The organism is Empedobacter sp. GD03865 (assembly GCF_029840775.1).
GTDB lineage: Bacteria > Bacteroidota > Bacteroidia > Flavobacteriales > Weeksellaceae > Empedobacter > Empedobacter falsenii_B.
Map to the genome: position 1 here is coordinate 1 of NZ_JAOCDF010000002.1, position 57671 is coordinate 57671.

Annotated in this window: 63 protein-coding genes and 2 tRNA genes (1 of these 65 running past the window's edge); 34 read left to right on the forward strand and 31 right to left on the reverse strand. The window is 31.6% G+C overall.

The window, feature by feature from the left end:
* The first annotated feature begins 378 nt into the window (after positions 1–378).
* A complete protein-coding gene (locus N5D46_RS00945; protein WP_280048942.1) occupies positions 379–558 on the forward strand; it encodes a hypothetical protein in 180 nt (59 codons plus the stop codon).
* A gap of 428 nt (positions 559–986) precedes the next feature.
* Here the strand turns inward: N5D46_RS00945 and N5D46_RS00950 are convergent, their stop codons facing one another.
* The 4 genes from N5D46_RS00950 to N5D46_RS00965 are packed head-to-tail and all read right to left on the reverse strand — an operon-like array spanning position 987 to position 5377.
* Positions 987–2120 (reverse strand): efflux RND transporter periplasmic adaptor subunit, encoded by a 1134-nt coding sequence (locus N5D46_RS00950; RefSeq protein WP_280048943.1) that lies wholly within the window; start codon positions 2118–2120, stop codon positions 987–989.
* 24 nt (positions 2121–2144) lie between these two features.
* Entirely contained in the window at positions 2145–3401 is a 1257-nt protein-coding gene (locus tag N5D46_RS00955; protein WP_038335695.1) for an ABC transporter permease, read from the reverse strand.
* The gene (locus N5D46_RS00960; protein WP_038335694.1) at positions 3401–4630 is read right to left on the reverse strand and encodes an ABC transporter permease; all 1230 of its coding nucleotides are present in this window, start codon (positions 4628–4630) and stop codon (positions 3401–3403) included. Before N5D46_RS00960 ends, N5D46_RS00955 begins: the two co-directional genes overlap by 1 nt.
* Positions 4631–4687: 57 nt before the next feature.
* Positions 4688–5377, reverse strand: coding sequence for an ABC transporter ATP-binding protein (locus N5D46_RS00965; RefSeq protein WP_038335693.1), 690 nt, complete (start codon positions 5375–5377; stop codon positions 4688–4690).
* Between the two features lie 173 nt (positions 5378–5550).
* Here N5D46_RS00965 and N5D46_RS00970 point away from each other — a divergent pair, with 173 nt between their 5' ends.
* The 3 genes from N5D46_RS00970 to N5D46_RS00980 are packed head-to-tail and all read left to right on the forward strand — an operon-like array spanning position 5551 to position 6838.
* A complete protein-coding gene (locus N5D46_RS00970; RefSeq protein ID WP_125349104.1) occupies positions 5551–6051 on the forward strand; it encodes a transcriptional regulator in 501 nt (166 codons plus the stop codon).
* Positions 6052–6103: 52 nt separating this feature from the next.
* The gene (locus N5D46_RS00975) at positions 6104–6451 is read left to right on the forward strand and encodes a hypothetical protein (protein ID WP_115001203.1); all 348 of its coding nucleotides are present in this window, start codon (positions 6104–6106) and stop codon (positions 6449–6451) included.
* A gap of 12 nt (positions 6452–6463) precedes the next feature.
* Complete coding sequence (locus tag N5D46_RS00980; protein ID WP_115001205.1) at positions 6464–6838, forward strand: hypothetical protein; 375 nt, start codon at positions 6464–6466, stop codon at positions 6836–6838.
* Positions 6839–6880: 42 nt separating this feature from the next.
* Here the strand turns inward: N5D46_RS00980 and priA are convergent, their stop codons facing one another.
* The gene (gene priA / locus N5D46_RS00985; RefSeq protein ID WP_280048944.1) at positions 6881–9340 is read right to left on the reverse strand and encodes a primosomal protein N'; all 2460 of its coding nucleotides are present in this window, start codon (positions 9338–9340) and stop codon (positions 6881–6883) included.
* Between the two features lie 148 nt (positions 9341–9488).
* On the opposite strand from priA, the gene N5D46_RS00990 reads away from it, so the two are divergent.
* Positions 9489–9800 (forward strand): hypothetical protein, encoded by a 312-nt coding sequence (locus N5D46_RS00990; RefSeq protein WP_280048945.1) that lies wholly within the window; start codon positions 9489–9491, stop codon positions 9798–9800.
* Positions 9801–9867: 67 nt separating this feature from the next.
* A complete protein-coding gene (locus N5D46_RS00995) occupies positions 9868–10176 on the forward strand; it encodes a hypothetical protein (RefSeq protein WP_038335687.1) in 309 nt (102 codons plus the stop codon).
* A gap of 50 nt (positions 10177–10226) precedes the next feature.
* Here the strand turns inward: N5D46_RS00995 and N5D46_RS01000 are convergent, their stop codons facing one another.
* A complete protein-coding gene (locus tag N5D46_RS01000) occupies positions 10227–11399 on the reverse strand; it encodes a proline dehydrogenase family protein (RefSeq protein ID WP_115001213.1) in 1173 nt (390 codons plus the stop codon).
* A 133-nt stretch (positions 11400–11532) separates the two neighbouring features.
* The gene (locus N5D46_RS01005) at positions 11533–11781 is read right to left on the reverse strand and encodes a type B 50S ribosomal protein L31 (protein ID WP_038335685.1); all 249 of its coding nucleotides are present in this window, start codon (positions 11779–11781) and stop codon (positions 11533–11535) included.
* Positions 11782–12075: 294 nt separating this feature from the next.
* Here N5D46_RS01005 and N5D46_RS01010 point away from each other — a divergent pair, with 294 nt between their 5' ends.
* Positions 12076–13464 carry a hypothetical protein gene (locus N5D46_RS01010; RefSeq protein ID WP_257468169.1) on the forward strand — a complete coding sequence of 463 codons (1389 nt, stop codon included), beginning with the start codon at positions 12076–12078 and terminating at the stop codon, positions 13462–13464.
* A gap of 32 nt (positions 13465–13496) precedes the next feature.
* Here N5D46_RS01010 and N5D46_RS01015 read toward each other — a convergent pair whose 3' ends face one another.
* From N5D46_RS01015 to N5D46_RS01030, 4 genes are read right to left on the reverse strand one after another with little or no spacing between them, the layout of a single operon-like run.
* On the reverse strand, positions 13497–13958 hold the full coding sequence (locus tag N5D46_RS01015) for a hypothetical protein (protein ID WP_147280014.1): 462 nt from the start codon (positions 13956–13958) through the stop codon (positions 13497–13499).
* Between the two features lie 56 nt (positions 13959–14014).
* Positions 14015–14473 carry a S24 family peptidase gene (locus N5D46_RS01020; RefSeq protein WP_115001214.1) on the reverse strand — a complete coding sequence of 153 codons (459 nt, stop codon included), beginning with the start codon at positions 14471–14473 and terminating at the stop codon, positions 14015–14017.
* 12 nt (positions 14474–14485) lie between these two features.
* The gene (locus N5D46_RS01025; RefSeq protein WP_347881014.1) at positions 14486–15820 is read right to left on the reverse strand and encodes a Y-family DNA polymerase; all 1335 of its coding nucleotides are present in this window, start codon (positions 15818–15820) and stop codon (positions 14486–14488) included.
* Positions 15821–15837: 17 nt separating this feature from the next.
* Positions 15838–16266, reverse strand: a complete 429-nt coding sequence (locus tag N5D46_RS01030; protein ID WP_280048946.1) for a hypothetical protein — start codon at positions 16264–16266, stop codon at positions 15838–15840.
* Between the two features lie 271 nt (positions 16267–16537).
* On the opposite strand from N5D46_RS01030, the gene ccsA reads away from it, so the two are divergent.
* From ccsA to N5D46_RS01060, 6 genes are all read left to right on the forward strand, one after another.
* A complete protein-coding gene (gene ccsA / locus N5D46_RS01035; protein ID WP_125349100.1) occupies positions 16538–19828 on the forward strand; it encodes a cytochrome c biogenesis protein CcsA in 3291 nt (1096 codons plus the stop codon).
* A 116-nt stretch (positions 19829–19944) separates the two neighbouring features.
* Positions 19945–20538 (forward strand): glutathione peroxidase, encoded by a 594-nt coding sequence (locus tag N5D46_RS01040; RefSeq protein WP_181816287.1) that lies wholly within the window; start codon positions 19945–19947, stop codon positions 20536–20538.
* A gap of 3 nt (positions 20539–20541) precedes the next feature.
* Positions 20542–21243, forward strand: a complete 702-nt coding sequence (gene bshB1, locus N5D46_RS01045) for a bacillithiol biosynthesis deacetylase BshB1 (RefSeq protein WP_114999735.1) — start codon at positions 20542–20544, stop codon at positions 21241–21243.
* 118 nt (positions 21244–21361) lie between these two features.
* A tRNA-His gene (locus N5D46_RS01050) sits at positions 21362–21437 on the forward strand.
* 41 nt (positions 21438–21478) lie between these two features.
* Positions 21479–21554 (forward strand) — tRNA-His (locus N5D46_RS01055).
* 261 nt (positions 21555–21815) lie between these two features.
* On the forward strand, positions 21816–23462 hold the full coding sequence (locus N5D46_RS01060; protein ID WP_125349098.1) for a Zn-dependent hydrolase: 1647 nt from the start codon (positions 21816–21818) through the stop codon (positions 23460–23462).
* Positions 23463–23510: 48 nt separating this feature from the next.
* Here N5D46_RS01060 and N5D46_RS01065 read toward each other — a convergent pair whose 3' ends face one another.
* Both N5D46_RS01065 and N5D46_RS01070 read right to left on the reverse strand, forming a co-directional pair.
* A complete protein-coding gene (locus tag N5D46_RS01065; RefSeq protein WP_114999737.1) occupies positions 23511–24146 on the reverse strand; it encodes an NAD(P)H-dependent oxidoreductase in 636 nt (211 codons plus the stop codon).
* 76 nt (positions 24147–24222) lie between these two features.
* Positions 24223–24687 carry a hypothetical protein gene (locus tag N5D46_RS01070; protein ID WP_147279970.1) on the reverse strand — a complete coding sequence of 155 codons (465 nt, stop codon included), beginning with the start codon at positions 24685–24687 and terminating at the stop codon, positions 24223–24225.
* 105 nt (positions 24688–24792) lie between these two features.
* Here N5D46_RS01070 and N5D46_RS01075 point away from each other — a divergent pair, with 105 nt between their 5' ends.
* The 3 genes from N5D46_RS01075 to N5D46_RS01085 are packed head-to-tail and all read left to right on the forward strand — an operon-like array spanning position 24793 to position 26939.
* A complete protein-coding gene (locus N5D46_RS01075; protein WP_280048947.1) occupies positions 24793–25809 on the forward strand; it encodes a phosphotransferase in 1017 nt (338 codons plus the stop codon).
* Positions 25802–26224 (forward strand): RNase adapter RapZ, encoded by a 423-nt coding sequence (locus N5D46_RS01080; protein ID WP_280036842.1) that lies wholly within the window; start codon positions 25802–25804, stop codon positions 26222–26224. The genes N5D46_RS01075 and N5D46_RS01080 overlap by 8 nt, the downstream gene beginning before the upstream one ends.
* 1 nt (position 26225) lies before the next feature.
* Positions 26226–26939 carry a nucleotidyltransferase family protein gene (locus N5D46_RS01085; protein ID WP_219034688.1) on the forward strand — a complete coding sequence of 238 codons (714 nt, stop codon included), beginning with the start codon at positions 26226–26228 and terminating at the stop codon, positions 26937–26939.
* Positions 26940–27315: 376 nt separating this feature from the next.
* Here N5D46_RS01085 and N5D46_RS01090 read toward each other — a convergent pair whose 3' ends face one another.
* Entirely contained in the window at positions 27316–27687 is a 372-nt protein-coding gene (locus N5D46_RS01090) for a YchJ family metal-binding protein (RefSeq protein ID WP_280048948.1), read from the reverse strand.
* Positions 27688–27717: 30 nt separating this feature from the next.
* A complete protein-coding gene (locus N5D46_RS01095; protein ID WP_125349089.1) occupies positions 27718–28440 on the reverse strand; it encodes an RDD family protein in 723 nt (240 codons plus the stop codon).
* A gap of 29 nt (positions 28441–28469) precedes the next feature.
* On the opposite strand from N5D46_RS01095, the gene N5D46_RS01100 reads away from it, so the two are divergent.
* The 6 genes from N5D46_RS01100 to N5D46_RS01125 all read left to right on the forward strand — a co-directional run bounded on the left by N5D46_RS01100 (position 28470) and on the right by N5D46_RS01125 (position 34366).
* On the forward strand, positions 28470–29465 hold the full coding sequence (locus N5D46_RS01100) for a stage II sporulation protein M (protein ID WP_280036846.1): 996 nt from the start codon (positions 28470–28472) through the stop codon (positions 29463–29465).
* Positions 29452–30114 carry a hypothetical protein gene (locus N5D46_RS01105; RefSeq protein WP_280048950.1) on the forward strand — a complete coding sequence of 221 codons (663 nt, stop codon included), beginning with the start codon at positions 29452–29454 and terminating at the stop codon, positions 30112–30114. Before N5D46_RS01100 ends, N5D46_RS01105 begins: the two co-directional genes overlap by 14 nt.
* On the forward strand, positions 30111–31355 hold the full coding sequence (locus N5D46_RS01110) for a hypothetical protein (RefSeq protein WP_280048951.1): 1245 nt from the start codon (positions 30111–30113) through the stop codon (positions 31353–31355). Before N5D46_RS01105 ends, N5D46_RS01110 begins: the two co-directional genes overlap by 4 nt.
* Positions 31355–32341: a MoxR family ATPase gene (locus N5D46_RS01115; RefSeq protein WP_280048952.1), complete on the forward strand. Its 987-nt coding sequence runs from the start codon at positions 31355–31357 to the stop codon at positions 32339–32341. Before N5D46_RS01110 ends, N5D46_RS01115 begins: the two co-directional genes overlap by 1 nt.
* Positions 32341–33669 carry a DUF58 domain-containing protein gene (locus tag N5D46_RS01120; RefSeq protein ID WP_280048953.1) on the forward strand — a complete coding sequence of 443 codons (1329 nt, stop codon included), beginning with the start codon at positions 32341–32343 and terminating at the stop codon, positions 33667–33669. The genes N5D46_RS01115 and N5D46_RS01120 overlap by 1 nt, the downstream gene beginning before the upstream one ends.
* A 79-nt stretch (positions 33670–33748) precedes the next feature.
* Positions 33749–34366 carry an N-acetylmuramoyl-L-alanine amidase gene (locus tag N5D46_RS01125; RefSeq protein WP_280048954.1) on the forward strand — a complete coding sequence of 206 codons (618 nt, stop codon included), beginning with the start codon at positions 33749–33751 and terminating at the stop codon, positions 34364–34366.
* 49 nt (positions 34367–34415) lie between these two features.
* Here N5D46_RS01125 and N5D46_RS01130 read toward each other — a convergent pair whose 3' ends face one another.
* The gene (locus tag N5D46_RS01130) at positions 34416–34769 is read right to left on the reverse strand and encodes a TonB-dependent receptor (protein ID WP_280048955.1); all 354 of its coding nucleotides are present in this window, start codon (positions 34767–34769) and stop codon (positions 34416–34418) included.
* A 60-nt stretch (positions 34770–34829) separates the two neighbouring features.
* On the reverse strand, positions 34830–35519 hold the full coding sequence (locus N5D46_RS01135; protein WP_219034681.1) for a DsbA family oxidoreductase: 690 nt from the start codon (positions 35517–35519) through the stop codon (positions 34830–34832).
* A gap of 230 nt (positions 35520–35749) precedes the next feature.
* Here N5D46_RS01135 and N5D46_RS01140 point away from each other — a divergent pair, with 230 nt between their 5' ends.
* The 4 genes from N5D46_RS01140 to N5D46_RS01155 all read left to right on the forward strand — a co-directional run bounded on the left by N5D46_RS01140 (position 35750) and on the right by N5D46_RS01155 (position 40554).
* Positions 35750–37039, forward strand: a complete 1290-nt coding sequence (locus N5D46_RS01140; RefSeq protein ID WP_219034680.1) for an adenylosuccinate synthase — start codon at positions 35750–35752, stop codon at positions 37037–37039.
* Positions 37040–37095: 56 nt separating this feature from the next.
* Complete coding sequence (locus N5D46_RS01145) at positions 37096–37950, forward strand: fructosamine kinase family protein (protein WP_280048957.1); 855 nt, start codon at positions 37096–37098, stop codon at positions 37948–37950.
* A gap of 21 nt (positions 37951–37971) precedes the next feature.
* Positions 37972–39399, forward strand: a complete 1428-nt coding sequence (gene purB, locus N5D46_RS01150; RefSeq protein ID WP_038333596.1) for an adenylosuccinate lyase — start codon at positions 37972–37974, stop codon at positions 39397–39399.
* Positions 39400–39486: 87 nt separating this feature from the next.
* A complete protein-coding gene (locus N5D46_RS01155) occupies positions 39487–40554 on the forward strand; it encodes an SGNH/GDSL hydrolase family protein (protein ID WP_280048958.1) in 1068 nt (355 codons plus the stop codon).
* 1 nt (position 40555) lies between these two features.
* Here the strand turns inward: N5D46_RS01155 and N5D46_RS01160 are convergent, their stop codons facing one another.
* From N5D46_RS01160 to dnaA, 4 genes are all read right to left on the reverse strand, one after another.
* Entirely contained in the window at positions 40556–41029 is a 474-nt protein-coding gene (locus N5D46_RS01160; protein ID WP_114999882.1) for an Mpo1-like protein, read from the reverse strand.
* A 216-nt stretch (positions 41030–41245) separates the two neighbouring features.
* Positions 41246–41953: an SAM-dependent methyltransferase gene (locus N5D46_RS01165; protein WP_114999880.1), complete on the reverse strand. Its 708-nt coding sequence runs from the start codon at positions 41951–41953 to the stop codon at positions 41246–41248.
* A 9-nt stretch (positions 41954–41962) separates the two neighbouring features.
* On the reverse strand, positions 41963–42409 hold the full coding sequence (locus N5D46_RS01170) for a low molecular weight protein-tyrosine-phosphatase (protein WP_114999878.1): 447 nt from the start codon (positions 42407–42409) through the stop codon (positions 41963–41965).
* 18 nt (positions 42410–42427) lie between these two features.
* Positions 42428–43855: a chromosomal replication initiator protein DnaA gene (dnaA, locus tag N5D46_RS01175; RefSeq protein ID WP_280049001.1), complete on the reverse strand. Its 1428-nt coding sequence runs from the start codon at positions 43853–43855 to the stop codon at positions 42428–42430.
* A gap of 255 nt (positions 43856–44110) precedes the next feature.
* On the opposite strand from dnaA, the gene N5D46_RS01180 reads away from it, so the two are divergent.
* From N5D46_RS01180 to N5D46_RS01190, 3 genes are all read left to right on the forward strand, one after another.
* Positions 44111–44371 carry a hypothetical protein gene (locus N5D46_RS01180; RefSeq protein WP_038333588.1) on the forward strand — a complete coding sequence of 87 codons (261 nt, stop codon included), beginning with the start codon at positions 44111–44113 and terminating at the stop codon, positions 44369–44371.
* A gap of 84 nt (positions 44372–44455) precedes the next feature.
* On the forward strand, positions 44456–44884 hold the full coding sequence (locus tag N5D46_RS01185) for a thioesterase family protein (protein ID WP_280048959.1): 429 nt from the start codon (positions 44456–44458) through the stop codon (positions 44882–44884).
* 93 nt (positions 44885–44977) lie between these two features.
* Positions 44978–45508 (forward strand): adenine phosphoribosyltransferase, encoded by a 531-nt coding sequence (locus N5D46_RS01190; protein WP_038333586.1) that lies wholly within the window; start codon positions 44978–44980, stop codon positions 45506–45508.
* Between the two features lie 38 nt (positions 45509–45546).
* Here the strand turns inward: N5D46_RS01190 and N5D46_RS01195 are convergent, their stop codons facing one another.
* On the reverse strand, positions 45547–46194 hold the full coding sequence (locus tag N5D46_RS01195) for an ElyC/SanA/YdcF family protein (protein WP_280037656.1): 648 nt from the start codon (positions 46192–46194) through the stop codon (positions 45547–45549).
* Positions 46195–46303: 109 nt separating this feature from the next.
* Between N5D46_RS01195 and N5D46_RS01200 the strand changes: the two genes are divergently transcribed.
* From N5D46_RS01200 to ssb, 3 genes are all read left to right on the forward strand, one after another.
* Positions 46304–47095 (forward strand): HipA family kinase, encoded by a 792-nt coding sequence (locus tag N5D46_RS01200; RefSeq protein ID WP_125349074.1) that lies wholly within the window; start codon positions 46304–46306, stop codon positions 47093–47095.
* Positions 47073–47456, forward strand: a complete 384-nt coding sequence (locus N5D46_RS01205; protein ID WP_125349073.1) for a DUF3037 domain-containing protein — start codon at positions 47073–47075, stop codon at positions 47454–47456. Before N5D46_RS01200 ends, N5D46_RS01205 begins: the two co-directional genes overlap by 23 nt.
* Positions 47457–47536: 80 nt before the next feature.
* Positions 47537–47863: a single-stranded DNA-binding protein gene (gene ssb / locus N5D46_RS01210; protein WP_125349072.1), complete on the forward strand. Its 327-nt coding sequence runs from the start codon at positions 47537–47539 to the stop codon at positions 47861–47863.
* 77 nt (positions 47864–47940) lie between these two features.
* Here the strand turns inward: ssb and N5D46_RS01215 are convergent, their stop codons facing one another.
* The 9 genes from N5D46_RS01215 to N5D46_RS01255 form a co-directional block, all read right to left on the reverse strand.
* The gene (locus N5D46_RS01215; RefSeq protein WP_125349071.1) at positions 47941–49164 is read right to left on the reverse strand and encodes a cysteine desulfurase; all 1224 of its coding nucleotides are present in this window, start codon (positions 49162–49164) and stop codon (positions 47941–47943) included.
* A 136-nt stretch (positions 49165–49300) separates the two neighbouring features.
* The gene (gene sufD, locus N5D46_RS01220) at positions 49301–50620 is read right to left on the reverse strand and encodes a Fe-S cluster assembly protein SufD (RefSeq protein ID WP_219035198.1); all 1320 of its coding nucleotides are present in this window, start codon (positions 50618–50620) and stop codon (positions 49301–49303) included.
* 78 nt (positions 50621–50698) lie between these two features.
* Positions 50699–51454, reverse strand: a complete 756-nt coding sequence (sufC, locus tag N5D46_RS01225) for a Fe-S cluster assembly ATPase SufC (RefSeq protein ID WP_219035199.1) — start codon at positions 51452–51454, stop codon at positions 50699–50701.
* Between the two features lie 39 nt (positions 51455–51493).
* Positions 51494–51838 carry a four helix bundle protein gene (locus tag N5D46_RS01230; RefSeq protein ID WP_219035200.1) on the reverse strand — a complete coding sequence of 115 codons (345 nt, stop codon included), beginning with the start codon at positions 51836–51838 and terminating at the stop codon, positions 51494–51496.
* A 44-nt stretch (positions 51839–51882) separates the two neighbouring features.
* Positions 51883–53340 carry a Fe-S cluster assembly protein SufB gene (gene sufB / locus N5D46_RS01235; protein ID WP_114999857.1) on the reverse strand — a complete coding sequence of 486 codons (1458 nt, stop codon included), beginning with the start codon at positions 53338–53340 and terminating at the stop codon, positions 51883–51885.
* 4 nt (positions 53341–53344) lie between these two features.
* Positions 53345–54199: a hypothetical protein gene (locus N5D46_RS01240; protein WP_280048960.1), complete on the reverse strand. Its 855-nt coding sequence runs from the start codon at positions 54197–54199 to the stop codon at positions 53345–53347.
* 1 nt (position 54200) lies between these two features.
* Complete coding sequence (locus tag N5D46_RS01245; protein WP_114999854.1) at positions 54201–54530, reverse strand: iron-sulfur cluster assembly accessory protein; 330 nt, start codon at positions 54528–54530, stop codon at positions 54201–54203.
* A 119-nt stretch (positions 54531–54649) separates the two neighbouring features.
* Positions 54650–55621 carry a tryptophan--tRNA ligase gene (trpS, locus tag N5D46_RS01250; protein ID WP_280048961.1) on the reverse strand — a complete coding sequence of 324 codons (972 nt, stop codon included), beginning with the start codon at positions 55619–55621 and terminating at the stop codon, positions 54650–54652.
* A 111-nt stretch (positions 55622–55732) separates the two neighbouring features.
* Positions 55733–56404: a hypothetical protein gene (locus N5D46_RS01255; protein WP_280048962.1), complete on the reverse strand. Its 672-nt coding sequence runs from the start codon at positions 56402–56404 to the stop codon at positions 55733–55735.
* Positions 56405–56524: 120 nt separating this feature from the next.
* Between N5D46_RS01255 and N5D46_RS01260 the strand changes: the two genes are divergently transcribed.
* Entirely contained in the window at positions 56525–57472 is a 948-nt protein-coding gene (locus N5D46_RS01260) for a hypothetical protein (RefSeq protein ID WP_280048963.1), read from the forward strand.
* Between the two features lie 177 nt (positions 57473–57649).
* Positions 57650–57671: the 5' end (the start) of a hypothetical protein gene (locus tag N5D46_RS01265; protein ID WP_038333573.1), read on the forward strand. The gene runs 173 nt beyond the window's last position; the window shows 22 of its 195 coding nt (coding positions 1–22); the start codon lies at positions 57650–57652; its stop codon lies off the right edge, out of view.

A 57671-nucleotide genomic window follows, 5' to 3' on the forward strand; every position in this document is an offset into this window, starting at 1 on the left:
GTAATACTTATTTTTTAACTAACAAATTTTATTTCAAAATTTTTTAAAGTTTTTATTTTAATAAGTCAAATTTACTTTTACTTTTACTTTCAAACTCCTTTCGGAATCAGTTTGCAAAGGTAAAACTTATTTCTAAACTCGCAAATTTATTTTTAAATAAATTTCATCATTATATAAGTACCTATGTCAATTTCAATACTACTCGTCTTTCGTATTGAGGTTGCAAATATACGCCTGTATTATTCGTTTTTCCAAACATAATTTACATTTATTTTACATTCTGTTCTTAAGTTATTGGTATGACGGGAAATATTTTTTGAAATGTTTGACGGTTTACGCTAAACGGTAGACGAAATAGAGAAAAACAATCAGTGAAAAATGAAAAATTGGAGAAGATTTGTAGTTTTGATTGACATTTTTATTGAGAAAAAGGAGGGTTTACGAGTTACAATTTTGGATTTACCTAAGGAAGATATCATGATTATAAATAAAATTTTTCTTTTACATTATTTAGAATGCGATGCCGAAACGAGTTCAGCAGGACTAAATATTATATAATTTTTACAGCAATGAAATGATTAGAAGGTGATGGTTTGCTAAATTAAGCAAAACAGCAGTGGATACTTTGTAGTTATCGACTAGGGAGAATTGTTGCGAAGCGACAATGATTTATTTAATATAGTTAATATATTGTATAGATGTAATGTTGAAACGAGTTTAATATGACATCATAATTAAGCTTTCATAGAAAACTCTTTAATAAAGTGAGCTTATTCTTTATAATCCTTATACCTCTTCACGTGATGAGATGCTGAAACAAGTTCAGCAGGATAAACTGGGTATAATATGGTGTAATATACAGATTCTTCATTGCGCTGAATCTACATTCAGAATGATAGGTTTTTATTACAATTAATATAGAGAAGCTCGAATGATAGATAAAAGAAATACAAAAGGAGAACATTTAGTTCTCCTTTTTTATCTTATTAATGTGGACCGTTATCGTTTCTGTCTTTTTCTAAATCGGTATTCCAAATTTTGATTTTATCTGTTTTTTTCAAGCCAGATTTTACTTGAACATTCACTCCGTCTGTAATTCCAAGAGTGATGTATTTCTTTTCGTATTTTGCATCTTGTCCTTTACCAGAAGTAAGAATCTCAACATATGGTTTTTGGTTTTCGTCGTAACGAACATGCGCTGATTTTACCAACAATACATTTTTTGCTTCCTGCGTTACAACCTCAGCATTTGCAGAATATCCCGCACGAATAAAGTTATCTGAATCTAATTGAACTGGTGCTTTAATCTCGAACTGAACTACTCCATTCGTTGCAACTCCTTGAGGCGAAATAAAATCAAGAATCGCTGTAAAAGTTTTGTTCGGAATTGCACCAATCGATACATTAATTTTCATTCCTTCTTTTAATTTACCAACCTCAGCTTCGTCAACTTTTCCTTGGAAAATCATTTTCTTAACATCAGCCATCGTAGCAATAGTAGTACCTGTAGAGAAATTATTAATCTCTTGCACCATATTCCCAACCTCAACAGGAATATCTAAAATCATTCCCGAAGTAGTTGCTGTAATACGTGTTGTTGCATAAGCTTCCAAACCGGGAGCAATACCTGTTTGCGCAACTTTGTAATCGTTTTCGGCAGCTTTTAATTGTTGTTGAGCTGACTTATATGTCGCATTTGCATTGTCATAATCTGCACGAGGCAAAACACCTTGATTATATAAAGTTGATGTTCGATTGAAATTACGACGTTCTTGATCGACCGTAATTTGAGCCGCTTGAATAGACTGACGAGCTGCATTTAACGACTGAACATTTGGAACAACTTTCAGTTCACAAATCAACTGACCACGCTCTACATATTGTCCTTCAGCAACATTAATCGATTTTATAACACCCGAAATATTTGGCTTAATTTCAATTGTTTCCAACGGTTTTAATTCACCAGTTGCAACAGCTTTCACCTCTATATTTCCCATAAAAGGCGTTGTCGTTTCATAAACTTCATTGTCTTGGCTATTCTTTTTACCGAAATATGCAATCACACCGATTACAGCACCGATAAAAACGACAATCATCAAAATCTTTAGAAATTTTTTCATTCTTCTATATCTGTTAAGTTTTAGTTATTCATCTCTCAAAGCATCAATAGGTTTGATTTGAATTGCACGTTGAGCAGGAATCAATCCCGCTAAAGTTGCCATAATCACCATCACTGCTAAAGCTGTAAAAAGTGTAAACAAATCGATTGACGCATTATATAAAGGTATGTTTTTATTTGATGGAATGATAATTTCGTTGAGAACCATTAGTAAAAGTGCTGCAAAAATAATTCCGCCTAAACCTGCAATTAATGTTAAAACTACTGATTCTAACAAAATTTGTCCTCGAATTTGAGCAGGAATTGCACCTAATGCTCTTCGAATTCCAAATTCTTTTGTTCGTTCTGAAACTGTAATCAATAAAATACTTGCAATCGCAATAACCCCGGAAAATAATGTCATTCCTCCTACAACAATCGCTAGGAACTGCATTCCTTTTACGAATTTCATAATCTTTCCAAGCATTTCACCTAAATTAAAACCACCAATTCCCTGGTCGTCATCTGGCGAAATATTTTTAATTTGTTTCAGATATGTTTTTAATTCTTTTTCGAATGCTACAATATCATAATTATTAGGTAAACTCAAACTTAAATATTGAATCGTTTCTCCTTGATTGTATATTTTTTGAAATGTTGTAAACGGAATAAACACTTGATCTTTACTCTCTACAGGCGAAGAAGGTGTGTCGTAAACGCCGACAATTGTATAATAACTATCGCTAATTCTGATTTCTTTCCCTAAAGGTTTCGGTTTATCACCAAAAAATTGTTCGGCAACTTCAATTCCAATTACACAAACTTTCGATTCAGTTTTGATATCATCTTCATTGATAAAACGACCTTGAATAATATCTTTCCCAAACATTCGGTTTTGGTCTGGGTAATCTCCATTAACCGTGTAAAAATTATATTTTGTTCCGTAAGTTAATATTGAATTTGGTTTCGAGTTTCGAGGAGCTAACAACGAAATTTGAGGAAAACGAGCCTGAATTTGACGAACATCACTCATTTTCAATTCAATTGTGCGACCTTTTTGAAATCCTTGATATGGCATCGATGTCGTTCCTCCCCAAACAAATAATGAATTGGTTGCAGCATTTGCCAAATTACGGTCAAAACCATTTTGCAAACCACGTGTAACTCCTAACAATAATACAAATAAGAACATTCCCCATGCAACACCAATCATTGTTAAAATAGTGCGCAATTTATTTTTGCGAATCGCCGCGTAGACTTCGCTCCAAGCATCTGGATCAAAAACAAATTTTATAAAGTTCATTATTCGTCTCTTAAAGCATCAATAGGTTTAATACGTGCTGCATTCAAAGCTGGAATTAATCCAGAAACTGTTCCTGCAACAAATAAAATAATACAAGCCATTACCAACGAATTAGTTTCTACACCTGGATTATAAATAAAATATTCTTCTAAGCTATCTCCAATATTTTCTACAACAAGTGCCGCTAAAGCAATTCCTATTGCTCCGAAAATAATTGTAATCATAATTGCTTCTTGTAAAATCAGTCCCAAAACATTGGCTGGTGTTGCGCCTAAAGCTTTTCGAATACCAATTTCTTTGGTACGCTCTTTTACACTAAACACCATAATATTTCCGATACTTACGATTCCTGCAATCAAACTTCCTCCACCAATTACAAATACAATAATTGTCAGAATCAAGAAAAATTGATTGGTATCTTCCATTGCATCAGCCGCATTTCGCACCCAAATTCCACCATAATCAGAAGGTGCAACATTATGTCGACCTTTTATATTATATTCAATTGCATTTGCAAGTTTAGAAATGTCAGCCAAAGCCATTCCATCTTTTGGTGTTACAATAATCGATGATACTTTATCTGTAGCATAAATCGTTCTAAACGTTGTAAAAGGTGCATACAAAGCACGCTCGGCATTATCACCACCATCTTTACTTTCGAAAACACCAACCACTTGATACATACTTGAACCTAATTGCAAATACTTACCAATCGCAATCTGATTTGGAAAAAAATCTTGCGCAACCAATCGTCCAATAACAATTGATTTGGACTGATTCTCCATATCTTTTTTATTGATAAATCGACCAAGCGTTACATTTTCATTAATCATTGATTCATATTCTGGATAAACTCCAGTAATTGAATAACTTCCTGAATTAGCTTCATTTCTAATCGTATCACTTTTCGAAATTGTACTTACAATCGATTTTATTTCATCTGGAAAAGAATGTTTAATAAAATCAAAATCTTTTACATCCAATTCAATTGTACGTCCTTGTTTGAAACCATTGTAAGGTTCTGTTGTTGTACCTCCGTTAACGGTAATATTTAATGAATTTGCTTTGAAAAATTCTTGTTGAAACCCGTTCTGCAAACCATTTCCCAATCCATACAATGTAATAAACACAAAAAGCGCCAAAGCGATTGTCAAACCCGACAATGCTGTACGCAATTTATTACTTGCAATGGACGACCATATTTCGCTCCAACGGTCTGTATCAAACATATTTTATATTTAAGATTCTTTGATTTATGATTTACGAAGTTTGAGATTCGAAAATCATTAAACTCTTACTTGTTCTACTTTTTCGTCACTTACAATTACACCATCTTTAAGACGAACAATACGTTTACACATATTTGCAATATCATCTTCATGCGTCACCATTACAATTGTTTTACCTTCGTCATTAATTTCTTGAATCAGGTGCATTACTTCTTGCGAAGTCTTTGTATCCAGCGCTCCTGTAGGCTCATCCGCCAATAACAATTTTGGTTTTGCAGCCAATGCACGCGCAATTGCAACACGTTGTTTTTGTCCACCCGAAAGTTCATTTGGCATATGAGTAGCCCAAGGCTCCAACCCCACTCTTTCCAGATAACTAAGCGCTATTTTATTTCGATCCGATCGTTTTACTTTTTGATAATACAACGGTAACGCTACATTTTCTAATACATTTTTGAAACTAATTAAATTATAAGATTGAAAAATAAATCCTAAAAATTTGTTTCGATAATTAGCCGCTTTAGTTTCGTTTAACTTCTCAATTCTAACACCGTCCAATTCATAAATACCTGTATCATGCTCGTCCAACATTCCAATGATATTCAATAAAGTTGATTTCCCCGAACCCGAAGATCCCATAATCGCAACAAATTCGCCTTCCGTAATCTCAAGGTTAATTCCTTTGAGTACGTGAAGTTTGTTTTTTCCCATTATGTAGGATTTATTTAAATCTCGAATAGATATCATAGATTGTTGTAAATTTCAATAAAGATAACAGATAAGTCGAAATTATAAGAAAAATGTTACAAGCAAGTTTAAGATTTATCTTATAAATAGCGCTAAAATATTTTTCAAAATTAATTTTCAATAATTTTTGAAAGTATAGAAATTTATATATATTTGTGTAAATAATAATTGCAATGAAATTAGAAGAATCAAAAGAAAAATTTGTTCAAACTTGGGGAACTTTCGCTGTTAACTGGGGAATAAATCGTACTATGGCACAAGTTCATGCATTATTATTAACTTATAGTGAACCGATTTCAACTGATCAAATTATGGAAGAATTACAGATTTCGAGAGGAAATGCAAATATGAACTTGAGAGCGTTGATGGATTGGGGAATTATACGAAAAGAGCTAATAAAAGGAGAACGTAAAGAATATTTTGTTGCCGATAAAGATGTTTGGTATTTATTCAAACAAATTACAAAGGAACGCAGAAAGCGTGAAATAGAGCCAGTAATTGATTTTTTAGATACATTAAAAAATATTGATGATCAATCTGATGACGCAAAAGAATTTGCTAAATTATTACAAGATTTATCTTCTGTTTCAACAAAAATCAATAATATAATGGACCTTGCCATCAAATCTGATGAGCATTGGTTGGTAGGAAAAATCACGAATTTGATGAAATAATCAATTCGTATTTTTTTGAATCACAAATTTCAAAAATTATTGAAAATTCAATATGTATAATATTATTTCGTATATCATTTATCTGATTATTACTTTCTACATCACCATTTTTATTGGTTGGAAAGTGTATAAAATTGGTTTTGTGTACTTGACAAACTTAATCGATAATCATTCTGTTTGTCAATCGATTAATAATCTTTTATTGATTGGATACTATTTGGTCAATTTAGGTTTTTCGGCAATAAGTTTACAAAACTGGGAACAAGTTGACTCCATTACCATCATGTTTTCTTCATTGTCCTACAAAATTGGATTTATATTATTAATCCTCGGAATATTACATTTTATTAATTTATCAATTATTTATATTGCAAGAAAAAGCAAAAAAATAAACACTTAAACACAGCAAATTATGACAAATTACAATCTAATTGCATATTTGGTTTACTTACCAGTGGCAATATTAATGACAATCGCAGTTTCTAACGTTTTATTCAAAAATGGAAAAATATTTATGTACGATATTTTTCATCAAAAAGAAGATATTGCAAGCGCAACAAATTCATTGTTCAAAATTGGTTTTTATCTTTTGAATATCGGTTTCGCCATGCTAATTGTTTACATGACTTCTATCGCTACAACCGAAGATTTAATTGTAAAATTAAGTACAAAAATTGGTGGTTTCGCCATTTATTTAGGAATAATGTTGATGCTAAACCTTTTCTTATTTATGAAAGGCAGACGACGATCTTTACAACAACAATATTTAAGAAGTTTAGAATCTTAACAAGAAAACCTCCCAAAAGTTAACTTTTGGGAGGTTTTTATTTTAAACTGGATCAACATCAACATCAATTCGTACCGAACGAAAAGCTGCAATTGTATGCAATTGATCTATTTTTGCTTGAATTAAATCTTTTACTTTTTGAGGTGATTGATTTGGTCTAATTTTAATCATCACATCTGTAATATACAAATTATTGATTCTTCCAATCGAAGGCGTTTCTGGACCAAGTAAACATTTTGCATCAAAACTTGGTTTAAGCAAAACGACTAATTGAGCCGCCGTTTTATCCAAACGCTCTTTATTTTTATGCTTGAAACGCAACTTGATTAACCGTGAATAAGGAGGATACAAGAATTCTTTTCGCTCATACAAAATATCTTTCATCGTTGGTGCATAACTGTAGGTTGTGACATTTTGCAAAATCTGATGTTCTGTCTGAAAAGATTGAATCAATACTTTTCCTTGTTCTTGACGACGACCTGCACGACCAGAAACTTGCGTTAACAATTGAAACGCTTTTTCGTGCGCTCTAAAATCAGGAAAATTTAACAAAGAATCTGCTCGAATAACACCAACAAAATTAACATTTCCAAAATCAAAACCTTTTGTAATCATTTGCGTTCCAATTAAAATATCAATTTCTTTGTTCTCAAAATCTTCGATCAATTTTTCGTACGCAAATTTCCCTCGCATCGAATCGACATCCATTCTTCGAACTTTTGCTTCAGGAAAAATTGTTTGAACTTGCTGTTCTATCTGCTCCGTTCCCAAACCTTTTGTATTCAATTCGTGCGAACCACAACTTGGACAACGCAAAGGTTTCGCTTGCGCATAACCACAATAATGACATTTGAGTTGATTAGAGAATTTATGATACGTTAAACTGACATCGCAATTTGGACATTCAGGCGTATGACCGCACGTATTACATTCCATAATTGGCGCATATCCACGACGATTCTGAAATAAAATGACTTGCTTTTTTTGATGCAATTGATTGAAAATTTCATCACGAAGTGTATGCGAAATATCTTCTGTAATTTCTTTTTCCTTTTGCGCTTTTTTGAGGTCAATCAAATTAATTTCGGGTAATTTTATACTCCCAAAACGTTCAGTTAATTCGACATAACCATATTTTTTATTTTTCGCATTATAATAACTTTCAGCCGAAGGTGTCGCTGAACCTAACAAAACCTTCGCATTCATCATTCCTCCAAGCAACATCGCCATATCGCGCGCATGAAAAAATGGTTTTACATCCATTTGTTTATAAGAAGATTCGTGCTCTTCATCCACGATAATCATTCCCAAATTATCAAAAGGCAAATACAACGCTGTTCGTGGACCAATGATAATATCAAAATCGCCATTCAAGGTTTTCTGCCACAATTCTACACGTTCATTTTGATTGAATTTCGAATGATAAACTCCTACTCTTTCTCCAAAATGTTTTTTGATTCGATGAACAATTTGCGTTGTCACAGAAATTTCTGGTAATAAGTACAACACTTTATTTCCTTTCGCAATTACTTGCTCCATCAATTTTAGATAAATTTCTGTCTTTCCGCTTGACGTTACGCCATGTAACAAAACAGTCGATTTATCTTTAAAATCTTCTTTAATTAGATTCAAAGCTTCAGTTTGTTTCAAGGTCAATTCAGCAATTTCAGCAACTTCTTTCTCATCTTCATCTACACGAGAAGTTTGATGTTGATAAATTTCAACTGCTCCTTTTTCTGCTAAAGATTTAAGTACAGCATTTGTCGCACCTTGTTTTATAAAATCTGCAACTTTTAGCGGTTTTTCTTGTGATTGCGTTTCTAACGTAATCAATTGCAACAAGGTTTCGCGCTGTTTTGGTGCTTTATTTAATTGATTTAAAATCTCGATAAAGGCAGTTTCATTTCCTTTTAAATCTGGATGTAATCGGACATAATTATCAATTTTTGGCGTATATTTTTCGTTCAGTTTTTCATCTAACCGAATAATTCCTTTATCAATTAATAATTTAAGTGTTGGAATTGCTGATTTCTCGTCTACAATTAAAGCTGCTTCTTCAACTGAAATGATTTCACGCAATTTCAACGCTTCAAAAACTAAGAATTCATAATCATTTAGCTCTTCAATTGTTTCATAATTTGGATTAATTAATCGAACAAAAGTTTGAGATTCTAATTTTAATGCAGAAGGAAAAGCATTTCGAAAAACATCGCCCAGTGAACACATATAATAATTCGCCATCCATTCCCAAAAATTAATTTGCGTTTGCGTCACCAAAGGTTCATCATCCAAAAAAGCATGAATCGCCTTTGTTTTGTATAATTCTGGCGCATTTTGATGAATAGAATGTACAATTCCTGTATATAATTTTTGCGTTCCGAAAGGCACGGAAACACGCTGACCAACTTTAATTTGCTGTAAATCAATTTCAGAAAGATGGTATGTAAATGTTCCATTTAATGAAAGTGGTAAAATAATTTCGGCAAAATAATTCGTTGTCATTTTATATGATTAAAAACGCAAGTTAAACATTTTTTTGTGTTAAGAATGAAGATTACAATTGCTTAAAATTTCACAAATTATTAATATTTCATTTTCAGATAGTTTGAAGAATTAATACTAATTTTAAGAGAATTCAAAAACTATCATTATGTTACATGCCATTTTAGATCAGATTTCGGAATCGGAAAAACCAATTATAAAAATCATTTTCAGAAATGATGATACGCGTGTTGTTGCTTTTGGACTAAAAAAAAGTTTGAAATTAATCGATCATCAATTACCTGTAAATGCAAAAATTTTGATGTTGAAAGGTGAAATAGAAATTGACTCGAAAATTGAGATTGTCAATCTAAAAGAATTTGACGAATATATTCTTCCTCCAAAAGTTATTCATCAAGTGACTTCTTTACAAGATTCGATGATGTTGGTTATTCTAAATTTTAATGAAAAAAGTTTTTAAAATAGTTAAGCTCTGTTTATTTACTCTATAAAAAACTTTATATTTATGATTATTAATTTATTAAAATATGAAACTACTTTTCACATTAACTACTCTCTTTACCTTAGCCCTATCTTCTTGTAGTACAAATATCAAACACGATCGATTATTTACAGGAACAATTGTGAGAGATTGTACAGGAACTTACATTCGTGTTGATGATAAAGAGGATTATTTGGTTTGTAATAATGAAATGCTTTCGGACAAAAAAGAAGGTGAAACAGTAAGTGTTATTTATGATTTCGAAAAAACATGCAAAGAGTTAGAAAATAAAGCAACTTGTATGATGTATCACGAACATAAAGGCAAGATTAAAATCAAGAAAAATAATAATTAATCAAAAAATCCACTCAAATTGAGTGGATTTTTGCTTTATATAAAATACGATTATTTCGATTTTTTACGACGCTCTAATTCTTTTTCAATCAGCATCAATTCGCGTCCTGTTTGTCCTGCAACAGAAGTGTTTTCTTGTGCTCGACGAACCAAGTAAGGCATTACTTCTTTGATTGGCCCGTAAGGTAAATATTTTGCAATATTGTATCCTAAATGCGCCAAGTTGAATGAAATATTATCACTCATTCCAAATAATTGTCCAAACCAGAAATTTGGATTATTTTTCTCAATTCCGTTTTCGTTCATCAATTTGATTAACAATTCGCAACTTTCTTCGTTGTGCGAACCTGCGAATAAACCAAAACGCTCGTGATGAGAAGCAATAAATTCTAACGCTAGATTATAATCTCTATCCGAAGCTTCTTTGTTTGGTTGAATTGGAGATGGATAACCTTCGGCTTGCGCACGTGCACGCTCTTTCTCCATATATGCTCCACGCACAATTTTGAATCCTAAGAAATATCCTTCGCGCTCTGCTTTTGCATGCATTTCTTTCAAATAAGCCAAACGATCATGACGATACATTTGCAACGTATTCCAAACTAATGCACGTTTTGTGTTATATTTCACCATCATTTCGTCAGTCAAATCATCTGCAGAACCTTGCATCCAAGTTTCTTCTGCATCTACCATGATATTAACATCCAAATCATATCCTTTTTGACATACTGCCTCGAAACGTTGACGAATATTAGCCCAAGATTTTTCTTCTTCTGCAGTTAACGTTTGTTTCTTCCCTACTTTTTCAAATAATTCGATTCGACCAAATGCAGTTGGTTTAAATACTACAAATGGAATTGATTGATTAGATTTTGCTAAATCAACCAAGTGTAACATAACGTCACGAACTTCGTCAAATTGTTTTTCTTCTGTTAATCCTTCGATAGAATAATCTAAAATAGAACTTACGTGATATTTAAATAATTCATTTGCGACAACCACACCTTGTTCTGCCGTTTCTCCTCCTACAAATTGTTTGTAGATTGTTTCACGAATTACAGGTTTTACGAATGGGATATCTACCGCAAATGGTAAATTAAAAAACTTAGTTCCAAAACTTGTCAATGCGGGGCTTCCGATTAACTTGTATAAGTAATACGCTTTCTTTAAATCTTTATCTGATTTCGATTCGAAAGCAAACTGTGTATTGTCGAATAAAGACATGTGAGTTAACTATTTTTTGTGTTAATATAACGTTACAAATTTATAATTAAAACCTGATTAAACTAAAAAAAACCTACAAGAAATTCTTGTAGGTTTTTGATATATTTTAAAGATTGCAAATAGTTGCCTATTCTTATCCTTTTTTAGCGTATTTGCTTCTGAATTTGTCGATACGTCCTGCAGTATCAACCAATTTAGTTTTACCTGTGTAAAATGGGTGAGATGTAGAAGAAATCTCCATTTTGATTAATGGGTACTCTACTCCGTCAACAACTAATGTATCTTTAGTATCAGCACAAGATTTTGTGATGAACACATCTTCGTTAGACATATCTTTGAATGCTACCAAACGGTAATTTGTTGGGTGGATATCTTTTTTCATTTTTTTAATCTTCTTTGTTAACTTTATTGGAGTGCAAAGATAATATTATTTACAGAATGTTACAATCAATTTTATTGAAAAAACATTTAAAACAATACATTAAGCAAATTTAATTTCGAGTGTAATGGGCTTCTTAAAATTAAACCTGCACTTCTTGTACACATTTTTCGTGGTGCAAATATAAACATTTTAGTAATTCGTACAAATATTTTTGGTGAATCTATTCATAAAAATCTATTTTTTATCTTTGTCCATCTACAATAAAACCTATTATTTGCTGTTTAAACTTATATAATGAATCATAATTTTATGAACGTAAAAACATTAATCGCCGGACTTGGTATTGCTTCTTTGATTGGTTTTCAATCTTGTCGCGATGATTTTGACTATGATCCAATTAGTTCTGAATTGCGTTTTAGCAAAGATACCGTTTCCGTAGATACCGTATATAATTTTTCTAAATCTGAAACTTATCTTCTTAAAATTTATAATCCTGAGAATGATGATCGCGTAATTCCAAAAATATATTTGACACGTGGAAATAATTCATTTTTCAATATAAATGTAGACGGAAAAGCAGGAACAAGTTTCGAAAATGTGCCGATTCGCAAAAAAGATAGTTTATTTATTTTTGTTGAAGTAAATGCACAAGAAGCGCCTCTTAATCCACTTTACGATGACGAAATTAACTTTAAAACAACCAATTCTTCTAAAAAAATCAAGTTACTTTCTTGGATAGAAAAAGCTAAAATTCATACAAAAGATGCTACAATTTCTTCTGCAAATTGGAATATGGACGAAGCCCAAGTAATTGACGGAAATTTAACTATTACAAGTGATTTAACAATTGATAAAGGTGCAAAAGTTTATTTCAAAAAAGGAGCAAGTTTAACAGTTGGAAACAATGCAAAACTTACTGTAAATGGAGCTTTGAATGAAGAAGTGAAATTTCGTTCAGCTCGTCATGATAATAAATACGATTCGATTCCTGATCAATGGAACAAAATCGAACTAGCTCCAAATAGTACATCAAAAATCAATTATGCAAAAATTATTGGTGCAGATACTGGTTTACACGTAAATAATTCGAAATTAGATATTAGTAATGCTAAAATTGTTAATAATCAATCGTATGGAATTTTAGCAACAAACGCTACAATTACAGGTTACAACTTGGTGATGAATAATAGTAATTTGGCAACTTTAGCAATAGAATATGGTGGTTCGTACGAATTTTATCATTCTACTTTTGCCAATTATTACAATTTTGCGACAAGTGCTGGTCCAGCTTATTCGCTTTTCTTGAGTAACGAAAACAATGATAAAAATGTTTCGGCTTTGACAAAAGCAACGTTCGGAAATTGTATTATATATAATGAACGCACGCCAAATGCTATTTTATTGGATAAAAAAGATGGTGCGGCTTTCAATTATTTATTTGACACCAATGTTATTCACAATGCGGATACTTCAGTATTAAATGTGACAACTGCGCCAAATTTCTTGGCAAGTATTACGTTAGATCCGATGTTTGAGAATACAAATTATTTCGCAAATAAATTAGCTGTGAAAAATGAATCACCTGCTAAAGGGAAAGGAAAAATATCTTTTGCGCAACAATATCCGTTAGATTATAACGGACAACCTCGAGGAACAACTCCTACAATTGGAGCATTTCAATAAAATAAATAAGGTCGAGTAAAACTCGACCTTATTTATTTATTATTTAACTGAACAGATACTTTTCCTTTAAAATCATCTCCTTTAAAATTGATTCTATAACTTTTATAAGATTCTAAATGAATAGATTCTTTTTTATTCATTTTTCCTTTCGAAGCACTACCTATTTGAGTTAATTCTTTTCCTGTATAATCTACAATCGAAAAATCCATTAAACCATTTTTTTGTTTCACTTCATAATCTAATTCAAGTTCTATATCTTGATTTGTTTTCAAGAAATAATAAACTTCTCCTTGCATTTGTGTAAAGTCCAAAACGATTTGATTATTATTTCGTCTAATCACTTTTGTTGCTGAATATGTTGTTCCTTCTGTTTTATAAATTCCATCAATACTCAAATATCTTGACGCATTCGTTGACACATTCGAAACAGTTGAAATTGTCACGCAAGATTGCACCAACATCACTGCAAAACACAATAAAATAAATTTTCTCATAACATCATATCTTTACTATTAAGATGCATGTTTTATAAAAAAGTTACAACAAAGATTTAAATTCTATTCGTTATTTCTCGTACCAAAACACCAACAACTCCTAAAATAACCACCTCATCATTTTCGTGTATTTGAACACAATCTTTGTAATTTAGATTTATCGCAATCAGTTTATTGTTTATTTTATCAAAGCGTTTCAACGTATAATCTTCATTATTAACAGAAACAATAATATCATCGTGATGCAACGGAATAAGATCTGTCCGAATCACCAAAATATCATTTTTTTGATAAACAGGATACATCGAATCTCCACCAACGACAATCAAAAAAGTAGATTCGGGATGCGTTAAATAACGTTCGTCCAAACTTATTCTATCGTCCACAAAATCTTCTGCAGGTGAAGGAAATCCAGCATTTACATGACCAAAATTCGGAATATATTTTTTCTCACCATCTGTATTTATAACAAAAAGGTTGAGTTCTTTGTCTAACATTTTTATCTCTCCATTCATTTTTTCTATCGTTTAATACACCACCAACAAATCTTTCCACTTGGTTGTATAACAAGGTGATAAATTATTTTGACGCATTTTCCACGTTTTATTCAAATCTTGCGAAGCTAATTTTATTTTTGCCGCACCAAATTTTTTGTTCAACAAATCGATGACTTTCATCAAATCTGGGTGATTTGGATTTTCTTCTTCAAAAAGCGATAATTGTTTTTGATCTGACGAAACAATTCCAGACACCACTACTCCAGCCTTTTTGTACTCATAACCATCTTTATAAATTTGCTCAAACGCTTTAATTGCAAATTTGGACAACGTTATACTTGAATTCGATTCGTAAGGTAAATGGACCGAAATTGTACGGTAATATTGTGGTTTATTTCTATCAAAATTATTGGTCTGAATAAAAACTGTAACCAAATTGCAAGAAGAATTCTGTTTCCGAAGTTTCTCTGCACACGAAACCGCAAAAGTAGCAACACGCTCTTTTACATATTCAAAATCGTTGGTATATTCTTCAAAACTACGCGTCGTTGCAATACTTTTCTTTGCCGAAATCGCTTCTAAATCTAACACCGCTTCACCTAACAAATCTTTTTTCAAACGCAAACCTACTATCGAAAATTCTTTCCGAAGAAAATCATCTTTTAATTGTACAAAATCCAACGCTTTATTGACACCGATCATTCTCAAACGTCGCGACATTCGTCGACCAATTCCCCAAACATCTTCAATATTTAACCATTTTAACGCTTTATGGATTTGTTCTTGAGTCTGAATAATATAAACCCCTTGATGAACTTCTGGAAATTTTTTCGCAATATGATTCGCTAATTTCGCCAAGGATTTTGTTGGAGCAATTCCTACACAAACTGGCAATTTTGTAAATTGATATATTTTAGATTTGATTTCTAATCCGTAATTTTTCAAATCAAAACGATCAAATCCATTCAATTTTAAGAAACATTCGTCTATCGAATAAATTTCCTGATCAGGCGAATACAACGATAAAATCGACATTACACGATTGCTCATATCCGCATATAATTGATAATTTGACGAAAAAACTTTGATTTTTTTCTGTTCAAAAACACGTTGAAATTGATGCGCAGGCGCACCCATTGGAATTCCAGCTAACTTCGCTTCAGCAGAACGCGAAATTACACAACCATCATTATTAGACAATACTACAATTGGCTGATGAAGAAGCTTCGGTTGAAAAACACGATGGCAACTGGCGTAAAAATTATTACAATCTATCAATGCGAACATAGTACAAAGTTGAGAAGTTAAAACGCCACATTGTGTCATCGAAAATGTTAATTTATTCCAAAACAAAAAACCACTCAAATGAGTGGTTTGTATCCTTATTTAATTTTATATTTTTTATGCAAATCTTTTATTACAACAGCTGGTTCATAAACCGTTTGAAATTTTATTGGTTTACTGTTTTTGAAATATTGTACTTTCAGCCACGTATCATTATTATCTAACTTTGTATAGCTGTTACTTTTTTCCAAAATTTTATCGTTCACCGTACTTAAAATTGCAAAATAATCGAAGTTATTACGTTGACCAATTTCTGCTGCTCTCAACAAAGCATAATCAAACGTTTTGTCTTTTTTATTGTATTCGTTTCCATCAAAACTAACAATATACGTATTATTGTTCACCTTTTCTTCGGTATACCCACCTGTACCATTATCTTTTTGGTATGCAACAGCCTTGCTGTTATGACAACTTGCTAAAGCAAAAATAAATGCTGTAGCACATAAAATTTGAGTTAATTTTTTCATATCATTATAATTTAGTTATTGTTCTTTAACAAAAGTTGTTCCTTTTAAGATATGTTTTTGATATTTCTAAATATTTTCTTAACAAATTATTTTTGAATAAAATACTTTGTTATAAACATTTCTGATTAACAGTGTGTTTTTTAAACATTTAAAATCAATTTTGGCACAACATATTTAACATTCTATTAACTCATTGATTCTAATAAAAATCATTTAAGTTTTAATGCTTTATCTGATAAACTCACCTATTTTTGTAAATCAATTATAAGTAATGAGTAAATTAGAAAAATATCTATTTTCTACCAGAACCATGACGGTCTTGCTATTCATCTACGCAATCGCCATGGGTTATGCCACTTTCATTGAAAATGACTACGATACGGCTACTGCAAAAGCTGTTATTTACGAGGCAAAGTGGTTTGAGGTATTAATGATTTGGTTGATCGTTTTGTTCTTAATGAATATCAAACGATACAGATTATGGTCAAAGGAAAAATTGCCTTTATTGGTTTTCCACTTAGCATTTTTGTTTATTTTTATTGGAGGAGGAATTACTCGTTACATCAGTTTCGAGGGTGAAATGCCTATTCCAGAAGGAGGAACAAGTAACGAAATTACATCGTACAAATCTTATTTCAAAATGATGGTTGATGATGGTACACAACGTTTAGCGTACGACAATCATCAATACAACATGACGTATTTTGACAGAAAAGATAGTACAAGTTCTCTGTTCCGTAGACACTTTGAAGGTGAATATCAGTTCAAAGATAAAGTCATTAAATTAAAAACTTTTGATTACGTACCTCACGCTTTAGATACAGTTGTAAGAAAAAAAGAAGGAATTAATGTTTTAGAAATCGTGACAGTTGGACAAGCTGGACGTAATTCTGTTTTCATCAGAAATGGTGAAATAAAAAGTGTTAATGGAACTTTAGTTTCGTACAATAGACCGCAAGATGGTGCGGTACAAATTACTGGAGAAGGAGAAAATTTGGTTATCAAATCGCCTTTCGAAGGAGAATATGTACAAATGGCTGGACAACAAGTTGGACAAATTACAGACATGCAAAAATTGCAAGAAGGTGCTGGAAAAGTTGAATTTAATGTTCCTGCTCCATTAAAACTACGTTCGTTATATACAATCAACGGAGCGCAATTTGTAGTTCCAAATCCGGCTTTCAAAGGTGAAGTTTTATATAGACAAGGTTCTAAATTTAAAGCAGAAGAAAAGAATCTACCTGGTGCAATTAGAGCCGAAGTTATTGTTGGTGATAAACGCGATACAGTGACAATTGTTGGTGGAAAGGGTGTCACAAATTATTCTGCTGATGTACAAATTGACGGAATGAATATTTCGTTAGGTTACGGTTCTAAATTAGTAAAAGTTCCATTTAGCATTCGTTTAGATGACTTTATTTTAGATCGTTATCCTGGTTCTACAAATCCTTCTTCTTTCGAATCTAACATTACAGTTATCGACGAGGGAAAAGAAACAAAACATCACATTTATATGAACAATGTAATGGATTATAAAGGTTACCGTTTCTTCCAATCGAGTTATTTTCCAACGGAAGACGGAACTATTTTACAAGTTAACCAAGACTGGTGGGGGACTAACATTACCTATTTAGGATACTTCTTATTATTTGGAGGAATGTTTGTTTCATTATTCTGGAAAGGAACTCGTTTTACGCAATTAAACTCTCTATTAAAAAGTTTACATACCAAAAAAGTAAATATTTTACTTCCATTATTTTTACTTTCTGGATTAGCATTTGCTCAAAATCCAAGTACTACTGATGGAGGAAAAAATGGACATCAAAAAATTCAGACTGATTCGGAAAAAGGGAACGTTCATTCATCAGAGCACATTGGTAGTTTTTCTACAAAAATGGCTGATGGAGATGAATTAGCGAAGAATGTAAAAATTCCTGACGAACACGCTGATAAATTTGGTCATTTACTTACACAAGATATCGAAGGACGTATAAAACCTCTTAATACACAAGCTTTAGAAATCCTTAGAAAAGTTTATAAAAAAGATAAATTCCACGGATTATCTGCCAATAAATGGTTTATTTCTTTGCAATTAGACCCTGCTTATTGGGTAAATGCTCCGATGATTGAAGTTGGAGATAAAGGAGGAGATCGTTTAAAGAAAATTACAAGCGCAAACGAAGATGGTTACACATCTTTAATGAATTTGATCGATCCAAAAACGACTCGTTTTAAATTAGATAAAGCCTATAACGAGGCATTCTCAAGAAAACCTTCAGAGCGTTCTAAATTTGATGAGGAAGTAATTAAGGTTACAGAGCGTTTCAATATTTTAGATCAAACTGCAAAAGGATATCAATTAAAAATAATTCCAGTTCAGAATGATCCTTCAGAGCGTTGGACTTCTTGGATTTATCAAACACAAGAAAATCCTGTAGAAATCGATACAATGGCACTTGGAATGATTAGTGTTTATTTTAACATGGTTTCGAAAGGATTAGAAAATGGTAATTGGACGCCTGCAGATAATGCGGTAGATTATATCGATAAATACCAACAAAAATGGGGTAAAAATGTTGTGCCTTCTCCAACAAAAGTTGAGATAGAAGTGTTATACAACAAATACAACGTTTTCTTTTGGGTGATGATTGCTTATTGTATGGTTGGTGGAGTTTTAATGATTTTATCCTTCATTCAGTTATTTTCAGAAAGCAAAGCGCTTCATCGAATTATCAATGTTTGTTTGGGATTAATATTTATTGTCTTTATCGTACAAGCCGCAGGACTTGGTGTTCGTTGGTATTTAACTGGACACGCACCTTGGTCTAATGGTTACGAAGCCATTGTATTTATTTCATGGATTAGTGTTTTAGCTGGATTGTTATTATACAAAAACCGAAACGCATTTATTCCAACAACAGGAGCTATGGTTGCTGTAATTATGATGGGATTTGCACACGGAGGTTCTATGTTAGATCCACAAATTACACCACTTGTTCCTGTACTAAAATCATATTGGTTAATTGTACACGTTGCGATTATCGTTTCATCTTATGGTTTCTTTGGATTAAGTGCTATTTTAGGAGTTTTCTCATTAATTATCATGATGATTAAACCAAATAAAAAGATTGAAATTTCGCTAAAAGAAATGACTTACGTTTCTGAAATGTCATTAACAATTGGTATTTTCTTACTTACCGTTGGTACATTCTTAGGAGGTATGTGGGCAAACGAATCTTGGGGACGTTACTGGTCTTGGGATCCAAAAGAAACTTGGGCTTTCGTTTCTGTAATTGTTTATGCAGTTGTTTTACATATGCGTTTAGTTCCAGGATTGAGAGGGAAATTTGCCTTCAATGTTGCAGCAATGTGGGCTGTTTGGACAGTAATTATGACGTATTTTGGCGTTAACTATTACTTATCTGGATTACACTCATACGCAGCCGGAGATCCAATTCCAATTCCATTCTGGGTTCCTGCAACAGCAGTCGCAATGTTAGTTTTATCTATTGCAGCTTGGTATTTCCAAAACAAAGTTTACCACGTAAAATCAAAAAATTAATTTCTTTAAATATTATAAAATAAAAAAGCTCATCCAAAGATGAGCTTTTTTATTTTAACCTACTTTAACTTACAAATCGTAACATTTTTTTTTAAATTTGTTTAAAATAGTACGCAATGAAATATTTATTCATCGGATTTTTAGGGCTATTTATAGCTTGTAATGCGCAAGAAACTAAGAAAGTTTCTAAAAAGCAAACCATTCATCAAACAACAAAAACACCTCAAAAAGTGAACAAAATTTACGATTATACATTCAAGGATATCAATGATGACGATTTTAATTTCGCTGATTTGAAAGGAAAGAAAATCTTAATCCTTAACACAGCTTCAAAATGTGGTTACACACCTCAATATGATGCTTTAGAAAAATTGTATCAAGAATATAAAGATCAAGGATTAGTAATTGTTGGATTTCCTTCAGACAATTTTGGAGGTCAAGAATTTGACAACAACGAAGAAATTGCAAGTTTTTGTAAATTAAATTATGGCGTAACTTTTCCTTTGATGTCAAAAAGTGATGTAATCGGAAAAAATCAAAATGAAATTTTCAAATTCTTAACAAAAAAATCATTGAACGGAAAATCTGACAATGATGTAAAATGGAATTTTACAAAATTTTTGATTAACGAAGACGGAACTTTAGAGGCTTCATATCCATCAAAAGTAACTCCAGATTCAAAAGAAATAATAGATTGGTTAAATAAATAGTAAATGAAGTTAGATATTCTTGCAATTGGAGCGCATCCTGATGACGTAGAATTGGGATGTGGAGGAACACTTGCAAAAGAAATTAAAAACGGTAAAACGGTTGGTATTCTCGATTTAACAAAGGGAGAATTGGGAACTCGTGGTACCGATGAAACGCGCCGTGTAGAAGCAAATGATGCCAAAAATATTTTGGGCGTTGCTGTAAGAGAAAATCTTGGAATTCCTGATGGTTTTTTCTTGAATGATAAAGAAAATCAATTGAAAATTGTCGAAATTATTCGCAAATATCAACCTGATATTATTTTGAGTAATGCACCTCACGATCGCCATCCAGATCATGGAAAAGGTTCGGATTTAGTGAATACTGCTATTTTCTTATCAGGTTTACCAAAAATTGAAAATGGATTACCAGCTTGGCGTCCCAAAAAACACTTCCACTACATTCAATGGTTACCTTTAGAACCTCATTTTGTGGTTGATATTTCTGGTTTTGTTGATACAAAAGTAGAAGCTTGCATGGCTTATAAAACGCAATTTTTTGATCCAAATTCGAGCGAACCTCAAACGCCAATTTCATCGAAAAACTTTACTGATTCTATCCGATATCGTGCATATGATTTAGGAAGATTAATCGGAACTGAAGGTGGAGAAGGATTTATTTCGCGAAGTTATATTGGCGTAAATAATTTAGATTCTTTAATTTAGAAATAAAGGTGTAAAAAACCTTTATTTTTTTGTCAAAATTATTTGCAAGTACCGATTAATAGGCTATATTTGCAGTCCAATTGAGAGATTAAATAAAAGTTAATTTCGCAATAAAAATGGTGATTGTAGCTCAGTTGGTTAGAGCGCCGGATTGTGGTTCCGGAGGTCGTGGGTTCGAGACCCATCATTCACCCTAAAACTTTAGAATTAGTTTCAAAAGAAATTCAAACCAAATGGTGATTGTAGCTCAGTTGGTTAGAGCGCCGGATTGTGGTTCCGGAGGTCGTGGGTTCGAGACCCATCATTCACCCACATTAAATCTCAATTTCAATAGAAGTTGAGATTTTTTTATTGAATTAATATCAAAACTTGGGAGCAATGCAAAAATTTGTGATAATCTGAATAAGAAAAAAGCTCTATCTCTAACTTCTTACAATTGCATTCTAAAGCTTTTTAATTTTTGGATTAGGAGTCAGGATTCTTGGTTATTTTAAATTATATTTTTATGGATAAAAAAAATAAGAATGATTTTTAGTTTGATTCTTCGTTGTAAATTTACCAAAACATTCAAAATGAAAAAATCATCAATATTCTTAGGAATGATTGCTTTTGCTGGAGTTTTAAGCTCTTGTTCAACTCAAAAAACAGCAGCAGAATCAACTCAAACCTCAATAGAAATGACAAAAGATTACGCTTTTCAATATTATGCTCAAGTTCCATTAACAACAGATATTTCGCATTTAACAAAAAACGAAAAAGAGATTTTACGTTTGATGTTCAAAACGGCAGATATTATGGACGATTTATTTTGGCAACAAGCTTATGGTGCTAAAATAGATTTGATGGACGAAACGAAAGGTGAAGCCAAAGAATATGCAAAAATAAACTACGGTCCTTGGGATAGATTGAATAACGAAACGCCTTTTATAAACGGTATTGGAGCAAAACCTGCTGGTGCAACTTTCTATCCAATTGATATGACGAAAGAGGAATTTGAACAAGCAAATATCAAAGATGGTAAATCTCCTTACTCAATTATTCGTCGTAATCGTGAAGGAAAATTATATTCGATTCCATACCACGAAAATTTCAAAAATCAATTATCAAAAGCCGCTGAATATTTAACAAAAGCATCAGAATTAGCAGAAGATGCTGGGCTTAAAAAATATTTAAAATTACGTGCTGCAGCTTTGATAAGCGATGATTTTTATGCAAGTGATTTGGCTTGGATGGATATGAAAAATGCAAATATTGATATGGTGGTTGGTCCGATTGAAAATTACGAAGATCAATTGTTTGGATATAAAACTTCATATTCTGCATATATTTTAGTAAAAGATATTGAATGGTCGAAAAAATTGGCAAAATTCGTTCAATATTTACCAGAATTACAGAAGAATTTACCTGTTTCTGCAAATTACAAAAAAGAAATTCCTGGAACTGATTCGGATCTTAATGCGTATGATGTGGTGTATTATGCGGGAGATTGTAACGCTGCTGGAAAAACAATTGCGATTAATTTACCAAATGATGAAAAAGTTCAACTAGAAAAAGGAACGCGCCGTTTGCAATTAAAAAATGCTATGAAAGCGAAATTTGATAAAATTCTTGCCCCAATTGCAACTGCTTTGATTGATGAAAGCCAACAGAAAAACATCAAATTTGATGCATTCTTTTCTAATGTGATGTTTCACGAAGTGGCGCATGGTTTAGGAATCAAAAATACAGTAAATGAAAAAGGTTCTGTCCGCGATGCTTTAAAAGAAGCTAATTCAGCTTTAGAAGAAGGAAAAGCTGATATTCTTGGTTTGTATATGGTGAATCAATTGTTGAAAAAAGGTGAATTGACAGGAACACAAGAAGATTATTTTGTGACTTTCTTGGCTGGAATCTTACGTTCAGTTCGTTTTGGAGCAAGTTCTGCACACGGACAAGCAAACATGATTGCGTTTAACTATTTTGCTGAAAATGGAGCTTTCGAAAAAACTACAAATGGACGTTACAGAGTAAATGTAGCTAAAATGGAAAAAGCAATGAATGGTTTATCAGAATTAATTTTGACACTTCAAGGAAATGGAGATTATGATGGTGTAAAAAAATTATATGCTGATAAAGGAATTATTCACGACGATTTACAAAAAGATTTAGATGTCTTGAAAACAAAAAACATTCCAGTTGATGTTGTTTTTGAACAAGGTCCAAAAATGTTGGGATTGTAAAAATAGATTCAATAAAAAAGCTTTCTCAAAATTGAGAAAGCTTTTTTGTTATTCATATAATTTCGTAGCAAAATCCTTCATCGGATTTCTAACTTTTTTCATTGGCGCTAGCCAATCTTCACTGTCTCTGTATCCCAAAGGAAGCATTAAAACGCTTCGCATTCCTTTTTCTTTCAAATCAAGCAAATCATCCAATTCAGCATTATCAAAACCTTCCATTGGCGTACTATCAATTTTCAATTCTGCTGCTTGAGCAAGAGCAAAACCTAATCCAATGTATGCTTGACGAGCTGTATGTGCAAAATTTTCTTCAGAAGTTTGAGGCAAATAAATTCCTTTCAATTTATCTGTATACGAACCAAAACGACCTCTTGGCAAATCTCTCTCATCCGTTGTATAATCGTAAATTGCATCAATACGATCTTCTGTATAACGATCCCAAGCTACAAAAACCAATAAATGCGAACAATCTACAATCGCTTGCTGATCATAGGCAATTGGAACAATTTTTTGTTGCAATTCTTTATTTTTAATAACTAAAATTCTGAACTGTTGCAAACCTGATGAAGTTGGTGCTAAACGAGCTGCTTCAACAATTTTTTTAACGTCTTCTTCTTCAACAATTAAAGACGGATCATATTTTTTTGTAGCGTAACGCCATTTCAAATCATCTATTAAAGACATAATTACTTATTTAAAATCTTTCTAAAAATACATCAAAAAAGTAATCGATCGACCAAAAAATATGCTAAAATTTATGTTATTTATCTTGTTTCCATTCCAAAAAATAACTTCCTGTTGCATTCGTAGAATTCCAACGAACTTGATAATCACCTTTTGCTAAATCAACTGTAAAATTTTCTTCTTTCGAATTTGTAAGTTGACGATTAAACACTACTTCATTATTTTGATCTACAATTTCAAAAATCATTTCGCCTTCTAATTTAATATTCGAATGAAAATTAGCAGTTAAACTTTTCGAAACATTTAGCTTGATATAACTCGTTCCAGAAGCATCTTCAAACTTCGCTTTTGTCCAATTATCACCATTCGAATTCGACCATTTCGAATCCCCCACTCCTTTGTCAAAAAAAGTTCCTTGCGATTTGATATTTGGATTATCCACTTTTCTATAAAAATTATTCGAATCAACATCTGCATTAACTTTTACTGTAATACATGATTGTAACGAAATCATTGCGATAATAAGTGCTATTTTTTTCATATTAGTTTCTCTTTTACTAAATAGATGCAGCATTTTGAAAAAAGTTACAGCAAACAAATATTTTTAAATCATTTTTGATATGCGTAACTTTCGCAAAATATTCTGATGAACGATACTACAGCTCAATTTTTGCAAGAAAACTTTACTCAAAAAGCAATTGAAAGTTTAACTCAACTTTCAGGAGGAGGTTCAGCTCGAGTATATTCGAGATTTTTTGATCAAAATCAGTCGTATATTTTGGCTGAAAGCTCTAATATTGAAGAAAATAAAGTATTTATTCAGTTCTCTTTAGATTTAAAAAAAGTCATCAATAATATTCCAGAAATTGTTTCAGTTTCAGAAGATTTTGCAACCTATGTTCAAACAGATTTAGGAGACGAAACACTGATGAATATTGTCTTGAATGATTTCGAAAAAGCAAAACCTTATTATTTTAAGACATTAGAAAAATTAGCAATTGCTCAAATTCAAGGTGCAACTAAAATCGATTTTAATCATACTTTTTCGTATCCAAAATTAGATAAAACATTAATTTTAAGAGATTTATTTCAGTTTAATTTTTACTTTTTAGATGTCTTAGGAATTGATTACAATGCAGGAAAATTAATCAAAGATTTTGATCGTTTTGCGTCTCAATTTGATAAACTTTCGCCACAAGGTTTTGTGTTCAGAGATTTCCAAACGCGCAACATTATGATTCATCAAAACGAACCTTATTTTATCGATTATCAAGGCGGTTTATATGGACCTGTTGTCTATGATTTGGTTTCGTTAATTTGGCAAGCAAAAGCCAATTTACCATTTGAATTTAAAAAAGAATTATACGAATTTTATTACCAAGAATTAACCAAACAAATTCCGACTTTAGTTCCGATAGATTTTCGTCAATCGTACGAATATTGTGTAGTTGCTCGACTTTTACAAGTTTTAGGAACCTATGGTTTGAGAGGAATTATTGAACGAAAAAAACACTTTTTAGAAAGTATTTCGTTTGGGCTTAAAAACTTAGAATCAATAATCGATTATCCTATATTACAAAATTATCCAGAATTAAAACGTATTATAAAAATCCTTGTTCTACCAGAAACGTTAGAACGCATAAATCATAAAATAAATGGCTAAATTAAATATCAACGTTCGTAGTTTTTCATACAAAAAAGGAATTCCAACCGATCCTACTGGAAATGGTGGTGGTTTCGTTTTTGATTGTCGTGGAATTCTAAATCCAGGTCGAATTCAGGCATATAAAACACAAACAGGGCGCGACGAAGAGGTTAAAAAATACTTGGAAACAGAAACTAAAATTGCAGTTTTTTTAGAAGGTGTTTTTCAAATTATTGACATTTCGATCGAAGATTATTTGCAACGAGGTTTCGAGAATTTAGAAATTAATTTTGGTTGCACAGGCGGACAACATCGATCAGTTTATTCTGCTGATGCGACTGCAAAACATATTCAAGAGAAATTTCCAGAAGCGCAAGTTACGTTACATCATATTGTGCAAGAAGAAAAAAATTGGATAAACGAGGCGTATTAATATGAAAGCAATGATTTTTGCAGCGGGTCTTGGGACTCGTTTAAAACCATTTACTGACAACCATCCCAAAGCTTTAGCAGTTGTAAATGGAAAACCTCTTTTGCAACGAAATATAGAATATTTGAAATCTTTCGGAATTAATGAAATCGTGATTAACGTGCATCATTTTGCAGATCAAATCATTGAGTTTTTAGAAGATAATAATTATTTCGGAATTGAAATTACTATTTCAGATGAAACAGATCAAGTTCTTGAAACTGGTGGTGGTTTGGTTAAAGCAAAAGCTAATTTCGAGGAAGATTTTTTGGTGATGAATGTGGACATTTTAACAGATCTAAATCTTGCTAAATTTATCAAAGCACATCAAGAAAACAAAGCGTTAGTAACGTTAGCAGTTTCTGATCGAAATTCATCTCGTAAACTATTTTTCAATGAACAAAATGAATTAAAAGGTTGGCGAAATCTGAAAACAGAAGAAGAAATAAAAGCTGTAGATTCTTTAGACAATTGCAAAGATTTAGCTTTTAGTGGAATTCATGTTATTTCTCCTACTCTATTTGATAAAATTACAGAGAAAGGTAAATTTTCTATCATGAAAGTTTATATGGACTTGATGAAAACTGAATCTATCATTGGTTTTGATCATTCTGGCGGAATTTTAATCGACGTAGGTCGACCAGAAAGCGTGTTAGAAGCAGAACAATATTTTAAATAGAAAACAAAAAACTCAATTCAATGGATTGAGTTTTTTTATGCAAAAAGTTTACATATCTTAGATAGAATGAAATACATTAATTATTTTATCTATTTAACTATTGTTGTAGTGATAATTCTCGCTTCAATACTTTACTTTTCTTTCAAAAATAAAGTTGGAAAGATTCAGCTAAAGTAAATTACAATAAAAGTTTAGATTTAATCAGAAATAATTATAAAAATCAAGATGCTTATGATGAAGTATTTTTAGAAATTTATGATACAGAAATTCAGGATAAATTGAAAGAATTGTAAAAGTAATTGCTCAAAAAAATATCCATTTTTTTTAATTTCTAGACTTCGCTTGAAATAATATTTTCTGAATTTATTTTTAAAAATCAATAAAACTCGCCATCTACATAAAACCATTTACCATTTTCTTGCACAAACGTAGAAAGTTCATCATGTTCGTAGATTTCACCTTGTTTGTCTTGGTAATAAGCTCTAAATCGAACTTTATTATCTTTAGCAAAAACAATTTCTAACTTTAACCATTTATTCGATTTTACCCAATCTTCGATATCACTAAAATCATTATCTTTTTGTGTAGAAGAATGTGTTGTATCAACTAAATATTCAGGCAAAACCATTGCAAAAGCAGCGTAACGAGAACGCATCAACTCTTCGGGAGTTTTTGGCAATTCAATATTCAAATGAAAAGGTTCGCAACAAGTTGCATATATTTTTCCAGAACAACAAGGACAATTCATTTTATTCTTTATTTTTTGCAAAGATACTGTTTACTTGTCTTTGTGGTAATGATAATGATCCTGAATCACCACTTGAATAAAATCAATATTTCCTAAACCATCACTTTTCACCTCCATTATTTCCTCCAGTTTTCGCGTTAATTTTAATAAAATATCATAATTATTATTGTTTAATGCAGACGTAAAATTTTCTTTTACAATATTAATATCACGATCAGACAAGCGATAAACTTCGGGAAAACGAATTTTATAGGTTTCAGAAACTTCAGCGAAAATAGTTTGTGATAAATCTAATTTCGGATTCAAATCAATCAAACATGTATTCGCAACAATATCACCTAAACGTTGACCATTTTTATTTATAATCATCGTTATCAACGCGATAAGTCCAGTAAATAAAAACAATTCGACACTTCCAATTACCCAACGCAAGAAATAATCAAAATTATTGGCACGATTTCCGTCCATTCGTATTACACGAATTTTCATAATCCATTTTCCAATTGTTTGCCCTTTCATTAAAATCTCGAGAACCAACGGATAAAGTAAAAATATAAATCCTATTATACTATAAATTCCCATTCGAAACCATTCATCTTTATTCGGAATAAACTCAGAAAAATAGGACATTGCATAGACTAATATGATGCGGATAATCATATCGATAATATAAGCCAGTAAACGTTTTCCGAGTGGCGCAATATTATAAGCAATTTGCACGTTTTGTGGTGTATTGACTAAAAGTTTATTCATATATTTGGTTCACTAACAACTACTCTACTATGAGAGAAGCGCATTTTATTGATAAAAATAAGGCGAAATGGTCTGATATTGAACATAATTTGAAAAATAAAATTGATGTTCATCCAGATATTTTAGCAAAAAACTACATCGAAATTACAAATGATTTGGCGTTTGCTCAAACTTATTACCCAAAAAGTAAGACAAAAGATTATTTGAACGAGTTAGCTTTATTTGCGCATCAGTCAATTTACAAAGATCAACGAACTTCTGGGAATCAATTTGTGCAATTTTTCAAAGAAGATGTGCCAAATGTAGTCTACAAAAATCACAAAATGTTGTTGTATTCATTCTTAATTTTTGCCTTAGCGGTTTTAATTGGCGTTTTATCATCGCATTTCGATCCAGATTTTACACGATTAATTTTAGGAAATCAATATGTAGACGAAACGTTAATGAACATCAAAAAAGGTGATCCTGCAGCAATTTACAAATCAGGAAGTCAGACTGGTTCTACATTAGCTATAACCATCAACAATATTCGTGTTGCTTTTTTTGCTTTTACATTAGGATTATTTTTCAGTATTGGATCAGGATATATTCTATTTTCGAACGGAATTATGTTAGGTGCATTTCATTATATGTTTTTCAAAGAAGGCTTTTTGGGAAAGGCAATGTCAGCAATTTGGATGCATGGAACAATCGAAATTTCGGTGATTATTATTGCTGGAGCTTGCGGATTAATGCTTGGAAATGGCTTTATGTTTCCAAAAACTTTATCGCGAAAAAAATCACTCACAATCAAAGCAAAAGAAGCGGTAATGATTTTATTAAGCACTGTTCCAATGTTTATTATAGCTGGATTTATCGAAGGTTTTATTACGCGTTTATATGATGTTAATATTGTATTGAGTTTATTGGTAATAATCCTTTCATTAATCTTAATTATTTGGTATTACATCATTTATCCGATTCAAAAAAATAGACAAAAAACTTTTTCGTTCAATCAAACTTTAGAATCGAATGAAACAATTTAGACTATTTTTTACATTTACATTATTATTAATTCAATTCGTTGTTTTTGCACAAGAAAAAACAGCAGAATTTAAAGCATTCAAAGAAAAATATGCTGGAAAAGAATTTGATTATAATGATGTTCCAAAACCTAAAAAAGAATTCGAACCTGGCTTTTTCTCAAAAATAATCGAAGGTATTTTTAGATTTCTCTCTTATTTACCTTGGGAAATCATTTTCTATTTTGTAATTGGATTATTCTTAATTTTTCTTGCCACACGTATTTACAAAAATGGTGGAATTCTTAAACGAAATTCGAAAAAATTATATGACGAATCTGATTTTGATTTTATCGAAGAAAATTTAGCCGAAGTCAATTTGAATTCATTAATCAATAAAGCAGAAACAGAACAAAATTTTGCTTTAGCAATTCGTTATTTGCATTATCAAAATCTACAAATTTTAGATAAAAAAGGTTGGATTGAATGGGATCCGAAGAAAACAAATCAACAATTTATTAATCAAATAAAAGACGAAAAATCAAAAAATTTATTCAATCAAAATACTAAAATCTTTAATCAAGTTTGGTTTGGAGAATTTAAAATTGATGAAAATAAATACCACGAATTCAAGACAAATTTCAATCAGTTTAATCAATATTTAGCCTCATGAAAAAGAAATTAGGTATTCTATTAGGCGCTATTTTATTGGTCGGAATTTTTGTATTTTCTTTCTCAAAACATCGTTATAATCTCCCAAAATCATGGAATGTAAGCCTTTATCAAAATAGTAAAGATCCGTACGGATTATTTATTATGCACGAAGAACTTGGGAAGTTATCCAATGGAAAAATGAAAGATTTGGAAAAACTTTCTGAATTAAAAATTGATCCTAAAAAAGCAAAAGATTATGCAGTTGTTGTGTTTGGTTCTGAAATTTATTTTGATACAGTTTCCAAAAATCTATTAAGCAAAATTGCCGAAAATGGCGGAATTGTGATGATTGCAGATTATTATGACAATTTTGGTGATGACACAAATGGAAAAGAAGATATTAACGAAGAAACGTATTCTACAGATACGCCAACAACTGATTCTACGGAATCTGAAGAGAATATCTTGTACAATCAGACAATAAATATTAATGATCATTTTGAGCTTAGAACAAATAAATTGTTCAAAATAAAGAAGAAAAAAGAAATCGAACATCATTATTTTAGCGACATCACAAATGATTCTGAAATTTTTGGAACAATTACTTATAAAGATAAGGCTTACCCAAATTATTTAAAAATCAAACCAAAAAATTATAAAGGTTATTATTTATATCACGCAGAACCGATTTATTTTACCAATTATTATTTATTAAATGAAGACAGTTATTTCTATGCTAAATCAGTTTTAGAACCACTGAAAGGGAAAACTATTTTTTGGTACAATACCTCGAAAACTTATGCAGGAAGTTCATCAATGATGCGTTTCATAATGAGCGAACCAGCTCTAAAAGCTGCTTGGATTACGTTATTGGTTTTACTTTTCTTCTTTTTAATTTTTAGAAGCAAACGCGAACAACGCATCATTCCAATTTATACCAAAGAAGAAAATCATACCGTCGAATTTGCTAAGACAATTTCCTCTTTATACCAAGAAAATGGCGAAGTAAAAGACATTGTTTCAAAGAAAATCGATTATTTTTTATACAAATTGAGAAAAACATTTTTAATCGAAACAGACGATATTACAAACAAACAATTCATTGAAATTGTTGCACAAAAAGCAAATTTGAGCCAAGAAGAATGTCTTGAAAAATTCACGATTCTTAAAAATATTTATCAAAAAAATCAACCAAATGAACACGATCTAAAGATTGTGTATCAAATCATCGAAAACTATAAACAAAAAGCAAATATCTAATGAGCGAAAATACATATCAACCATTCGAAAATAGAGTCGATTTTTCGGATGTACAACATAAAATGCAAGCTGTAAAAAATGAATTGAAAAAGGTAATTGTCGGACAGGATGATATTATTGATCAATTGATTTTAGCTTTGCTTTCTAACGGTCATTCTCTAATTGAAGGTTTACCTGGAGTTGCCAAAACAATGATGGCAAAATTGTTGGCAAAAACGATAGATTCTGGTTTTAGTAGAATTCAGTTTACGCCAGATTTAATGCCTTCTGACGTGATTGGAACGTCTATTTTAAATTCTAAAATCAATGAATTTGAGTTCAAAAAAGGACCAATTTTTTCGAATATTATTTTAATTGATGAGATTAACCGTTCGCCTGCAAAAACTCAAGCGGCTTTATTCGAATCGATGTCAGAAAAACAAGTGACGGTTGATGGAACAACTTATCCTTTACAAGCTCCTTTTCTAGTTTTTGCAACTCAAAACCCAATCGAGCAAGAAGGAACATATCGCTTACCTGAAGCGCAATTGGATCGTTTTATGTTTAAGATTTATGTCAAATATCCTTCGTTAGAAAGTGAAATTGAATTATTGAAAGAACAACAAGAACGCAAGAATATTGACAAAGAAACGTTGGTAGAAAAAGTAATTTCAGGAAATGAAATTATTGAGTTCCAAGATCGCATAAAATCAGTTTTCGTACACGAAGCGTTGATTACGTATATTGCGACAATTGTTCATCAAACCAGAATCGATCAAACCTTGTATATTGGTGCATCGCCACGTGCTTCTATCGCGATTTTAGATGCTGCAAAATCAAATGCAGCGGTGAATGGACGCGATTTTGTGATTCCAGAAGATATCAAGCAAATTGCGCATACAATTTTGGGACACCGCGTTGTGATGGTTCCTGAAAAAGAGATGGAAGGTTTTACAACACAACATATTATTCAGCAAATTATTGATCGCGTAGAAATTCCTCGTTAATGAAATTTTTCAGAAGCTTATTTCTTACCAATCGCTTTTTTTATGCGGGATTATTCATTGCATTTTGTTATGTGATTGCATTTTTTCTACCTCCTATTTACATTATTGCAAAGATTTTGACACTTGTCTTTATCGTCAGTGTTATTGTCGAAATATTTTTGATTTATATTCCTAAAACTTCCATTGAAGTTCTTCGAAATTATCCAGAACGACTTTCAAATGGTGATGAAAATGAATTGGAACTTTTCGTAACAAATCATTATCAATTCCCTCTAAATGTAAGGATTATAGAAGAGTTTCCTGTTCAATTACAATTAAGAGATTTTCAGTTTAGAAAACGATTTAAAAGTAGTCAAAATACTAAATTTGATTTCAAAATTCGACCAACAGAACGAGGTTCATATAAATTTGGATTAACAAATGTATTTATTTCTGTTTTTGGATTGATTGAGAAAAAGATCAAAATAAACGAACCAATTTCGATTGCTTGTTATCCTTCTTATTTGCAATTAAAACAGTTTCAATTATATTCTACCGCTCAGTTACAGAATCAATTTGGAATGAAAAGGATTCGAAAAATTGGAACAAATACAGAATTTGAAAATATAAAAAATTATACGATTGGTGACGAATATCGTTTAATTAATTGGAAAGCAACGGCAAAAGCAAATCGACTGATGGTCAATCAATTTCAGGAAGAAAAATCGCAGCCTGTTTATTCGTTAATTGACTTAGGGAGAACGATGCGAATGCCTTTTGATGGTTTAAAATTGTTGGATTATTCAATCAATTCTAGCTTAGTTGTCGCAAATATTTCACTTCAAAAAAATGAAAAAGCAGGTTTAATAACATTTAATAAAAGAATTCAAGATCACGTTGTTGCGGATAGAAAAAATCATCAAATGCAATTGATTTTGGAGAAATTATACAATGTACAAACTGATTTTTTGGAAAGTGATTTTGGACAATTGTATGCCTATATCAAACGAAAATTAACGCAACGATCGCTTTTATTTATTTATACCAATTTTGAAACGATTGATGGTTTGGAACGTCAATTACCTTATCTGAAATTGATTAAAAAATCGCATGTTGTCGTTTTGATTCTTTTTAAAAATTCAGAATTGAATAAACTTAATCATCAGAAAGCAAAGAATACTACTGATATTTACGATCAAACAATTGCCGAAAAGTTTAATTACGACAAAGAATTAATCATAAATCGTTTGCATCAATTCGGGATTTTAACGATTTACTGCGAACCACAAGAATTGTCTATTAACTTAATCAATAAATATTTAGAGATAAAAGCGCGAGGTTTGTTTTAAAAAAGTTTTATTTAACCAATTATTTAGAAAAAAAAGCACAATTATTGCTTAAAGTTGGTCAATTTAATCTGAACAACCCATGAAAAAACTATTACAGATCTTTTGTTTAATTTTAACAACAGGTCTTTTTGCACAAACAAATTTTATTGAAAATAAAACACCTTCTACAAAGCGCGTAATCCTTTTGGATGCTGGACACGGAGGAACAGATACTGGTGTAAAAAAAGAAGAATTTCAAGAAAAAGATATTGCGCTGAAAATTGCAGAAATTATCCAAGAAAAAAATCCTTTTACAGATGTTGATTTTGTATTATTGAGAAAAGGTGACGAACAAATTATCAATACAAGTCGTGCGAAAATGATTAATGAAATAAAACCTGATTTGGTTTTATCAATCCACGCAAATTATAATGTAAAAGATTCGAAAAAAGGAACAGAGATTCACCTTTCTCCATTGAATCCTACTTTCGAAGAATGTAAAATACTTGGCGAAAAAATTGGAAAAAATATAAGTTCTTTAGGTTTTGAAAATTTAGGAATTGTTGAAACAAATTCGAAAATATTACGAGATTCACAAGTTCCAATTATTATGATTGAAATCGGTTATTTGACAAATGACGATGACCGAAAAATATTAACAAACGAAAGTAATTACCCTAAAATAGCAGATAAAATTTTTGAAGCATTGAAGAATTAGACATAAAAAAATCTCAGAATATTTTGCTCTGAGATTTTTTGTTTTTTCTCTATTTTCCATCCAATTCTTGTTCTTGATGAAAGGCAATTTGACCAAAATCATCTTGTATATTTTGATAATAAACTTTTGCTTGTAAATAATCTTTGAATCCATAACTTAACTCGAAATTATACACAAAAGCTGGTTGCATAAAAGGATTTCCTTCTGTGTAAGAAATAGGATTACTATACCATTTATTTGGATTTAATTCCCAAAAAGCTGGTCGTTGAATTTTTCGCCCAAAATTAAAATTGAACGAATGATCTTCTGTTGACTGATATTGAATATAAAACTTTGAAAAGCTCTTTTCATAAAAATCAATTAGCAGAAAAAATTGTACAATTTTTAGAAAATTATCAATCAATATAAAACGAAAAAAAGGACTTCAATTGAAGTCCTTTTCTATATTTATTTGCAAATTGTATTAATCACAATTTCCGTCTACATCACAAGAAGCACCATTTTGTGGTTGGTCCAAATGATCTTTTTCGTAAGCTTGTGTCAAAGCAGAAACGAAATACTCGACTGGTTGAGCACCAGAAAGTGCATATTTACGGTCAATTACGAAAAACGGAACGCCAGAAACACCAATATTACGCGCATCTAAAATATCCGAAGCAACTTCAAAAACATTTGCATCAGAATTTAGCATTTCAAGAACTTCGGTTTTGTTCAAACCAATTTCTTCTCCCAATTCAGCCAAAACTTCATAATCAGCTACATTTTTACCTTCTGTAAAATACGCTTTAAAAAGTCTTTCTTCTGCTTCCGAACCTTTTCCATTCGTTTGCGCAAAATGAATCAATCGATGAGCATCACCCGTATTGACAACTTTAGAATTTTGTTGTTGAAAATCAATTCCAACAGCTTTTCCCATTTCAGCCAATTGATTATTCATTGCCGAAACTTGTTCTTCCGAAATTCCTTTTGTTTTGATTAAATAATCATTGACAGAAGTAATTTCAGTTTTTGATAAATCAGGATTTAACTGAAAACTTTTCCATTCAACCTGTATTTTATCTTGATAAGGAATTTGCGTTAAAGCTTGTTCAAAATGTTTTTTTCCGATATAACAGAACGGACACATTACATCCGACCAGATTTCAATTTTCATTATAGAAATTTTTGGTGTAAAAGTTTGTAAAAATACGCTTTTTATTTGAATGGATTCGGTTATTTTTCGGTTAATTTTATCTTGAAAAATTATTAACAAAATCTTGAAAAATAATCGTGCTAAATTGAGTTTTAAATTTGTTTAAGACAAGGTTTAAATTACCTTTGCAGTGAACCAAGAAAAGATGATTAGTTTCATTTTTATTCCAAATCAAATAACGAACAAACAATATGTCAACACACGTAGTAGTCGGTCTTCAATGGGGTGACGAGGGAAAAGGAAAAATTACAGATGTATTAGCCGAAAAATCGGATTATGTTGTACGCTACCAAGGTGGTAACAACGCTGGTCATACGGTATATGTAGGCGATGATAAATTTGTCTTACACTTATTACCTTCTGGAGTTTTACAATGCAAAGGAAAATGTATTATTGCGAATGGTGTCGTAGTAAATCCTGAAGCTTTTTTTGCAGAAACTGAACAATTAGAAGCAAAAGGTTTATCTACAGATCACGTTTTTATCTCGAGAAGAGCGCATATCATCATGCCTTATCACATTTTGTTAGACGAATATCGTGAAGAATTTGCAGGAAAAGATAGTCAAATTGGTACAACAAAACGCGGAATTGGTCCTTGTTATGAGGATAAAGTAGCTCGTGTTGGTATTCGTGCAATTGATTTATTAAATCCTGAAGTTTTAGCAGAAAAAATCAAAGAAAATTTAGTGGTTAAAAATGCTTTATTCGAAAAATTATTCAATAAAGAACCATTAAAATTCGAAGACATTTACGAAAAATATTTAGCTTATGGTGAGCGTTTAAAAGAACGTATCTTAGATTCTGAGTTAGAAATTAACCACGCAATTGACGAAGGTAAAAATGTATTATTCGAAGGTGCTCAAGCATTAATGTTAGACATCGATTTTGGTACATATCCATTCGTTACATCATCTTCTCCAACAACAGGTGGAGTTTGTGTTGGTGCTGGAGTTCCTCCTACAAAATTGAAAAATTTGATCGGAGTTTCGAAAGCATATTGTACACGCGTTGGTAACGGTCCTTTCCCAACAGAATTGGACAACGAATTAGGAGAACAAATTCGTCAAGTTGGTCACGAATTCGGAGCGTCGACAGGTCGTCCACGCCGCACAGGTTGGTTAGATTTAGTTGCATTGAAACACGCTTGTATGATTAATGGAATTACACATTTAGTAATTACTAAATTAGATGTAATGTCGAATATTGATACAGTAAAAGTTTGTACAGGTTACAAAACAGAAGACGGAAAAATCATTGATTATTTCACTTCTTCTACAACTAAATTAGCTGATTACGAAGCGCAATACGACGAATTACCAGGATGGAAAGAAGATATTACAAACGTAAAATCTTTTGATGAGTTACCGCAAACAGCGCAAGATTACATTCACTACATTGAGAAATACTTAGGAATCGAAGTCTATTTAGTTTCGGTTGGACCAGAGCGTTCTCAAAACATTATTAGAACAACTTTATTTTAATAAATTAAATAGTATAGCCTGACTTTTGTTGGGCTATAACTTTATGAGATATTTTTATGAACGAGATTTTAGAACGATTAAAACAATTGAATTTAGGTATAGATTCTATCGTCCCAATAAAAGGTGGTGATATTAACGATGCTTTTCGATTAGAATCGTTTGATAAAAAATATTTTTTAAAGGTAAATTCCGCAAACAACTTTCCTCATCTTTTCAAGAAAGAAGCACGTGCTTTAGAAGCCATCAAAAAGACCAAAACATTTTCGGTTCCGAAAGTGGTAAATGTTGGCGAAGCTGGAAAAGATTTTCAATATTTATTATTAGAATGGATGGAAACCTCTACTCCAACTGTTGTAAATTGGGAAAACTTAGGAAAAAATTTAGCAAAACTTCATCAAAATACAAGTAAACAATTTGGTTGGTCAGAAGATAATTACATTGCAATTGTCGTTCAGCCGAATAGTTTAACAGATTCTTGGAGCGAATTTTATGCAAAAAATCGCATCATGCCAATGATGAAACTATTGCAAAACAAACAATTAATCAATTCAAAACAAATAAAATCTGCAGAGAGTTTATGTAAACAATTGAATTCGATATTTCCAGAAGAAAAACCTGCTTTATTGCATGGAGATTTTTGGAATGGAAATATTTTAGCCAACAAAAAAGGCGAATTCTCGGTTATAGATCCTGCAATTTATTATGGTCATCGCGAAATGGATTTGGCTATTGCAAAGCTTTTCGGAGGATTTGATGATGTATTTTTTGATGCCTATCACGAAAATAATCCTTTAGCACCAAATTTCGAAGAGCGTTTACCAATTGCACAATTATTTCCATTGCTGATACACGCTTACCTTTTCGAAGGTTATTATGTGAAAGATGTGCAAACCATTTTGAAAAAATTTTAAAAAACAAAACAAACAAATACAATGAACAAGTATCAAAATCCTTTAGAATCGAGATATTGTAGCGACGAAATGCTATATATCTTTTCTCCTGAGAAAAAATTTACAACATGGAGACAGCTTTGGATTGCTTTGGCAGAAATTGAAAAGGAACTTGGATTAGATATTACAGACGAACAAATTCAAGAATTAAAAGATAATGCAACTAATATTGATTATGATGTTGCTGCGGCTTACGAAAAGAAATTTCGTCACGATGTAATGGCTCACGTGCATACGTACGGAGATGTTGCACCAAGTGCAAAAGCAATTATTCATTTAGGTGCTACTTCGGCTTTTGTTGGCGATAACACAGATTTAATTCAAATTCGTGATGGATTTCAACATGTAAAAGGACAATTAATCAATGTGATTGATGGTTTAGCGAAATTTGCGCGTCAATACAAAGATTTGCCAACTTTAGGATTTACGCATTTCCAACCAGCACAATTAACAACTGTTGGAAAACGTGCAACACTTTGGTTACAATCTGTTTTATTAGATTTAGAAGAATTAGAATTCAGAATAGATACGTTACGTTTTCGCGGTGTAAAAGGAACAACTGGAACAGCGGCTTCTTTCAAAGAGTTATTTGATGGAGATTACCAAAAAGTAAAAACATTAGACAAAAAATTATCTGAACGTTTCGGATTCAAAAATGTTTTTGCAGTTTCAGGACAAACGTACGATCGTAAAATAGATGCACAAGCATTAGAATTATTATCAAACATTGCACAATCTGCACATAAATTTACAAACGACTTACGTTTATTACAAAATTTAAAAGAGATTGAAGAACCTTTCGAGAAAAATCAAATTGGATCTTCTGCAATGGCATATAAACGTAACCCAATGCGTTCTGAGCGTATCGCTTCTTTAGCGAAATACGTAATGTCTTTAGCAACTTCTCCAGCAATGGTTGCATCTACGCAATGGTTCGAAAGAACGTTAGATGATTCTGCCAACAAACGTTTAGCGGTTCCTCAAGCATTTTTAGCGATTGATGCAATTTTAATCATTTGGAACAATATTTTAGATGGTTTAGTCGTTTATCCTAAAATCATCGAGAAGCATATCGCGGAAGAATTACCATTTATGGCAACCGAATATATCATTATGGAAGGTGTTAAAAATGGTGGAGATCGTCAAGAATTACACGAAATTATTCGTACACACTCTATGGAAGCTGCAAAACAAGTGAAAATGGAAGGAAAATCTAACGATTTAATTGAGCGTATTATTGCTGATGATAATGTGAAGATTGATAAAGAAAAATTAGTCGAATTATTAGATCCGAAAAACTTTACAGGATTTGCTTCTGAACAAACAGAAGAATTCTTAAAAGATTTGGTTGATCCAATTATCGAAGAAAATAAAGCACTTTTAGGCGCTCATACAGACCTTAAAGTGTAAACACGCTTAAGACAAACACATGAAACAAAAAAAGACTTCCGAATTGGAAGTCTTTTTTTAATTTTAACCTTTAATCAATTATAATCAATGAAAAAATTCTTTCTGTTTTTTGCTCTTATTTGTTCTTTTCAACTATTTGGACAAATCAAATATATCACAAATAAAGAATTTACTATACAAGGAAAAGCCTTTGATAATGCGCCTTTTTATCATAGAATCGATACCAACAAATACGCAAATCTTCCCGAAAAAGTAAAAGGTTTATTTACTGCTCCCGCTGGATTATATGTTACATTCAAATCAAATACGTCGCAAATAAAACTAGATTGGACAACTCGTTCTACTTATCTGGGTGCGAATACAACTGGAATCATGGCGCGTGGATTGGATTTGTATATCAAAGAAAATGGAAAGTGGATTTTTGCAGGTGCGGCTTTACCAAATCAGCAAAATATCAAAAGTGAATATGATATCGTCAAGAATTTATCAAAGGCAGAAAAAGAATTCATGCTTTATTTACCACTTTGGAACGAAATTACAGACTTAAAAATAGGAATTGATGCTTCTGCTAATTTTATCAATCAACCGATTGTATATAAAAAGAAAATCGTGGTTTATGGTTCAAGCATTGTACAAGGTGCATCAGCAAGTCGTCCTGGAATGAATTATCCATCAATTTTAACACGAAAAACTGGTTATGAATTCATTAATCTTGGTTTGAGTGGAAATGCAAAAATTGAAATTGAATTAGCTGAAATGATCAAAGATATTCAAGGGGTTGATTTGTTTATCTTGGATTGTGTTCCAAATAGTTCGCCCGAAGAAATCAAAAGTAGAACAATTCCATTCGTCAAATTACTCCGAAAATATCATCCAAAAACTCCTATTTTGATGGTAGAAAGCTTGATTCGACCAATGAGTAAATTTGATTTAACTGCTCACGAAGATATGACAAGACAAAATCAAACCTATCGTACACAATACGATGCATTGATAAAAGAAGGTGTAAAAGATTTGTATTTATTGAAAGGTGATAATTTAATCGGTTCAGATAACGAAGGTTCTACAGACGGAATTCATCCAAATGATTTAGGTTTTAGCAGATTATCAGAAGCAATTGAGAAAAAAGTAAATGAGATTTTGAGTAAGAAATAATTCAATACTTTATACCAACTTTTCTCAAAATAAAACCTAACAACCAAATAGGTCCAACCAACAAAAATTGTAAATCTTTGAGAAAACTTGGCTTTTTCCCTTCTATTTTGTGACCTACAAATTGTAAAATCCACGTGATAATAAATACTACCAGATAAACTAACCAAGATTTTGAACCGAATTGAAGATTGCACAACGAAATAAAATATTCCATAATCAACATCAAAAAAATCATAATGAAACCAACGACAACCGATAATCTAAAATAAAATATTGAAACAATAACCAATGCAATGATTGAAGCTATACTGATATAACCAAAGTTCTGAACATACAAATGCAGCGTTGGAATGTAGGAAATAAACCCAAGAATCGTCCAAAAGATTAATGGAACACATATCCAATGAATGGTTTTGTTTGTTCCATTTTGATGACTTTCTCCATATTCACTAAAAAGTTGTTCTATTTTTCTCATATTGGATGATTTTAACTTAAATATAGGTTGAATTTGAATAAATTATAAAATCTAATCGTTAAAATATTTTAATACCTTTAATTATTTCCACCACAAAAACTGATTATACCAAAAAGCCAACTTAAATTTAAGTTGGCTATTTTATTTACTTTGGATAAACGACTCGCGAAAAGAAACACGAAGTGTTGATCTATTATTTTTTAAATTATAATTATATTAAGCTTGCATCACAAAAATAGCAGGACGTTTATGAAAATCATACTTTTCATTTTTCCATTCTTTAATAGATAATGTTCGGATATCTTCGTCCTCTAATGTAATATGACACGCGACACAAATCTTAGTTTCGGCACGAAAAATCTTCGTTAAATCTTCCACCATTTGATTGTTACGATAAGGCGTTTCCATAAAAATTTGAGCAATTCCAGTCTTCGAACTTTCAGCTTCTAAATGTGCTAATTTCTTTTTACGTTCGGTCTTATCGATTGGTAAATAACCGTGAAAAGCAAAGTTTTGACCATTCATTCCAGAAGCCATTAACGCCAACAAAATAGACGATGGACCAACCAAAGGCACAACCTGAATACGTTTCTGTTGCGCAACTTTTACCAGCTGTGCACCTGGATCTGCAACCGCAGGTAAACCAGCTTCGGAAATAATTCCGATCGTTTTGTTTTGATCCAATAATTTGATCAAATCTAACATTTCTTCTGGCTCTGTATCTTTGTTTAGAATGTAAATATCTAAATCGGCTTGAACTTTTTCAGGGCAAACTTGTTTGATAAATTTACGAGCAGATTTTTCGTTTTCTACCACAAACGTATCAATTGCACGAATAACGTCAAGATTGTATAAAGGCAATACTCTACTGTGTTCGCTTTCACCTAAAAGTGAAGGAATCAAATAAACTTTAGCCGTTTTCATTGTATAATTTTAAAGATTGTATTTTTTGATGATTCCGTCTGTGGCTTCATATAATAATTGGTAAACATGCTCGAAAGCATCTTCACCATCGTAGTAAGGATCAGGTACATTTTGCGTTTGCCCTATTCCATCTTTCAAGATCAATTTAATTTTGCTTTGCTCTTCTTCGTTTCGAGTCAATTGTTGCAAATCGATTAAATTTTGTTCATCCATTGCAAAGATTAAATCAAACTCATCGAAAAAAACTGGATTGAAATGCATGGCACGTTGATCAGAAATATCAACACCATATTTTTTAGCAACCGCAACCGAGCGTCTATCTGGTTGTTCACCAACATGCCAATCACCCGTACCAGCAGAATCTACCAAATGATTGTCGCCAACCTTTGCTTGTAAAATTCCTTCTGCCAACGGAGAACGACAAATATTACCTAAACAAACCATCAAAATTTTCATTGAAAAAATATTTATAGATTAATCTGCAATTTTACGTGAAATATCTTCGATATAACCACGGAATTGCTTGTCCGTTTCTTGTAAATTCTTCACTGTTTTACAAGCGTGTAAAACTGTTGCGTGATCACGTTTACCAATTTGTGTTCCAATACTTGCCAAAGACGCTTTTGTATATTGTTTTGCAAAATACATTGCTAATTGACGCGCTTGCACCACATCACGTTTACGTGTTTTAGACTGAATATCTTCAATCTTCACTTTAAAGTATTCACAAACTGTTTTCTGAATATAATCAATCGAGATTTCTTTGCGAGCTGTTTGTACTAATTTTGATAACGTACGCGCAGTTAAATCTAACGTAATTTCACGTTTATTTAATGTTGCTTGCGCAATAATAGAGTTTAATGAACCTTCTAATTCACGCACATTTGTATCAATATTTTGTGCAATATAATCCATTACTTCATCAGGAAATTCGATACCATCGTTTTCTAATTTTTGTTTCAGAATAGAAAGACGTGTATTGTAATCAGGATTTTGTAAATCGGCTGATAATCCCCATTTGAAACGAGAAATCAAACGATCTTCCATATCTTGAATATCTGCTGGAGATTTATCCGAAGTCAAAATAATCTGATTTCCTCTTTGATGTAAATGGTTAAATATATGAAAGAAAACTTCTTGCGTTTTTGCTTTTCCAGATAAAAACTGAATATCATCCATAATCAAAACGTCAATCATTTGATAAAAGTGAATGAAATCATTTTGATTATTATTTTTTACAGCTTCTATAAATTGTTGTGTAAATTTCTCAGTTGAAACATACAAAACAGTTTTCTCTGGATGTAAATCTTTTACTTCTAAACCTATCGCATGCACCAAATGAGTTTTTCCTAATCCTACTCCACCATAGATGAATAGAGGATTGAACGAAGTCCCTCCTGGGCGTTTGGCAATCGCACGACCAGCCGCACGAGCTAATCGATTTGATACTCCTTCGATAAAATTATTGAATGTATAATTATGATTTAATTGCGAATCAATTTTTAATTTTTGCAATCCTGGAATAACGAAAGGATTCATCATTTTACCAGCTTGCAAATTAATTGGCGCTTCTACCTCTTGTGGGCGAGGTTTTTCTTTGTTCGAACTTGGAATACGTACCGTGAATGGCTCACGTCCTTGCGACTTTTGATCCATCAAAATACTGTATACCAATTTTGCATCAGAACCTAATTCTTTTTGTAAGGCACTTTTTAAAATTTTGATATAATGCTCCTCTAACCATTCGTAAAAAAATTTACTTGGTACTTGTATTGTTAAAACATTATTATTTAGTTTGCCCGGACGTATCGGTACAAACCAAGTATTGAAGGCATCTTCTGCAATGTTGTCTTTTATAAAAGACAAGCATTTTTCCCACACAGAATTTGCAGTTATCGTCATAATATTGTCCAAAAGTGCTTAAGTTTTAATGTAAAATACTGAAAGTCAATGTTAAATTTTCATCAACCCTTCTCTACAAAATTGTGAACAAATTTTGAATAAAAAAAATGATTTAGGTATTGATATATTAAAAAATACTTTGTATAATTAAAAATAATCAATAAGTAGTTTTAGATAAAATAAAAATACTGCAAAGATAATCTTTTCGGACATATTTTGGCTTATAAAACTATTAATTCTTATTTTTGTATCACTATGGAAATTACACAAGAAAAAATTGACTTCGCAATTATCAAAGTAGAAAATCATTTAAATGATTTGGGCATCAAAAATAATTTTTCTCTTTTACGAATTGAACAAGGTGAAGAAAAAAATGTAAGGACTTTTTATTATGAAATAGCAAATCCTACTTTCAAAACAATTATTCAAATTCAATATGATTTCTTAAAAGAAGAGCAAAAAGATTCTTCGCAAACTTCTTTTAGTTGGATGGATTACAAAAAAATTACTGAATAGACTTTTTCATTTTTTATATAATTAATGATAAAGTCTTTTTTTTGTTCTCTACTTTTGAAGATTAAAATGATGTTTTAGAAAATTATGGAGAAGATAGAAGAAACCGAACAATTAAATGTTTTTCGCACCAAAACTCGTATTCTATATAAACACACCGATCAAATGAAAGTGGTTTATTATGGAAATTATCCTGAGTTTTATGAAATTGGTCGTGTAGAATTGATGCGTGAGCGTGGTTTTCCTTATGCCGAATTGGAAGCAATGGGAATTCAGATGCCAATTATTGAAATGCATACAAAATATATTGGTAGCGCTTTATACGATGAATTAATTGAAATTGAAACAACAGTTCATGAGCGCGACAAAGGTGTTCGCATTCGATTTGATTACAATATATATAATGAAGTGGGAAAAATAATTAATCAAGGATACACTATTTTATGTTGTATTGATGCCGAAACTCGTCGTCCTGTTCGTATTCCAGAACGTATTTGGACAAGTTTAGGTTTATAATATTATTTAGAATCATTAATTATTCGTTAAAACAAATTCTTGCAAATGATTTCTCATTAAATTTGTTCCTTAACAAAACATGATTAAAAACGAATGTCAACACTTCAAGAAAAAATCAATCAAACGATTGTAGACGTTATCGATTTTCCAAAAGAAGGAATTGTCTACAAAGACATTACTCCATTGTTCTTAAATTCTGAACTTTCGAATGAAATTGTAGACGCTTTTGTAGAAAAAGCAAAAGGTAAAGTGGATATTGTTTGTGGAATTGAAAGCCGTGGATTTTTGTACGGAATTCAGATTGCACAAAAATTAAAAGTTCCTTTTGTATTAATTCGTAAAGCTGGTAAATTACCTCCTCCAACAATTAGTCAATCTTATGATTTGGAATATGGACAAGCAACTATCGAAGTAAATTCGAATTACATCAAAGATGGCGCGCGAGTTCTAATTCACGACGATGTTTTAGCAACTGGTGGAACTGCCGAAGCTTGTGCTAAATTAGTAGAAAAATGTGGTGGAAAAACAACACAGTTTTCTTTTATTGTTGATTTGACTTTCTTAAACGGAAAAGATAAATTAACATCTTTTACAACTGATATTGTTACTTTAACAGAATATTAAACTAAAAACTCCGCTCAAAATTTTGAGCGGAGTTTTTTTTATTTTTTAGGCGCTAGAATCACTTCTGGCGCTCTTTCATTCCCAATATCCAACAAAGCTTTTATATTCGCTAAAATTTCTCTAAAACTCTGTTTACCTTCCGTTTTATAAGGTCCGCTATCCGCATTATATCCAATACAATCCAATCCGAAAACTTTTCCTAAGAAAAGCGCTCTTTTGAGATGATAAGATTGAGAAATTAAAATCACTTTATCAAATTGATAAATATTTTTGGTTCTGTAGATTGTGCTATATGTATCCAAACCTGCTCCATCTAGATAAGTATCTTCAATTTTGACACCTCTATCCAACAAGTATTTTTCCATCACATCAATTTCATTAAAATTTTCGTGAAGTTTTTCTCCAGAAAGTAAAATCACATCCACTTGATCTTCCTTATAAAGTCGAATTGCAGCATCCAAACGATCTTTTAGAAAACGCGTTGGTTGTCCATTAGCTTGCACTTTTGCACCAAAAACAACTGCCACACGATAATTTGACGGAATATTTCCTTGATAATTGTAAATGTAATACGAAGTAAAAACTTGAATAATCAATGCAACGATCAAAGTAAAAACCGCTATTAATCCAACGACAAACATACTTTTACGCATTACAAATCTTCCTATTTTGACAAGTTTACTCAACTATCTTTTGTTTTAAAAAATTTTAACATTCAAAAGTCTATAAGTTTAGTGATATTTAAAAATTATAAATGTGAAAATTATTTTAAATTTTTCATCGTAATTTTAGAAAATGAATGAGATTGAGTTAAGAACAGTTACCGTTGAACGCTATTTGCAACCTTTACGCGAAGGAGGTTCTTTGCCTGCACTAGCTGATGCAGATGACGGTTTTAAATATGTTTTAAAATTTAAAGGTGCTGGTCATGGTCCTCGCATGTTGATTTCCGAATTGTTAGGAGGAGAAATTGCACGTGTTTTAGGATTTAAAGTTCCTGAATTAGTTTTTGCAAATTTGGACGAATATTTTGGTCAATCCGAAGCTGATGAAGAAATTCAGGATTTGTTAAAATTTAGCGAAGGAACTAATTTGGCTTTGCATTATTTATCTGGTGCAATCAATTATGATCCTGCTGTAATGAAAATTGATGATAAATTATCTTCTCAAATTGTTTGGTTAGATGCTTTTTTGACGAATGTTGATCGTACTTTTCGCAATACAAATATGTTAATGTGGCACAAAGAATTGTGGTTGATTGATCATGGTGCTTCCTATTATTTTCATCATTCGTGGGACAATTGGGAAAAAGCAGCTCTTGCTCCCTTTACGCCAATTAAAGACCATGTTCTATTGAAAAATGCTACAAAACTTGAAGAAGCTGATGCAGAATTTAAAGTGATTTTGAATGATGAAATCATTGATAAAATTGTCGATTTGATTCCTGATGAATGGTTAGAAACAGAAGTTACACATGCTACTCACGAAGAAATGAGAACGGTTTACAAAACATTTATCAAAACACGATTACAACATTCCGAACTTTTTATAAACGAAGCGAATAATGCCAGAAAAAATCTTATATGAGTATGCAATTCTTCGTTTGGTTCCTAAAGTTGAACGCGAAGAATTTATCAATGTTGGAGTAATTTTATTTTCGAAAAAAGAAGATTATTTGAAAGTAAAATATTTTATTAATGATAGTAGAATCAATGCTTTTTGCCACGAATTAGATCTTGATTTTATTGACAGTAATTTGAATGCTTTGTCTAAAATTGCCGAAGGAATTCATCCCGAATCTGCTGTATCTAATTTCGAAACCCCTGAACGTTTTCGTTGGTTAACAGCTGTCAGAAGTTCGTCTATCCAAAGTTCTCGTCCGCATCCTGGTAAAACAACAAACCTTGATAAAACCTTGGATCAATTATATAAAGAACATGTTTTATAAAAGTTAAACGCTTAAAAACGAATGTTTTAAAAATATTTTCTTAAATTTGGTCATACATTAATTTTAAATTATTTATCGCCATGAGTACATTAAGAAACAAAGTTCAGCTAATTGGGAATGTTGGTAGCAATCCTGATGTTAAAACATTAGAAAACGAAAAGAAGTTTACAAAATTTAGTCTAGCAACGAACGAAAGCTACACAAATAGCAAAGGTGAGAAAGTTCAGCAAACGACGTGGCACAATTTAGTTGCTTACGGACCAATTGTAAATGTGATCGAAAAACATGTAGAAAAAGGGAAGCAACTTGCTATAGAAGGCAAATTGACTTACCGAGATTATCAAGATAAAGATGGTCAACAAAAAACGATTACAGAAATTATAATTGATGAAATTGTACTTCTTTAGCGTTTAAAATAAAAGGGAAACAGTGATGTTTCCCTTTTATTATTTTATAAGATTCCAAAATAAATTTGGAATATGAATTATCCTAACATTCGAATCGCGGTTTTTAGACCTTCAATAAATGTATCTATTTCTTCTTTTGTATTATAAACAGCGAATGAAGCTCGTACCGTTCCCGGAATATTGAAATGCTGCATAATTGGTTGTGCACAATGATGACCAGTACGAACAGCAATTCCTTTTTTATCCAAAATCATTCCGACATCAGATGAATGAACGCCGTCAAATTTTAAGTTGAAAGAAACTGCGCCAGAATGTTCTGCATCTTTTGCATAAATCTCCACTTCATCAAATTCTGATAGACGTTGAATTGTATAATCTACCAATTCTTTTTCGTAATCGTGAATCGTTTGCATTCCAATAGAATTGATAAAATCTACCGCAGCTCCAAGTCCGATAATTCCTGCAATATCTGGTGTACCAGCTTCGAATTTGAAAGGTAAACAAGCGTATGTTGAAACCTCCATTGTTACATCTTTTATCATCTCTCCTCCTCCGTGGAAAGGTGGTAATTCATTCAAAATATCTTCTTTTCCATACAAAATACCGATTCCAGTTGGACCGTACATTTTATGACCAGAAAAAACCAAGAAATCACAATCCATTGCTTGAACATCAATTGCAGTATGTGGAGCAGATTGTGCCGCATCAATCAAAACCCAAGCACCTTTTGCATGCGCTTTTTCGATAATTGTTTTGATCGGATTTATAACACCTAATGCATTTGAAACTTGATTAACACAAACTAATTTGGTTTTATCTGTCAATAAATCATCCAACTTCTCAATATCCAAAATACCTTCTGCAGTTAACGGAATATATTTTAGTTTAGCACCAGTTCGCTGACACAACAATTGCCAAGGAACGATATTAGAATGATGCTCGATTTCGGTAATAATAATTTCATCATCGGCTGATAAAACATTACGAAGTGAATTAGAAACTAAATTAATTCCTTCCGTCGTTCCACGCGTAAAAATAATTTCGTAATCGTGTTTCGCATTGATAAATTTCTGAATCTTACGACGCGATTCTTCCATCAAATCTGTTGCTTCTTGACTTAATGTATGAATTCCACGATGTACATTTGCATTGTACTTTTCGTAATATTCGTCCAAAACATCTAAAACAACTTTCGGTTTTTGAGAAGTTGCACCATTATCTAAATAAACCAATGGTTTTCCGTTGACTTCTCTATTTAAAATTGGAAATTGACTTCTTATTTGTTGAATATCTATTGACATTTTTTTAAGTTTTGAGTAATGAGTTATGAGTGATGTGTAATAAAAAAGTAAGTATTCAAAATAGTTTCAAATACTTACTTTATATTTCAAAATAAGTTCAACTTAAAACTTATTACTTATAACTCAGAACTATATTTTATAATTCGAAATCTAAACTAACTCCTAATTTTTTTGCAATTATAGAGTTAACTCGATTTGAGATTTGTGGAATTTGTACATGTCGCAAAGCGTCTGCAGCAAAGGCATACAATAACATTGCTTTCGCTTCTTTCTTTGGAATACCACGTTGTTGCATATAGAACAAAGATTCTTCTTCTAATTGTCCAACTGTACATCCGTGCGAACATTTTACATCATCAGCAAAAATCTCTAATTGAGGTTTTGTATTAATTGAAGCTCCATCAGATAATAAAACATTATTATTTTGTTGGAATGCATTCAATTTTTGCGCTTCTTTGTGAACATAGATTTTACCATTGAAAACTCCTTGCGCTTTCTCATCATAAATTCCTTTGTACAATTCGTGCGACTCACAATTCGGGAAATTATGCTCCACAAATGTATGATGATCGATATGTTGTTTTCCATCAATCACCGTAATTCCGTCCATTACAGAGTTACAATTTTCTCCATTTTGGAAGAAATTCAAATTGTTACGTACAATTTTTCCTCCAAAAGCAAACGTAAATACATTGGCACGAGAATCTCTTTCTTGATTGATGTATGTATTATCAACTAAAGAAGCATCGTTAGAATCATTTTGGAATTTGTACCAATGAATCTCAGAATTACGTCCAACATTCACCTCCGAAACAACATTTGTTAAGTTTGCTTTTTCGTCTAATGTTTGATGTCTTTCGATAATTTGAACTTGCGCATTATCTCCAACTACAACCAAATTACGTGGTTGATACATCGCTTCTTGAGAAGCTCCTGTTGAGAAATAAACAATCTGAATTGGCTTAGATAAAATTACATTATTTGGAACATAAATGTAAGCTCCATCTTTTGCAAAAGCTGTATTTAAAGCAACTAAACTTTCACCTTTTTTCGCAATTTTTCCGTAATAATTCTCAATTACAGCTTGATGAGTTGTTTTATGCATTGCGCTTGACAAGACACAAATATCAGCTTCATCATGTGTTGTATTTGACAAAAACGAAGAATATTTTCCATTAATGAATACGATTGTGTACGTATCGATATCATTAATCAAATATTTCTTGATGTCTTTGTACTCAATTGCAACTTCGTCTTCTGGGAACAATTTGTAATCCACCTTCAACAAAGGAGCAAGATTTGTATATTTCCATTCTTCGTCTTTACGTGTCGGAAAACCTTTTTGATTAAAGATTTCGATGGCTTCTTGACGTAAACCTTCGATTTCTTTATTCACTTTGTTTTTTTCGTTGAACACTAAATGACGAGAAACTAAATTTTCTTTTAAATCAATCATTTTAGATATTGTATTAATGTATTATGTAAGAAGTAAAAAGTACTTTGGACTTAATACATTTTACATTTTACAAAATGTTTAGATTCCTGCTTCTTCTTTTACCCAGTCGTAACCTTTTGCTTCTAATTCTAAAGCTAATTCTTTACCACCAGATTTAATGATTTTTCCGTCTGCTAAAACGTGTACAAAATCAGGAACGATATAGTCTAATAAACGTTGGTAGTGTGTAATTACTAACACTCCATTGTTTTCATTTTTGAATTCGTTTACACCATCCGCAACAATACGTAAAGCATCAATATCTAAACCAGAATCAGTTTCGTCTAAGATCGCTAATTTTGGGTTTAACATTAACATTTGGAAAATTTCGTTACGTTTTTTCTCACCTCCAGAGAAACCTTCATTAAGTGAACGAGATAAGAAATCTTTTTTGATTCCTAATAATTCTGCTTTTGCACGAATTTCTTTTAACATTTCTGAAGCTCCCATTTCTTCTAAACCTTGCGCTTTACGCGTTTCGTTGATAGAAGTTTTGATGAAATTTGTTACAGAAACTCCAGGAATTTCGATTGGATATTGGAAAGACATAAAAATTCCTTTTTGTGCTCTTTCTTCTGGTGCTAATTCTAAGATTGATTCATTATCAAACTCGATATCACCATCGGTTACTTCGTAATCTTCTTTACCTGTAATAACGTTAGATAAAGTTGATTTTCCTGCACCATTAGGTCCCATAATCGCGTGAACTTCACCTGGATTAATTTGAAGGTTTAAACCTTTTAAAATTTCGCGCTCTTCGATACGAGCATGTAAGTCTTTTATATTTAATAACATAATCTAATTTGTAAATTAGTTAATGTGATAATTCTTTAATTATCTTGATTTTGATGTACTTATAATTTTATTCACAATTTTAGAAATGTTTACCAATTTATCAGATAAACTTTCTGTATTTGGATAATTTTTAGATAATTGACATAATTCTAACCAATACTTGGTTTCATCAATTTCTTTTGCTGCAATCTTAAACTTGTGAATAAAATCATTCAAGCTTTCAGCGTTTTGAGCTTCTCTAATATTTGCTCCTATTGAAGTTCCTGATTTTAATAATTGATTTGAAATAACAAATTTCTTATCCAATTCAAGTTCTTCACAATATTCTATAATTAATAGTGAAAATTCTAAAGTTAATTTTAAAATGATATTATCTTTTTCCATCATTAACTCATTAACAAATTATCACATCAACTCATTATTAATAACTATCCTACAGAACCTTCTAATGAGATTTCTAATAATTTTTTCGCTTCAACGGCAAACTCCATTGGTAATTTGTCTAATACTTCGCGGCTAAATCCGTTTACGATTAATGCAATCGCTTTTTCAGTATCGATACCACGTTGATTACAATAGAACAATTGATCTTCACCAATTTTAGAAGTTGTTGCTTCGTGTTCTAATTGAGCCGATTTATTTTCGATTTCGATGTAAGGGAAAGTATGCGCACCACACTCGTTACCCATCAACAATGAATCACATTGAGAGAAGTTACGTGCTCCTTCAGCGTTTTTCATCACTTTCACCAAACCACGGTAAGAGTTTTGAGATTTACCAGCAGAAATACCTTTCGAAATAATTGTCGATTTCGTATTCTTACCGATGTGAATCATTTTTGTTCCTGTATCCGCTTGTTGATAATTATTTGTTACCGCAATTGAGTAAAACTCACCTACCGAATTATCTCCTTTTAAGATACAAGATGGATATTTCCATGTTACCGCAGAACCTGTTTCAACTTGCGTCCACGATACTTTTGCATTTTTCTCGCAAACTGCACGTTTTGTTACAAAGTTGAAAACTCCACCTTTTCCTTTATCATCACCAGGATACCAGTTTTGTACAGTAGAATATTTGATCTCAGCATCATCCATAATGATTAACTCAACCACAGCAGCGTGTAATTGGTTTTCATCACGCATTGGCGCTGTACAACCTTCTAAATACGAAACATAAGCACCTTCGTCCGCAATTAATAAAGTACGCTCAAACTGTCCTGTTCCTGCAGAGTTGATACGGAAATACGTTGATAATTCCATTGGACAACGAACACCTTTTGGAATATAACAGAATGATCCGTCCGAGAAAACTGCCGAGTTTAAAGCTGCATAAAAGTTATCTGTTGGCGGAACTACTTTACCAATGTATTTTTTCACCAATTCTGGATGTTCTTTAATTGCTTCCGAAATTGACATAAAAATAATTCCTTTTTCTGCTAATGTTTCGCGGAAAGTTGTTTTTACTGAAACTGAATCAAAAACCACATCAATCGCAACTCCAGACAAACGTTTTTGTTCATCTAAAGAAATTCCTAATTTCTCGAAAGTTTTTAATAATTCAGGATCAACTTCGTCTAAACTTGCTAATTCTTTCTTTGGTTTTGGAGCTGCATAATACTGAATAGCCTGAAAATCTGGCTTTTCGTAAGTTACGTTTGCCCATTCTGGTTCTTCCATTTTAACCCAAGCGCGGTAAGCTTCCAAACGCCATTCCGTCATCCACTCAGGCTCCTCTTTTTTGGCTGAAATAGCACGCACGATATCTTCATTCAATCCAACTGGGAATTCTTCATATTCCATTTCAGTCGTCCAACCAAACTCATATTGTTTTTGGCTAGCAAGATCTTCACGTAGATCGTCTTCTGTATATTTTGTGTTACTCATCTTATTATTTATAAAATGTATAGGTAAAATTAAACTGTAAAGGTTGCTGTTTATCAGCTTTATTTCCTAAAAATTTGAATTCTTTTAATCGTTGATTTTGATCTAAAATCACCTCAAATTGTGGTTGATTATTTTTCGAAATCTGATATTTATTTTGAGCAATTAATTTAATTTCTGACCAAGGTCCTTCTGCCAAATTAATTCTTTCTGTTTTTGGCGCAACATCTGGTGTATATTCTTTTATTTTGAATGGCACCTTAAATGTTGAACTGCTATAACAAATCTTATTAATGTCTTGACCTAATGATTTTGTAATTCTACAATCGTGCATTACTCGGTCTTCGAAACCAATTTTCTGCTCCATATAGGTTTTCTTCAACATCACATCTCCTTCTAACCAAATGATATCAAAAAGTTTATTTCCGTTTTTGACATACATATTTTCTTGGTCATAAAAGAATTGATTTGTTTTTACTTCACTTCCTTTTCTTGCTATTGTTTCGGCAGAAATTACACCATCTTTGTACGTATAACTTACTTTAGTTGGTGTTGCAACCTCATCTGTCAATTCAAAATCAAGAAGATTTCCTGTCACATCATAATTTGCTTTGTACGCAACTTTTTTGTTTGATGCATTGGTAATGGTGATTGTTTTGATTTTTGATTCGTCTAAATCCAACGCTTTTATAAAAGGTTTTACATTAAACAAACCGAAAAATAGTTGTTCTGAATAGACTTTATTCAATTTTTTTGAAGATTCGGTTGGTTGAAAAACCATCAAATCTTTTTCTACAATTGTATTTTGTCCAAAAGCAACAAAACCAATCAAAAACGTAACGAATAAAGCTATTTTTTTCATCTTAAACAGCAAAACTTTCTCCACAACCGCACGTGCGCGATGCATTTGGATTATTGAATACGAAACCTTTTCCATTCAATCCTCCCGAATATTCTAATGTCATTCCAACAAGATATAAGAATGATTTTTTGTCAACCAAAATTCTTACATTATTGTCATCGAATAATTTATCATCTGCACTTTGTTCTTTTGTAAACTCTAAATTATAGTTTAAACCTGAACATCCTCCACTTGTTACTCCTACACGTACAAAAGATTCTTCGATAGAAGTTCCTTCTTCTTGTAAAAGTGAAATTATTTTATTTTTTGCTGATTCTGAAACCTTAATCATTTTATTCTAATTTTATATTGCAAAGATACTTATTTAAAATGACTTCAAATAATGAACGATATAAATATTAACAATCACTTAAGTTATATTATTTATCGCCAACTTACAATTGGATCAAATTACTTCAATCCCAATTTGTTTCGTGTACGTTTCAATACTTTTTGTGCAACATCTCTTGCTTTCAATGCTCCATTTTCTAAAAATGCATCCAAAGTCACTTTATCATTCATCAACTCATCAAACTTAGTACGCGCATCAGCATATTTCTCTAAAATCAATTCGTATAAAGCCTGTTTTGCATGACCATATCCGTAACCTCCATTCAAATAATTTTGACGCATTTCCTCTATTTGTTCTGGCGTTGCCAATAATTTGTATAAAGCAAAAACATTGTCTGTATCTGGATTTTTTGGATCTTCTAATGGCGTTGAATCCGTTTCAATCGACATTACTTGCTTGCGCAATTGTTTTTCTGGTAAGAAAATATTGATAAAATTATTTCTTGATTTAGACATTTTATTTCCATCAGTTCCAGGAATCAACATAATATTTTCGTCGATTGCTGCTTGCGGTAAAACAAAAGTTTCTCCCATTTGGTGATTGAATTTTTCGGCAACACTACGTGTAATTTCCAAATGTTGCAATTGATCTTTACCAACTGGTACAACTTCTGCATCATACAATAAAATATCCGCAGCCATCAAAATTGGATACGTAAATAATCCAGCATTTACATCTGCTAAATAATCCGCTTTATCCTTGAAAGAATGCGCTAAAGTAAGACGTTGAAATGGAAAGAAGTTCAATAAATACCATGTTAATTCTGTTGTTTCAGTCACATCAGATTGACGGTAAAAAACTACTTTCGAAGGATCTAAACCTAATGCCAGCCAAGTTGCAGCCACTTCGTACGTATTTTGTTTTAACACTTCCGCATCTTTTATTTGCGTTAAAGCGTGTAAATCAGCAATAAAAATGAAAGAGTCATTTCCTTCTTTCTCCGTTAATTCGATTGCGGGAGAAATTGCTCCTAAAATATTTCCTAAGTGCGGAGTTCCAGTAGCTTGAACTCCTGTAAGTATTCTTGGCATTTGTTTAAAAATTTAAGGAGCAAAGATAAACTTAATCAACGAAATGCACCAATTGTAACGAGAAGTTTATTTGAATTAATTGACAAGAATGACGAAAAACATATGGATGAACTAAAAAAGCTTCCCAATTTGTCGAAATGGCCAAGTGATTGTGCGACCTACTTTTCTTAAAATAGTTGGAGATTTATAATAACTTACAACAGTAGCTCCTAAAGTAACTTCACTTGCTTCGTTATTACTTATAATTTTTTGACAAACTTCGGGATTACTAAAAGTGAATGATTGAATTTTATCAACAGAATATTCTTTGTATTCAATTTCGTAATTTGACTGTCCTTTAGGAACTTTAAGTTCAAATTTCCCATCTTGATTTGTAACTGATATTTTGTTACTTTCTTTCAACTTAATTTCTGCATCCGAAATAGGGAATCCATTTGTATCATACAATAAACCTTGTACAACAATCGAGTCATTTTCGGTTTGTGCTTTTGTGATAGTTGAAAAACTTAAAAATCCAACTAAAGAAGAAAGCTGTAACCATCTTTTGGATTGATTAGAAATAGATTTTGAAGCTTCGTATGAATTAAACTGTTCTAAATTTCTGGTTTTAATTTTTACACAAGCGGTAGGATTATCATTCAGAAAAGTTTTTAATTCTTTGAATGAATAATGATCCAAATCGTGAACACATTTTGAACAAACATCACAAAACTTTTGTTGTGCGTTTGTATCAGCCATTTCGTTCCAATTCTGATTGCATTTTTTATCAATTTGTAGCTGCATAAAAATCTACTTTTCAATAAAATTAAACTTTTTTCGAAAATTTTTCAAACCTCAACCAACCTTTTTACAAAAAGATGAATCTATAAAGAAAAAGATTCATTAACCTTAGATTATATTGATATGAGTAACAAAGCTTTTTTAGACATTCTTTTCGAAAATCGAAACAAAGAATATGGTGCTTATCAACTGAGACAAGTTGCAAGCCAAGATTTGATGAAATCTCTTTTTGTAGGGATTGGTATTGTTGCATTAATTACTGGTGGAACTATTTATGCAAATAATAGAACAATGAATAATGAAATAACAAAAAAAGGTGATGGTGTAATTGTTATTTTAGATGATGTAACTCCTCCTCCTCCCGATAAAAAAGTTGAAGAAGTTGTTCCTCCAAAAGAAGATCCACCGATGGAAGAAAAAACAATTCAATTGAAAACAGATCAGGCGAAACACATTATTCCGACTCCAACAGAAAGTCCGAAAATTGAAGAAACTATAAAATCTGTTGACGAACTGAAAAAAGTAGATTTAGGTCTTTTTAATAGAGATGGAGATCCTTCTAAAGGTCAAGTTGGCGGTGGTGAAGAAAGTCCTGAAGGAAATAAAATAGGTAAACAAAATACGGACATTCCAGAAGGACCAAAAACTCTAGAACTTAAAAAACCTGATGTTGCAATTACAGCGAAAAATGCTGCGGTAATGGCTATTTATCCGGGTTGTGAAAGCGAAAGCAAAAAAGGAAATGCTGCATTGACAAAATGTATGAGTGATAAAATCTCGAAAGAGTTGGGTGGAGAATTAAGTGATTTTGCCGAAACTGCTTCTCTGAAAAACCTAGGCACAGCCGTTGCTAAAATGCAATTTATTGTGAACAAAAATGGAGAAATATCGCAAGTAAAACCATTGAGCGGAAGTAATCAAGATTTAGGGAAAGAAGCTAAATCTGCGTTGGAGCGAATTAATAAACAAATTCTAAGAAAAGGTAAAAAAATAACGCCTGCAAAATTAGAAGATGGTTCTGATGCAAATTTAATTTTCTCAATTCCGGTTAGATTTCAAACAAACGAATAATTAATAATACTTTTCTTTCTGAAACCATTGCATTCATTTTTTTGAGTGTGATGGTTTCTATTGTTTAAGAAATTGAATATCTATTCAGAAAAAGTTCCTTTAAATGCATATTTGTCGTATAAAATTTAAGTTTTAAGTCAATCTTAACACAATAAAATTGTAACTTCGTCGCGAATTATGAATAAGAATATTGTTTACG

Bases quoted from the DNA above. Each gene is read 5' to 3' on its own strand.
- N5D46_RS00945 (WP_280048942.1), top strand. From the start codon at position 379: ATGAAAAATTGGAGAAGATTTGTAGTTTTGATTGACATTTTTATTGAG.
- N5D46_RS00950 (WP_280048943.1), bottom strand. From the start codon at position 2,120: ATGAAAAAATTTCTAAAGATTTTGATGATTGTCGTTTTTATCGGTGCT.
- N5D46_RS00955 (WP_038335695.1), bottom strand. From the start codon at position 3,401: ATGAACTTTATAAAATTTGTTTTTGATCCAGATGCTTGGAGCGAAGTC.
- N5D46_RS00960 (WP_038335694.1), bottom strand. From the start codon at position 4,630: ATGTTTGATACAGACCGTTGGAGCGAAATATGGTCGTCCATTGCAAGT.
- N5D46_RS00965 (WP_038335693.1), bottom strand. From the start codon at position 5,377: ATGATATCTATTCGAGATTTAAATAAATCCTACATAATGGGAAAAAAC.
- N5D46_RS00970 (WP_125349104.1), top strand. From the start codon at position 5,551: ATGAAATTAGAAGAATCAAAAGAAAAATTTGTTCAAACTTGGGGAACT.
- N5D46_RS00975 (WP_115001203.1), top strand. From the start codon at position 6,104: ATGTATAATATTATTTCGTATATCATTTATCTGATTATTACTTTCTAC.
- N5D46_RS00980 (WP_115001205.1), top strand. From the start codon at position 6,464: ATGACAAATTACAATCTAATTGCATATTTGGTTTACTTACCAGTGGCA.
- priA (WP_280048944.1), bottom strand. From the start codon at position 9,340: ATGACAACGAATTATTTTGCCGAAATTATTTTACCACTTTCATTAAAT.
- N5D46_RS00990 (WP_280048945.1), top strand. From the start codon at position 9,489: ATGTTACATGCCATTTTAGATCAGATTTCGGAATCGGAAAAACCAATT.
- N5D46_RS00995 (WP_038335687.1), top strand. From the start codon at position 9,868: ATGAAACTACTTTTCACATTAACTACTCTCTTTACCTTAGCCCTATCT.
- N5D46_RS01000 (WP_115001213.1), bottom strand. From the start codon at position 11,399: ATGTCTTTATTCGACAATACACAGTTTGCTTTCGAATCGAAATCAGAT.
- N5D46_RS01005 (WP_038335685.1), bottom strand. From the start codon at position 11,781: ATGAAAAAAGATATCCACCCAACAAATTACCGTTTGGTAGCATTCAAA.
- N5D46_RS01010 (WP_257468169.1), top strand. From the start codon at position 12,076: ATGAATCATAATTTTATGAACGTAAAAACATTAATCGCCGGACTTGGT.
- N5D46_RS01015 (WP_147280014.1), bottom strand. From the start codon at position 13,958: ATGAGAAAATTTATTTTATTGTGTTTTGCAGTGATGTTGGTGCAATCT.
- N5D46_RS01020 (WP_115001214.1), bottom strand. From the start codon at position 14,473: ATGAATGGAGAGATAAAAATGTTAGACAAAGAACTCAACCTTTTTGTT.
- N5D46_RS01030 (WP_280048946.1), bottom strand. From the start codon at position 16,266: ATGAAAAAATTAACTCAAATTTTATGTGCTACAGCATTTATTTTTGCT.
- ccsA (WP_125349100.1), top strand. From the start codon at position 16,538: ATGAGTAAATTAGAAAAATATCTATTTTCTACCAGAACCATGACGGTC.
- N5D46_RS01040 (WP_181816287.1), top strand. From the start codon at position 19,945: ATGAAATATTTATTCATCGGATTTTTAGGGCTATTTATAGCTTGTAAT.
- bshB1 (WP_114999735.1), top strand. From the start codon at position 20,542: ATGAAGTTAGATATTCTTGCAATTGGAGCGCATCCTGATGACGTAGAA.
- N5D46_RS01060 (WP_125349098.1), top strand. From the start codon at position 21,816: ATGAAAAAATCATCAATATTCTTAGGAATGATTGCTTTTGCTGGAGTT.
- N5D46_RS01065 (WP_114999737.1), bottom strand. From the start codon at position 24,146: ATGTCTTTAATAGATGATTTGAAATGGCGTTACGCTACAAAAAAATAT.
- N5D46_RS01070 (WP_147279970.1), bottom strand. From the start codon at position 24,687: ATGAAAAAAATAGCACTTATTATCGCAATGATTTCGTTACAATCATGT.
- N5D46_RS01075 (WP_280048947.1), top strand. From the start codon at position 24,793: ATGAACGATACTACAGCTCAATTTTTGCAAGAAAACTTTACTCAAAAA.
- N5D46_RS01080 (WP_280036842.1), top strand. From the start codon at position 25,802: ATGGCTAAATTAAATATCAACGTTCGTAGTTTTTCATACAAAAAAGGA.
- N5D46_RS01085 (WP_219034688.1), top strand. From the start codon at position 26,226: ATGAAAGCAATGATTTTTGCAGCGGGTCTTGGGACTCGTTTAAAACCA.
- N5D46_RS01090 (WP_280048948.1), bottom strand. From the start codon at position 27,687: ATGAATTGTCCTTGTTGTTCTGGAAAAATATATGCAACTTGTTGCGAA.
- N5D46_RS01095 (WP_125349089.1), bottom strand. From the start codon at position 28,440: ATGAATAAACTTTTAGTCAATACACCACAAAACGTGCAAATTGCTTAT.
- N5D46_RS01100 (WP_280036846.1), top strand. From the start codon at position 28,470: ATGAGAGAAGCGCATTTTATTGATAAAAATAAGGCGAAATGGTCTGAT.
- N5D46_RS01105 (WP_280048950.1), top strand. From the start codon at position 29,452: ATGAAACAATTTAGACTATTTTTTACATTTACATTATTATTAATTCAA.
- N5D46_RS01110 (WP_280048951.1), top strand. From the start codon at position 30,111: ATGAAAAAGAAATTAGGTATTCTATTAGGCGCTATTTTATTGGTCGGA.
- N5D46_RS01115 (WP_280048952.1), top strand. From the start codon at position 31,355: ATGAGCGAAAATACATATCAACCATTCGAAAATAGAGTCGATTTTTCG.
- N5D46_RS01120 (WP_280048953.1), top strand. From the start codon at position 32,341: ATGAAATTTTTCAGAAGCTTATTTCTTACCAATCGCTTTTTTTATGCG.
- N5D46_RS01125 (WP_280048954.1), top strand. From the start codon at position 33,749: ATGAAAAAACTATTACAGATCTTTTGTTTAATTTTAACAACAGGTCTT.
- N5D46_RS01135 (WP_219034681.1), bottom strand. From the start codon at position 35,519: ATGAAAATTGAAATCTGGTCGGATGTAATGTGTCCGTTCTGTTATATC.
- N5D46_RS01140 (WP_219034680.1), top strand. From the start codon at position 35,750: ATGTCAACACACGTAGTAGTCGGTCTTCAATGGGGTGACGAGGGAAAA.
- N5D46_RS01145 (WP_280048957.1), top strand. From the start codon at position 37,096: ATGAACGAGATTTTAGAACGATTAAAACAATTGAATTTAGGTATAGAT.
- purB (WP_038333596.1), top strand. From the start codon at position 37,972: ATGAACAAGTATCAAAATCCTTTAGAATCGAGATATTGTAGCGACGAA.
- N5D46_RS01155 (WP_280048958.1), top strand. From the start codon at position 39,487: ATGAAAAAATTCTTTCTGTTTTTTGCTCTTATTTGTTCTTTTCAACTA.
- N5D46_RS01160 (WP_114999882.1), bottom strand. From the start codon at position 41,029: ATGAGAAAAATAGAACAACTTTTTAGTGAATATGGAGAAAGTCATCAA.
- N5D46_RS01165 (WP_114999880.1), bottom strand. From the start codon at position 41,953: ATGAAAACGGCTAAAGTTTATTTGATTCCTTCACTTTTAGGTGAAAGC.
- N5D46_RS01170 (WP_114999878.1), bottom strand. From the start codon at position 42,409: ATGAAAATTTTGATGGTTTGTTTAGGTAATATTTGTCGTTCTCCGTTG.
- dnaA (WP_280049001.1), bottom strand. From the start codon at position 43,855: ATGACGATAACTGCAAATTCTGTGTGGGAAAAATGCTTGTCTTTTATA.
- N5D46_RS01180 (WP_038333588.1), top strand. From the start codon at position 44,111: ATGGAAATTACACAAGAAAAAATTGACTTCGCAATTATCAAAGTAGAA.
- N5D46_RS01185 (WP_280048959.1), top strand. From the start codon at position 44,456: ATGGAGAAGATAGAAGAAACCGAACAATTAAATGTTTTTCGCACCAAA.
- N5D46_RS01190 (WP_038333586.1), top strand. From the start codon at position 44,978: ATGTCAACACTTCAAGAAAAAATCAATCAAACGATTGTAGACGTTATC.
- N5D46_RS01200 (WP_125349074.1), top strand. From the start codon at position 46,304: ATGAATGAGATTGAGTTAAGAACAGTTACCGTTGAACGCTATTTGCAA.
- N5D46_RS01205 (WP_125349073.1), top strand. From the start codon at position 47,073: ATGCCAGAAAAAATCTTATATGAGTATGCAATTCTTCGTTTGGTTCCT.
- ssb (WP_125349072.1), top strand. From the start codon at position 47,537: ATGAGTACATTAAGAAACAAAGTTCAGCTAATTGGGAATGTTGGTAGC.
- N5D46_RS01215 (WP_125349071.1), bottom strand. From the start codon at position 49,164: ATGTCAATAGATATTCAACAAATAAGAAGTCAATTTCCAATTTTAAAT.
- sufD (WP_219035198.1), bottom strand. From the start codon at position 50,620: ATGATTGATTTAAAAGAAAATTTAGTTTCTCGTCATTTAGTGTTCAAC.
- sufC (WP_219035199.1), bottom strand. From the start codon at position 51,454: ATGTTATTAAATATAAAAGACTTACATGCTCGTATCGAAGAGCGCGAA.
- N5D46_RS01230 (WP_219035200.1), bottom strand. From the start codon at position 51,838: ATGGAAAAAGATAATATCATTTTAAAATTAACTTTAGAATTTTCACTA.
- sufB (WP_114999857.1), bottom strand. From the start codon at position 53,340: ATGAGTAACACAAAATATACAGAAGACGATCTACGTGAAGATCTTGCT.
- N5D46_RS01240 (WP_280048960.1), bottom strand. From the start codon at position 54,199: ATGAAAAAAATAGCTTTATTCGTTACGTTTTTGATTGGTTTTGTTGCT.
- N5D46_RS01245 (WP_114999854.1), bottom strand. From the start codon at position 54,530: ATGATTAAGGTTTCAGAATCAGCAAAAAATAAAATAATTTCACTTTTA.
- trpS (WP_280048961.1), bottom strand. From the start codon at position 55,621: ATGCCAAGAATACTTACAGGAGTTCAAGCTACTGGAACTCCGCACTTA.
- N5D46_RS01255 (WP_280048962.1), bottom strand. From the start codon at position 56,404: ATGCAGCTACAAATTGATAAAAAATGCAATCAGAATTGGAACGAAATG.
- N5D46_RS01260 (WP_280048963.1), top strand. From the start codon at position 56,525: ATGAGTAACAAAGCTTTTTTAGACATTCTTTTCGAAAATCGAAACAAA.